General features: G+C 63.7%; 51 protein-coding genes and 4 pseudogenes (1 of these 55 running past the window's edge). 33 read left to right on the top strand and 22 right to left on the bottom strand.

Annotated features, from left to right (window positions below):
- Both EV667_RS20115 and EV667_RS20110 read left to right on the top strand, forming a co-directional pair.
- Positions 1–1,699, top strand: partial view of an RHS repeat-associated core domain-containing protein gene (locus EV667_RS20115; RefSeq protein ID WP_131837146.1) — the 3' portion only. 4,559 nt of this gene lie to the left of the window's left edge; only the last 1,699 of its 6,258 coding nucleotides appear in the window; its start codon lies off the left edge, out of view; the stop codon is at positions 1,697–1,699.
- A 32-nt stretch (positions 1,700–1,731) separates the two neighbouring features.
- Complete coding sequence (locus EV667_RS20110; RefSeq protein WP_131837145.1) at positions 1,732–2,385, top strand: hypothetical protein; 654 nt, start codon at positions 1,732–1,734, stop codon at positions 2,383–2,385.
- 744 nt (positions 2,386–3,129) lie between these two features.
- Here EV667_RS20110 and EV667_RS20105 read toward each other — a convergent pair.
- The 5 genes from EV667_RS20105 to EV667_RS20085 all read right to left on the bottom strand — a co-directional run bounded on the left by EV667_RS20105 (position 3,130) and on the right by EV667_RS20085 (position 6,753).
- The gene (locus EV667_RS20105; RefSeq protein ID WP_245516289.1) at positions 3,130–3,645 is read right to left on the bottom strand and encodes a hypothetical protein; all 516 of its coding nucleotides are present in this window, start codon (positions 3,643–3,645) and stop codon (positions 3,130–3,132) included.
- Positions 3,638–4,189, bottom strand: a complete 552-nt coding sequence (locus EV667_RS20100) for a hypothetical protein (protein ID WP_131837144.1) — start codon at positions 4,187–4,189, stop codon at positions 3,638–3,640. Before EV667_RS20100 ends, EV667_RS20105 begins: the two co-directional genes overlap by 8 nt.
- Before the next feature lie 2 nt (positions 4,190–4,191).
- On the bottom strand, positions 4,192–6,111 hold the full coding sequence (gene traG / locus EV667_RS20095; protein ID WP_165901665.1) for a Ti-type conjugative transfer system protein TraG: 1,920 nt from the start codon (positions 6,109–6,111) through the stop codon (positions 4,192–4,194).
- A 71-nt stretch (positions 6,112–6,182) separates the two neighbouring features.
- Positions 6,183–6,428 (bottom strand): conjugal transfer protein TraD, encoded by a 246-nt coding sequence (locus tag EV667_RS20090; protein ID WP_131837142.1) that lies wholly within the window; start codon positions 6,426–6,428, stop codon positions 6,183–6,185.
- Positions 6,429–6,468: 40 nt separating this feature from the next.
- On the bottom strand, positions 6,469–6,753 hold the full coding sequence (locus EV667_RS20085) for a TraC family protein (protein ID WP_245516288.1): 285 nt from the start codon (positions 6,751–6,753) through the stop codon (positions 6,469–6,471).
- A gap of 241 nt (positions 6,754–6,994) precedes the next feature.
- On the opposite strand from EV667_RS20085, the gene traA reads away from it, so the two are divergent.
- A complete protein-coding gene (traA, locus tag EV667_RS22645) occupies positions 6,995–11,503 on the top strand; it encodes a Ti-type conjugative transfer relaxase TraA (protein ID WP_165901664.1) in 4,509 nt (1,502 codons plus the stop codon).
- Positions 11,504–11,565: 62 nt separating this feature from the next.
- A complete protein-coding gene (locus EV667_RS20065) occupies positions 11,566–12,240 on the top strand; it encodes a BID domain-containing T4SS effector (RefSeq protein ID WP_131837140.1) in 675 nt (224 codons plus the stop codon).
- 5 nt (positions 12,241–12,245) lie between these two features.
- On the opposite strand, the gene EV667_RS20060 is transcribed toward EV667_RS20065, so the two are convergent.
- From EV667_RS20060 to EV667_RS20050, 3 genes and pseudogenes are all read right to left on the bottom strand, one after another.
- Complete coding sequence (locus EV667_RS20060; RefSeq protein WP_131837139.1) at positions 12,246–12,593, bottom strand: WGR domain-containing protein; 348 nt, start codon at positions 12,591–12,593, stop codon at positions 12,246–12,248.
- Between the two features lie 125 nt (positions 12,594–12,718).
- Positions 12,719–13,014 (bottom strand): annotated as a pseudogene (locus EV667_RS20055) (type II toxin-antitoxin system RelE/ParE family toxin).
- A 41-nt stretch (positions 13,015–13,055) separates the two neighbouring features.
- Complete coding sequence (locus tag EV667_RS20050; RefSeq protein ID WP_245516302.1) at positions 13,056–13,286, bottom strand: ribbon-helix-helix domain-containing protein; 231 nt, start codon at positions 13,284–13,286, stop codon at positions 13,056–13,058.
- Between the two features lie 212 nt (positions 13,287–13,498).
- Here EV667_RS20050 and EV667_RS20045 point away from each other — a divergent pair, with 212 nt between their 5' ends.
- The 10 genes from EV667_RS20045 (at position 13,499) to EV667_RS20000 (ending at position 24,761) form a co-directional block, all read left to right on the top strand.
- Positions 13,499–13,918 (top strand): transposase, encoded by a 420-nt coding sequence (locus EV667_RS20045; protein ID WP_131837137.1) that lies wholly within the window; start codon positions 13,499–13,501, stop codon positions 13,916–13,918.
- A gap of 308 nt (positions 13,919–14,226) precedes the next feature.
- The gene (locus EV667_RS20040) at positions 14,227–14,724 is read left to right on the top strand and encodes a sigma-70 family RNA polymerase sigma factor (RefSeq protein ID WP_131837136.1); all 498 of its coding nucleotides are present in this window, start codon (positions 14,227–14,229) and stop codon (positions 14,722–14,724) included.
- Positions 14,725–14,786: 62 nt separating this feature from the next.
- Positions 14,787–15,764 (top strand): FecR family protein, encoded by a 978-nt coding sequence (locus EV667_RS20035; protein WP_165901663.1) that lies wholly within the window; start codon positions 14,787–14,789, stop codon positions 15,762–15,764.
- A gap of 106 nt (positions 15,765–15,870) precedes the next feature.
- Positions 15,871–18,339, top strand: coding sequence for a TonB-dependent receptor (locus EV667_RS20030; protein WP_131837134.1), 2,469 nt, complete (start codon positions 15,871–15,873; stop codon positions 18,337–18,339).
- Between the two features lie 26 nt (positions 18,340–18,365).
- The gene (locus tag EV667_RS20025) at positions 18,366–19,307 is read left to right on the top strand and encodes a (2Fe-2S)-binding protein (protein WP_131837133.1); all 942 of its coding nucleotides are present in this window, start codon (positions 18,366–18,368) and stop codon (positions 19,305–19,307) included.
- Positions 19,304–20,236, top strand: coding sequence for an iron-siderophore ABC transporter substrate-binding protein (locus EV667_RS20020; protein WP_131837132.1), 933 nt, complete (start codon positions 19,304–19,306; stop codon positions 20,234–20,236). Before EV667_RS20025 ends, EV667_RS20020 begins: the two co-directional genes overlap by 4 nt.
- A complete protein-coding gene (locus EV667_RS20015) occupies positions 20,223–21,248 on the top strand; it encodes a FecCD family ABC transporter permease (protein ID WP_245516287.1) in 1,026 nt (341 codons plus the stop codon). Before EV667_RS20020 ends, EV667_RS20015 begins: the two co-directional genes overlap by 14 nt.
- Positions 21,245–22,198 (top strand): FecCD family ABC transporter permease, encoded by a 954-nt coding sequence (locus EV667_RS20010; RefSeq protein ID WP_131837131.1) that lies wholly within the window; start codon positions 21,245–21,247, stop codon positions 22,196–22,198. The genes EV667_RS20015 and EV667_RS20010 overlap by 4 nt, the downstream gene beginning before the upstream one ends.
- Complete coding sequence (locus EV667_RS20005; RefSeq protein WP_131837130.1) at positions 22,191–23,030, top strand: ABC transporter ATP-binding protein; 840 nt, start codon at positions 22,191–22,193, stop codon at positions 23,028–23,030. Before EV667_RS20010 ends, EV667_RS20005 begins: the two co-directional genes overlap by 8 nt.
- A gap of 252 nt (positions 23,031–23,282) precedes the next feature.
- Positions 23,283–24,761, top strand: coding sequence for a protein adenylyltransferase SelO (locus tag EV667_RS20000; protein WP_425359052.1), 1,479 nt, complete (start codon positions 23,283–23,285; stop codon positions 24,759–24,761).
- A gap of 335 nt (positions 24,762–25,096) precedes the next feature.
- Here EV667_RS20000 and EV667_RS19995 read toward each other — a convergent pair whose 3' ends face one another.
- Complete coding sequence (locus EV667_RS19995) at positions 25,097–26,032, bottom strand: pirin family protein (RefSeq protein ID WP_131837128.1); 936 nt, start codon at positions 26,030–26,032, stop codon at positions 25,097–25,099.
- Between the two features lie 245 nt (positions 26,033–26,277).
- Positions 26,278–27,192 carry a LysR family transcriptional regulator gene (locus EV667_RS19990; RefSeq protein WP_131837127.1) on the bottom strand — a complete coding sequence of 305 codons (915 nt, stop codon included), beginning with the start codon at positions 27,190–27,192 and terminating at the stop codon, positions 26,278–26,280.
- A 153-nt stretch (positions 27,193–27,345) separates the two neighbouring features.
- On the opposite strand from EV667_RS19990, the gene EV667_RS19985 reads away from it, so the two are divergent.
- The 4 genes and pseudogenes from EV667_RS19985 to EV667_RS23270 form a co-directional block, all read left to right on the top strand.
- Positions 27,346–27,996, top strand: a complete 651-nt coding sequence (locus tag EV667_RS19985) for a hydrolase (RefSeq protein WP_165901662.1) — start codon at positions 27,346–27,348, stop codon at positions 27,994–27,996.
- 224 nt (positions 27,997–28,220) lie between these two features.
- Positions 28,221–28,853, top strand: coding sequence for a LysE family translocator (locus EV667_RS19980; protein ID WP_131837125.1), 633 nt, complete (start codon positions 28,221–28,223; stop codon positions 28,851–28,853).
- 133 nt (positions 28,854–28,986) lie between these two features.
- On the top strand, positions 28,987–30,768 hold the full coding sequence (locus tag EV667_RS19975) for a monovalent cation:proton antiporter-2 (CPA2) family protein (RefSeq protein WP_207907822.1): 1,782 nt from the start codon (positions 28,987–28,989) through the stop codon (positions 30,766–30,768).
- A 10-nt stretch (positions 30,769–30,778) separates the two neighbouring features.
- Positions 30,779–30,990: pseudogene (locus EV667_RS23270) on the top strand (hypothetical protein); the annotation flags it as partial.
- 86 nt (positions 30,991–31,076) lie between these two features.
- Here the strand turns inward: EV667_RS23270 and EV667_RS19970 are convergent.
- Entirely contained in the window at positions 31,077–31,775 is a 699-nt protein-coding gene (locus EV667_RS19970; RefSeq protein WP_280960234.1) for an ATPase, T2SS/T4P/T4SS family, read from the bottom strand.
- Positions 31,776–31,950: 175 nt separating this feature from the next.
- Positions 31,951–32,851: pseudogene (locus EV667_RS19965) on the bottom strand (HNH endonuclease).
- A 208-nt stretch (positions 32,852–33,059) separates the two neighbouring features.
- Here EV667_RS19965 and EV667_RS19960 point away from each other — a divergent pair.
- The gene (locus EV667_RS19960; protein WP_131837124.1) at positions 33,060–34,163 is read left to right on the top strand and encodes a Fic family protein; all 1,104 of its coding nucleotides are present in this window, start codon (positions 33,060–33,062) and stop codon (positions 34,161–34,163) included.
- Positions 34,164–34,544: 381 nt separating this feature from the next.
- Here EV667_RS19960 and EV667_RS19955 read toward each other — a convergent pair whose 3' ends face one another.
- Complete coding sequence (locus EV667_RS19955) at positions 34,545–35,288, bottom strand: SDR family NAD(P)-dependent oxidoreductase (protein ID WP_131837123.1); 744 nt, start codon at positions 35,286–35,288, stop codon at positions 34,545–34,547.
- Positions 35,289–35,414: 126 nt separating this feature from the next.
- Here EV667_RS19955 and EV667_RS19950 point away from each other — a divergent pair, with 126 nt between their 5' ends.
- The 5 genes from EV667_RS19950 (at position 35,415) to EV667_RS19930 (ending at position 38,775) form a co-directional block, all read left to right on the top strand.
- Positions 35,415–36,017 carry a TetR/AcrR family transcriptional regulator gene (locus EV667_RS19950; RefSeq protein WP_207907821.1) on the top strand — a complete coding sequence of 201 codons (603 nt, stop codon included), beginning with the start codon at positions 35,415–35,417 and terminating at the stop codon, positions 36,015–36,017.
- Between the two features lie 200 nt (positions 36,018–36,217).
- Positions 36,218–36,691 carry a nuclear transport factor 2 family protein gene (locus EV667_RS19945; protein WP_131837121.1) on the top strand — a complete coding sequence of 158 codons (474 nt, stop codon included), beginning with the start codon at positions 36,218–36,220 and terminating at the stop codon, positions 36,689–36,691.
- Between the two features lie 7 nt (positions 36,692–36,698).
- A complete protein-coding gene (locus tag EV667_RS19940) occupies positions 36,699–37,427 on the top strand; it encodes an SDR family oxidoreductase (RefSeq protein WP_131837120.1) in 729 nt (242 codons plus the stop codon).
- Between the two features lie 188 nt (positions 37,428–37,615).
- A complete protein-coding gene (locus tag EV667_RS19935) occupies positions 37,616–38,362 on the top strand; it encodes an SDR family NAD(P)-dependent oxidoreductase (RefSeq protein WP_131837119.1) in 747 nt (248 codons plus the stop codon).
- A gap of 26 nt (positions 38,363–38,388) precedes the next feature.
- Entirely contained in the window at positions 38,389–38,775 is a 387-nt protein-coding gene (locus tag EV667_RS19930; protein WP_207907833.1) for a VOC family protein, read from the top strand.
- A 37-nt stretch (positions 38,776–38,812) separates the two neighbouring features.
- Here EV667_RS19930 and EV667_RS19925 read toward each other — a convergent pair whose 3' ends face one another.
- The 4 genes from EV667_RS19925 to EV667_RS19910 are packed head-to-tail and all read right to left on the bottom strand — an operon-like array spanning position 38,813 to position 41,327.
- Positions 38,813–39,802, bottom strand: a complete 990-nt coding sequence (locus EV667_RS19925; protein WP_131837117.1) for a saccharopine dehydrogenase family protein — start codon at positions 39,800–39,802, stop codon at positions 38,813–38,815.
- Positions 39,803–39,825: 23 nt separating this feature from the next.
- Positions 39,826–40,167 (bottom strand): nuclear transport factor 2 family protein, encoded by a 342-nt coding sequence (locus EV667_RS19920; RefSeq protein ID WP_131837116.1) that lies wholly within the window; start codon positions 40,165–40,167, stop codon positions 39,826–39,828.
- 4 nt (positions 40,168–40,171) lie between these two features.
- Positions 40,172–40,573 carry a VOC family protein gene (locus EV667_RS19915; protein ID WP_131837115.1) on the bottom strand — a complete coding sequence of 134 codons (402 nt, stop codon included), beginning with the start codon at positions 40,571–40,573 and terminating at the stop codon, positions 40,172–40,174.
- Positions 40,574–40,583: 10 nt separating this feature from the next.
- A complete protein-coding gene (locus EV667_RS19910) occupies positions 40,584–41,327 on the bottom strand; it encodes an SDR family NAD(P)-dependent oxidoreductase (RefSeq protein ID WP_131837114.1) in 744 nt (247 codons plus the stop codon).
- Positions 41,328–41,459: 132 nt separating this feature from the next.
- Here EV667_RS19910 and EV667_RS19905 point away from each other — a divergent pair, with 132 nt between their 5' ends.
- Complete coding sequence (locus tag EV667_RS19905) at positions 41,460–42,332, top strand: AraC family transcriptional regulator (RefSeq protein WP_131837113.1); 873 nt, start codon at positions 41,460–41,462, stop codon at positions 42,330–42,332.
- Positions 42,333–42,898: 566 nt separating this feature from the next.
- Here EV667_RS19905 and EV667_RS19900 read toward each other — a convergent pair.
- From EV667_RS19900 to EV667_RS19885, 4 genes are all read right to left on the bottom strand, one after another.
- Entirely contained in the window at positions 42,899–43,528 is a 630-nt protein-coding gene (locus EV667_RS19900; protein ID WP_131837112.1) for a UbiX family flavin prenyltransferase, read from the bottom strand.
- Between the two features lie 19 nt (positions 43,529–43,547).
- Positions 43,548–45,185 carry a UbiD family decarboxylase gene (locus EV667_RS19895; protein ID WP_131837111.1) on the bottom strand — a complete coding sequence of 546 codons (1,638 nt, stop codon included), beginning with the start codon at positions 45,183–45,185 and terminating at the stop codon, positions 43,548–43,550.
- Between the two features lie 23 nt (positions 45,186–45,208).
- The gene (locus EV667_RS19890) at positions 45,209–45,637 is read right to left on the bottom strand and encodes an SRPBCC family protein (protein ID WP_165901661.1); all 429 of its coding nucleotides are present in this window, start codon (positions 45,635–45,637) and stop codon (positions 45,209–45,211) included.
- A gap of 102 nt (positions 45,638–45,739) precedes the next feature.
- Positions 45,740–46,780 (bottom strand): FUSC family protein, encoded by a 1,041-nt coding sequence (locus EV667_RS19885; protein WP_131837109.1) that lies wholly within the window; start codon positions 46,778–46,780, stop codon positions 45,740–45,742.
- 36 nt (positions 46,781–46,816) lie between these two features.
- Here EV667_RS19885 and EV667_RS19880 point away from each other — a divergent pair, with 36 nt between their 5' ends.
- The 3 genes from EV667_RS19880 (at position 46,817) to EV667_RS19870 (ending at position 49,870) form a co-directional block, all read left to right on the top strand.
- Positions 46,817–48,175, top strand: a complete 1,359-nt coding sequence (locus EV667_RS19880; RefSeq protein ID WP_131837108.1) for a UbiD family decarboxylase — start codon at positions 46,817–46,819, stop codon at positions 48,173–48,175.
- A gap of 131 nt (positions 48,176–48,306) precedes the next feature.
- The gene (locus tag EV667_RS19875) at positions 48,307–48,870 is read left to right on the top strand and encodes a hypothetical protein (RefSeq protein WP_131837107.1); all 564 of its coding nucleotides are present in this window, start codon (positions 48,307–48,309) and stop codon (positions 48,868–48,870) included.
- A gap of 46 nt (positions 48,871–48,916) precedes the next feature.
- Complete coding sequence (locus EV667_RS19870; protein WP_131837106.1) at positions 48,917–49,870, top strand: amidohydrolase family protein; 954 nt, start codon at positions 48,917–48,919, stop codon at positions 49,868–49,870.
- 621 nt (positions 49,871–50,491) lie between these two features.
- On the opposite strand, the gene EV667_RS19865 is transcribed toward EV667_RS19870, so the two are convergent.
- On the bottom strand, positions 50,492–52,123 hold the full coding sequence (locus tag EV667_RS19865) for a B12-binding domain-containing radical SAM protein (RefSeq protein WP_131837105.1): 1,632 nt from the start codon (positions 52,121–52,123) through the stop codon (positions 50,492–50,494).
- Between the two features lie 598 nt (positions 52,124–52,721).
- On the opposite strand from EV667_RS19865, the gene EV667_RS19860 reads away from it, so the two are divergent.
- The 5 genes and pseudogenes from EV667_RS19860 to EV667_RS19840 all read left to right on the top strand — a co-directional run.
- Entirely contained in the window at positions 52,722–52,919 is a 198-nt protein-coding gene (locus tag EV667_RS19860) for a hypothetical protein (RefSeq protein WP_131837104.1), read from the top strand.
- Between the two features lie 131 nt (positions 52,920–53,050).
- Entirely contained in the window at positions 53,051–53,593 is a 543-nt protein-coding gene (locus EV667_RS19855) for an RNA polymerase sigma factor (protein WP_245516286.1), read from the top strand.
- A gap of 121 nt (positions 53,594–53,714) precedes the next feature.
- A pseudogene (locus EV667_RS19850) lies at positions 53,715–54,520 on the top strand (IS110 family RNA-guided transposase).
- A 302-nt stretch (positions 54,521–54,822) separates the two neighbouring features.
- Positions 54,823–55,800 carry a FecR family protein gene (locus EV667_RS19845; RefSeq protein ID WP_131837103.1) on the top strand — a complete coding sequence of 326 codons (978 nt, stop codon included), beginning with the start codon at positions 54,823–54,825 and terminating at the stop codon, positions 55,798–55,800.
- A gap of 173 nt (positions 55,801–55,973) precedes the next feature.
- The coding region (locus EV667_RS19840; RefSeq protein WP_245516285.1) for a TonB-dependent receptor at positions 55,974–57,671 on the top strand (1,698 nt) is incomplete at its 3' end.

The following is a 57,671-nucleotide window of genomic DNA, read 5'->3' as shown; positions in this document are numbered from 1 at the left end:
TTCGCTGCCGCGCGGCTGGCTCGACCAGGTGACCACGGCCAAGGCCGGCACGACTCTGTTCCAGGCGATCTATGCGCACGATGCTGGCGGGCGCATCACCTCGGTGGCGACGTCAGGCACGGCGCCGGCGGTGCCGAGCGACAGCTGGGCCTATGAATATGACGATGTCGACCGTCTGATCACCGCCGACAACACGGATGACAGCCGGGACCAGAGCTTCACCTATGACAATGCCGGCAATCTGACCTTCGCCACCGGGGTTGGCGCCTACACCTATCCGGAACCGACGGCGCCGCGTCCGCACGCCCCGCTCACCATTGACGGTGCCACAATCAGCTGGGATGCGAGCGGCAACCTCACCAATGGGCGCGGCCGCACCCTTGCCTGGGACGGCGAGAACCGTCCCGTCACCATCACGCTCGCCGGCGCCAGTGTGGCGATGACCTATGGCCCCGAGGGCGAGCGGCTGAAAAAGACCACCGCGACGGAGATCCCGCCGGGCTCGCCCTGCGCGGCGCCGGCGCCGCAAAAGATCACGCTTACCGTCACCGGCGACATCGAGCGCGTGACCTCCTATGCGTGCGAGGGCTCTCCTGCCGCATGGACGGCGAAGACCACCTGGCGGCTCGATGTTCATGCCGATACGCAGCTGGTGACGCCGGATGCCGGCGGGGCGACCGCGCCGGTGTTCCTGCATCGTGACCATCTCGCCAGCGTCAAGCTCACCACGGATGCCACCGGCTGCGTCGCCAGCCGTTCCGCCTATCGCCCCTATGGCGACCGAACGCAGGCGGAAGCCCCCTCCATACCCGGCTGCTCGCCTGCCGCCCCGGCCGAGCCGCGCGGCTTCATCGGCGAGCGCCACGATCCGGAAACCGGGCTGCTCTATCTCCACGCCCGCTATTACGACCCGGTGATCGGGCGCTTCCTCTCCCCCGACACACTCGATCCGATCGAGCCCGGCGTCGGCACCAACCGCTACGCCTATGCCGACAACGATCCGGTGAACAAGAGCGACCCGAATGGGCATTTTGTTAACAACCTATGGGGCGCTGGGGCTGGTTTCCTCACCGGCTTAGCGATCCAAGAGGCTGAGATTGCGCTCGGTTATCGTTCAGAGCTCAGTTACGGGGCTCTAGCCGTAGATGCAGGTTTGGGTGCGTTAACGAGCGGCCTAAGCGCCCCTGTTCGCTCCGCAGCTGCTGCTGCGACATTGACCGCTGCCAAAGCTCTTGCTCAGAATCGCGTGCTCGGTAGAGCCGGGGAGGCAATCGCCATCAGGGCGCTCAGAGCCCAAGGATACGATGTCGCTACGCAGGTCGGCGTAAGAGTTGGGGGGGCTGATGGAGCGTATGCCGTCTTGGATGCAGTCGCCCGAAAAGGAGGAAGCATCGTGGGAGTTGAAGTGAAGACTGGTGCCGCGCAACTCACAGGGCCACAAAAGGCCGTAAAAGCAGCTATTGACGCTGGAATGGATGTCAGGGTTGTTGGTGGTTCTGTCAATGGGGCACAATTTGCAAACCGTTCAATAGATAGCATGTCCGTCGTCCGTATATCTCGAGAAGCGGCAGCGCGTGAGGCCGGAATTGACCTTGGGGCTGCAACGGCGGCCGCAAAAGGGCAATTTTTGGGAGGCGCAGCATCAGCGATGGAAAGTTCCACAAGGGATAACGATGATGATTCAGACGATACTGACTGAGGTTTTTGCAGCTGGTATATGAGGTACTAGAGATGTCAGAAGATCAGAAAAAATTATTTGAAGCCAGAGCTTGCATTTTAGATTTAGTAGTTAAAAAATTGTCTGAAATTAACTATTCAGTACGCAAAAGATCGACATACATTAATTTTACAATTAATACGAACTTGTCAAGAAATACGTTTCAGGTTTTAGATAAGGACTACAGGTATATGCATTGCTTTGAATTGCATTGCGGAATAAACTGGAAGAATGTATGGAAAATTGTTTGGATCGATGATCCTACAATAAAGGACGAAATGTTTAATGACATTGCATTGATAGGGTTGATGTCAACAAGTAATCCAAAATTTGCTAGCTTAGAGTATAGGTCGTTATATGAAGTAGAGAGTTTGTCTGATCGAATTGTCGAATATCACAATGAGATTGTTGTTCCATTTTTCGATAAGTGGTCAGATTATAGTAAAATAAAAGACGAATTCTTCGAAGCATCAGAGTCCGCAAAATCTGTCTGCCTTCTGGAAAGCGATGTCTCGCGCATTGCTATTGCTATTGCTATAGTTGATGGTGACACGGAGTTGGCTCGGGGGCTGATCCAAAAACATGGCGCCCGTTTCGTTTCGGATCCCCGTTCGATGCGAAAGATGGAACGATTTTTTGAGACGTTGCGCGCGCGCAGCCTTGTTTAGGTTCTCGGATACGCGCGGCCGGGGTCCATTGCAGCATCGCCGTTTGCGCTCCGGGAGGATAGCCGCCTTTGTCCGCAACCCGGAGCCGGTCGTCCTTTATCACGGCCTGCAGATCGTTGATGGCGAAGCCTCCTGATAAGCGGCGGCGTAGGCTGGCCACCAGCATCACCGCGCCGTGTTCCTGCATCGCGACCATCTATCAGCGTGAAGCGTGGCGCTCGATGGCATCTGAGGTCATCTCGCTGACGTTGCCCCTTGTCGAAGCCGATTCGCCGGAGAGGGGCGTTCAGCGAATTATTGCTCATGCCCCGGTCATCCTAGCGCAGGCTGGGGGGCACAAAGCGGCCTGTCCCGGTGCGGGGTGACATTCGTTCAGCACCGCCAGCGCCTGGGGCCGGCGACCAGGAGAGGATTATCCGGGCCGTGCGATAGGAACGCCTTCGCGCGGCCTTGCTCGGTTCGATCCGCACAGGAGGGCAAATCATGACCATTCCCGACACCCTACGCGACCTTCTTTCAGATCTTGAGGCCGCGCTAGAGGATCATTCATTCGCGCTCCACAGGGCTCGCAGGGCCGCGCTACCGCTTCAGGAACGGCTTGCCGTGGTCAGGGCGAGCCATGGGTCGTGGGAGCGGCTGGAGGCGGCCCAGCGGGCTCTTGAGCGCGCGGCGGGCAGTGCGATCTAACAGAGCAAGCGGGTCGCGGTCGGAACGCGCAGCGTACCCGTAGCCAGATCGGCTACACTAAATCGCGTCCGTGCGAGACATCGCAATCTGGGCGGCCCGGGTCCATTGCAGCATGGCGGTAGATGCGGAAGGCGATCCGCCACTTGTCCCGGCCAGCCGTATCCATCCATCGGCCATCATCGCCTCTATGTCCGGTCCCAGCGGAGCCGCCTGCGGCCAGGGCCGGCCGGCGGTCTCCTCCCAAAGGGCCATGACCGCCGCCGGCACCGAGAGCGCCGCCGGGGGCGGGGGCGACGGCGCATCGAGCTCGATCGCCGCCGCCATCATTCGCTGGTATCCCGTCTCAGCCCATTCCCGCGCTTCCTCAATTGACGCGAAGCCGCCGGCGCGCGAGGCACCCTCGCAGACGCGATAACCCGTCTCCTTGAGTGCCTTTGTAATGGCGACGGCCCCCCACGGAACCATCGCCAGCAGAACCACCGTCTCCCCGGAAACCAGGTCCGTGGTGTGCGGGTTCTGAATGCGCCAGACCAGCGGTTTCACCCGAGCAGACCGGGCCGTCGTGTCATCCATCCGCCAACGTTCGCCTGATGAGCTGTTCGAGTGGTTTCGGCGTGTCCCCTGCCAGACGCTCGGCCCGCTCCTGCGCGGCAAGAGCGCGCCTCAGCTTCTCCTTGACCGTGCCAAATCCCAAAGCGCTGACGACCAAAAGCTCGTGCTCGGTCACGCGAGCATCCCTCTCGATAAGGCGTGTTTCGATCAGGTGGTCAACGTTCGATGCGGGCACCGGCCACTGAAAGCTGTCGTCGGTTCGGGCCGATGCCCCCTTTCCCCGAATGAGCTTCGCGTTGTTCTGCACCATGTACAGAAGGACGCGGTATTGCGACGTCGTGAGGTGCACGGGTGCGGCCGGCTGCGTCATGTCGAGAACACGTCTTCCCTTCTCCGTCAGCTGGTCCGTGCTCTCGTCCAACCATCCCCTCCGATGACAGCTGCGGACAGCACAATTCCAATAGCCAACCGTGGCGCGAGAGGCTGGCCGGCCATGATCAAGCGGACGGCCTTCCGAGGCGTTGACGAGGATCTTGCGTTGCGTCGGCGTGATCCGTGCGCCCATCGTCACTTTCCTCCCTTCGGAGCAAAGCGATTGGCCTCGGTGCGCGCCACCATGTCCGGGCGCCGGAAATAGATCGCTCGCCCGCAGCGCAGCGGCCGCTGCCCGGCCTTGATGATGATCTGATCGTCGCGTCGCATGTCCTGCAGGATTTCATGCGGCAGGATCAGCGCGCGGCGCTGATGGTTGACGCTCTCGGTCGCGCGGGCGGAACTGGCGAGCAGCCCCGCCTGCCGCGAACTCGATCCGACCTCGATCGTCATCTCGCCGCACAGGTCGGAAAGGCGCTTTGCCGTCTCGTGCGTTCCGACAGCGGCGTAGGAGGTGAGCGCCGCACTCTCGAACCAGGCTTGCGCGCCGGCGCGCCCGAAATGCCCCACTATCTGTCCGACCGACTGATAGAACAGCATGAGGCTGATGCCATATTTACGGCCTCGATCGCGCGCCTCCTCCAACAGCTTCATGTAGCCGAGCAGCGAGGCTTCATCGATCAGGAACAGCACGCGGCGCCCCGTGCTGCCGTCCGCCTGGATCATCGCATTGAGCAGCGCGCCGATGATGACGCGGCCAATCCCCGGATAGCTCTTCAGCGTGTCCATGCGCAGATTGAGAAACAGGTCAATCTTGCCACGCGACAGGTCAGCGGTCGTGAAGGTATCGCCACATACGAGCGAAGCGTAATTGCCGAGAGAGAGCCATTGCGTGTCCTTCGAGGCCGTCGAATAGACGCCCGAGAAGGTCTGTTCGGTCATGTTTGTGAAAACGCCCAGCGACTCCTGAACGAAATCCGGCTCGGCTTCATCCTCGACGATTTCACGCAGGAGAGCGATGAACGACGGCTCAGGCCGACTGACGAGCTGGCGCAGGCTCCGCAGCGTTTTCTCGCCCTCGAAATTGGGCGAGAGCAGGATATAGGCGAGGATGCCCGTCAGCAGATTGTGCGCCTGGTTCTGGAAATAGCTGCCGGTCGAGCTTTCGATCTTTCCACTCTCCGCGAGCAGCATGTGCGCGACCGCCGCAATGTCCTCTTCCTTGCGAGACGACGTCGCGATCCAGTCGAGAACATTGAACCCGATGGTCGGATCGGTTGGGTCCAGGACGAACACGCGGCGACCTGGGTTCATGTCGCGACGCGCCTTCACGAGCATGGGCGCAATCTCGGTCGACGGGTCGAAGCAGACGATCGGTTCGCGATAGGTCAGGCCGGTCGGGATGACGTTCGCCGTGGTCTTGAAGCCGCCCGATCCGGCGAAAAACAGCAGATGGCCGGAATCGTTGCCATAGCGGTAGCAGAGCAGAGGCGCGGCGCCGCCCCGGCCCCAACTGGCCCGGTCGCCCGCCTCGAAATCAATCTCCGCGACCACATCCTTGTCGACGCGATATGCCTCTCCAAGGACAATCTCGCCATCGGCCGGAAAGAGCTTTTGCGCCTTGCCGAGATCCATCCAATCGGCATCACCGATCATGCCGCCCTTCACGCGCCTGACCCTATCGGGCACATGCGTGGAGAGCCGCGCGCCGAATCCGGCAAGCCCGAAGGCGACGACGCCGCCGCCGATCACAAAAGCGCTGATGTAGCCGCTCAGCTCGTTGAAGCTCATGCCCTGTTCGGCATAGGGCGCGAGGCGCGCATATTCGCGCCAGGCATAGGCAAGCCCGACGCCGACAACGAGCAGCAGATTGATGAGCGCGAGCGGCATGCGCTTGTGGCGCGGCAGCAGCGCTACGACCGCGAGGCAGAACGCCGGCGGCAGTACGAAGTTCACCAGCGGCGTGGCGCGCATGAACCAATAGTGCGACTGGCCGGTGAGATCGGCCGCGAGGTCGGGCCACATCGTGTCCGTCACGAAGATGCAGATGGCGAGCACCGACGCAGGTAGGAGCGCCCACGCGAGCGTGGGGTCTTTCCAGTTGATGTTGTGCATGTCGTTCCTCGAAAACGCGCCCGGCGAGGCCGGCGCCGCGTCATCCATTGCGCAGCGCCGGCCTGCCTCGATCAGCTCAGGCGCGGTGATGGCGTCACGGACGGTTCGTCCGCATCAATGGCCGGCGCCGCGTCCCCGAAGGCCGCGCCGCCCAGGGCGCGCAGTTCGCGCCAGCGTGGATCGTCCGGCGTCAAGCGTGCCGCGCTCACCAGGGCGCCGAGAATGAAAGCGCGATCCGCGCCGCGAAGCCCGGCCTTCACGACCAGGCCGCCGAGCGCGATTTTCTCACGCACATCCTTGCGGCGTTCATCGAGCATGAGGCTTCTCCTCTTCCACCTCAGTTCAAGGATTGCGCGGTCATTGAGTGCCAGCGGGGTCAGCGGCCTTTGCCGGCGACGGTGCTTCAATCCCTGAATTCGCAGGCGCCAGCCGAGGGCGAAATCGCGCGGCTACCTCAGCGAAAGCGGCCTTCAGCTCCTCGTCGGTCTGTTCAAACTCACCCAGCCCCGCCGCCAGAGCGAGCCGGCCGAGGCGTTCCGCCTGCTTGGCCTGGAGTTCCCTGCGCTTGCGGTGCAGCTCCTGAATCTGAGCATCGATATCGACAATGCTGGTCATTCTACTGGCGGAGCGAATGCGGCTCATGAGCGTGACTTCCCTTTCACTTATCGAAAGCAATGGGAAGACCGTAAATGACCAAACGCCGCTCTCCAAAGCATTGGCAGACCTATACAGGTTGCAGGCCAATTATTTTTTCAGGGGCGCCTTTCGGGTGCCATCGCCGGCACATGTGCCGGCTCTTGGAGCGGAGTGGGCTTGCCCACGAAGACTACAAGCGCAATATGTGTCGCGTTGCGACGTTGCGGCCCTGGTGCTAGGGTGCGTCATGGCGATTGGATACGCACGGTTCACATTCGTAGGTAGTCGAAGCGGCGGAAGCGCCGTTGCGGCCGCCGCGTATCGGCATCGTGCCGCCATGACGGACAGGCGCCTGAATAAGCCGGTGTCCTTCACGCATAAGGCCCGCGACCTGGATCATGAAGAGATCAGCCTGCCGCCCGATGCGCCGGAATGGATGCGGGCGCTTGTGGAGGGCGGCTCGATCGCGAAGGCGAGCGAAGAGTTATGGAATGCGGCCCAGGGCGCGGAAGTACGCGCCGATGCCCAGCTCGCCCGAGAGCTTTTGCTGGCGCTCCCGGTGGAACTGTCGCTCGACCAGAACATCGCTCTCGTGCGCGAGTTCGTCGAGACGCATCTGACCTCAAAGGGCATGGTCGCTGATTGGGTGATCCACGGCACCAAGGACAATCCGCATTTGCATCTCATGCACACAATCCGGCCGCTGACGCCTGAAGGGTTCGGCCCGAAGGTCAGTCCTGTTCTTGGCGAGGATGGCAAGCCGTTGCGCGTGGCGACGACGGCCCGACCCGAGGGGCAGATCGTCTATCAGCCGTTCGTGGGGGAGCGTTCGGTCGACCGGGCGTGGAAGCTCGGATGGGCAGAGACCGCGAACCGCCACCTGGCGCTTGCCGGCCACGACATCCAGATAGACATGCGCTCCTATGTGGAACGCGGGCTCGACATCAAGCCGCAGCGCCATCTTGGAACGACCTTGGCGGCCTTGGTGCGCGAGGGCAAGGCGACGCATTTTGCGCCGGCGCGCGAGGCCGAGCGGCAGCAGACGGCCGACCGACTGGCAGCCGATCCGTCCCAGCTGATCACGTTGATAAGCGACCAGCAATCGACGTTCACAGAGCAGGATATCGCCCGCGCGCTGCATCGCCATGTCGACGACATCGCGGTGTTCCAGAACATCAAGGCCGCCGTTCTGCAAAGCCCCGAGCTGTGCTTGTTGCGTCCGGCCGTGCCGGCGGACAAGTCGATTGGCCGCACGGCCGAGCCCGCCATTTACACCACGCGCGAGATGATGAAGGTGGAGCACGGCATGGCGGAAGCCGCCGACCGGCTCGCCGCTGTTCGCCGCTTCGGCGTCAGCGAGAAGGTGGTGATGAAGGCCGTTCGCGTGGTCGAGACGAAAGACGCTTCGTGTCCGTTCCGTTTCGACGAGGAACAGGTTGAGGCCGTCCGCCACGTCACCGGAAACAGCGCGATTGCCGCCGTCGTCGGCTATGCCGGCGCGGGTAAATCGACCTTGCTGGAAGCGGCTCGGGTGGCGTGGGCGGATGAGGGGCGCCGGGTGTTCGGCGCGGCCCTGTCCGGTAAGGCGGCCGAAGGTCTTCAGGAAAGCTCGGGCATCGTCTCGCGCACTCTCGCGTCGTGGGAGCTTGCGTGGAAGAACGGCAACGCGCCGCTGCAGAAGGGCGACGTTTTCGTGATCGACGAGGCCGGCATGGTGTCGTCGCGCCAGCTCGCGCGGTTCGTCACTGCCGTGGAGGAGGCCGGCGCAAAGCTGGTGCTTGTTGGCGATGCCCAGCAGCTCCAGCCGATCCAGGCGGGCGCGGCGTTCCGCGCCATCATTGACCGTATCGGGGCCAAGCACCTTGTCGGCGTGCGCCGCCAGCGCGAGGACTGGATGCAGGAGGCGTCCCGCAACTTCGCGAGCGGCAATGCCGGGAAGTTCGGCCAGGCGCTCGCCGCCTATAATGAGCATGGCGCCGTCCGGCAGGTGGACACTCAGGACACGGCGCGGGCCGCTCTGGTGGCGGACTGGACGCAGCGGTGGGCCGAGGTGAAGGCGCAGAAGGAAGCCAAGGGCGAGGCGCTACGCGGCGACGAGCTGATCGTGCTGGCGCACACCAATGCCAATGTGCGCGCGCTCAATGACAGCCTGCGCGGCGTGCTTCAGCAGGCCGGCGAACTGTCCGAGGCGCGCAGCTTCACCACGCAGTCGGGCACCCTCGAGTTCGCCGCCGGCGACCGTTTGTTGTTCCTGGAGAACGCGAGCTTCACGGAGCCGACCGCACTGCGGCTGGAGCGGCAGAGCGTCAAGAACGGCATGCTCGGCACCGTCATTGCCACCACGGACGAGGCCGGCAATCCGCGCCTGACGGTGCGCCTCGATGCCGGCCGCGAGGTGACGTTCACCACGGACACCTATCGCAACATCGACCATGGCTATGCGACCACGATTCACAAATCGCAGGGCGCGACCGTCGATCATACCTTCGTGCTCGCGTCGTCGATGATGGACCAGCATCTGACCTATGTGGCGATGAGCCGTCATCGCCATAGCGTCACGATGTATGCGGCGCAGGACGAGTTCTCCAACCCGCGCGCCGGCCGTCTGGTCGCGCACGGGCCGGCGTCCTATGAGCACGAGCCGTCGAACAAGATGAGCTACTTCGTGACGCTGGAGAACGACAAGGGCGTGCGCAACACGGTGTGGGGCGTCGACCTTGAGCGCGCCTTGACGGCGAGCGGCGCGGAGGCCGGCGCGAAGATTGAGCTTCAGCATATGGGCTCCCAGCCAGTCACCCTGCCGGATGGCACGCTCACCCATCGCAATGAGTGGCAGGTACGCGATGCGGCCAGCGTGACCTTCGAGCAGATCGAAAGGCAGCTCTCGCGCTCTGGCGCCAAGACGACGACGCTCGATTTTGAGAATGAGCCGCTGTACCGCGATCACGCGAACGCCTTCCTGGAGCGTCGCGGCTTCGAGGTGTTGCGCGACATCGGCCCGGCGCTTGCAGCCGTTGTCGAGAAGCAGGCGGCGCGGCTTGCCCAGCATCGTGAAGCGCTCGCGGATTTGTGGAGCCGCGCCGAGCACGCATTCCAGCGGATCGGCCTCAGTCGCGCAGCGGATGCCGCCCCCGCCATCGCGGCCGACACTCACAAGATCACCACCGAGGACCGGATTGGGCCGGAGCGTCCCGCCCTCATTGCGGGTGTGAGGGAGCACGCCGAGCCGCTGGTCGATGCCGCCCGGGCGCGCTTCCTGCAGAGTGCCGAGGCGCGCGACAATGACGCCGAGCTGACCGCCCGGCTGGCGCGGATCTACCGCAACCTGGAGGGCGCCCGGCAGGCGATCACGGGCGCGGCGCTGCGCCTGCAGGGTGACACGGCGCGCCTGTCCGAACAGGTCGTTCAGCGACCGCAGAGCTTCGGCGGGTTGCGCGGATCCAGCCGTCTCATTGATGGCCGAACTGCCCGTTCGCAGCGTGAGGAAGCCATGCTTGCGGTCCCCGAGGTGGCGACGCTCGCGCGCATGCAGGCCATTGCCTGGCGCAACACCGAGACGCGTCATGTCGCGGCCGAAGAGCGCCGGCGCGAGGCGATGAGCGTCGCCATCCCGGCACTTACGCAGAGTGCCGCCCGGCAGCTCGATACGCTGCGCTCGCTGCGCCAGCAGGGCGGCGACGAGGCGTGGCGCAAGGGCGTGGACATGCTGCGCCAGGATGCCGGCCTCAGGTCGGAAATCCGCGCCGTGAACAACGCGCTTAATGCCCGGTACGGATTTGCCGCGTTCACAGACAAGGCCGACGAACTGGCAGCGCGCACGATCGAGGAACGCACGCGGGCCGAGGGGAGAAAGGCGCTTGCCGAGGAAGCGCCGCGCCTGTCCGAGGTGCGGGCGGTATCGGCCGCGCTGCAGCTGGCCGAGAAGCGCGAACAGGCTCAGGCGGCGAAGGTCGACCAGGTGCCGGCGGCGCCGGCGGTCATCGCCACTCCGGCCGAGAAGCCCGCGCCGATGTTCGCGGCCGTCACCAGCTTCAGCGAGAGCGTGGAGCAGGTCGCCACGCGGCGCGCCTGGGCGCGGCCGCATGTCGAAAAGGATCTTGCCGAACTCGCGGCCGAGGCCCGTAAGGTCTGGACTGATCCGGCCCGTGCCGTCGCGACGATTCGCGCGCGGGTCGAGGCGGGAACGGGCGCGCAGCTTCGCCAAGAAATCTCCCAGACCCCGGAAGCCTTCGGCGAGCTTCGTGGCTCGGGGCGCATGCTTGACCGCTTCAGCGCCGCCGGCGCCGAGCGCAAAGCCGCGCTCGAGGCCGTCGCCCATGTCGGCGCCGTCGCTTTTGCTGTGCAGAGCAATCTCGCAAACTATCGCGCCCAGGAGGTCAAGGCCGAGACCGAGAACCGTTCCCGCATGGCGATCGAGGTGCCGGGCTTCACGCCGGCCGCACAGAGCGCCATCGAGCAGGTCCGGGGCGCGACAGACTCCAAGGCTCGCCAGCAGGTCGTCGCCGGCATGAGCCTGGAGGTTCGGGCCGAGATTGCCCAAGTGGACAAGGCGCTACGTGCCCGGTTCGGCAACTACACCGGTGCCAGGGATCATGAGCTGGCGCACCGCATCCCCACCGAGCAGCAGGGGCGCCTCGCCGCTACGCGGCCTATGATGGTCGCGACGGGCGCGGCCGTCACCGCCGGCCATAACCTTCAGCATGAGCAGGAGCGGCTGCAACGCGGCCAGACCCGAGGCATCACGCCGAGCATGTAGCCGCGACGGATCGAAAGAGGAACGACGTGATCGAGCAGTCATACACCATCGCCCCGTCCCTCATGGCGCCCACGACGCTGCCGGACCTTGCCGCGCGCGACATCGCGCGGCGGGCGCAGGAGACGCCCCGCGCTCAAGCCGCAAGGGTTGCGGCAGAGGGGCGGAGCGAGATCGCATATCGGAACCGGACGGCAATACAGGCGACGCTCGACACCATCGCGGCGGCCGACAATCCTGCCGACACGGCGCGAGTGCTCGCCAGATCCATCGAGAGCAATCCTCAAACCCTCGGCCGCCTGCCGGGTCGCGCCGCCACCTTCTGGCGTAGGGAGGATGACGAGAGGCGCGAAGCCAGAGGCGCCGTCGTCGACCTTGCAGTCGCCGTCGAGAAATATGGCGATGCCCTCGCCTATGAACGCTCAGAAATCCTGCGCGCGCACCGCGACGAACAAATCCGGCTCGCAACTGCGATTCCCGCACCGTCGCGCGAGCTTGCGGTCGTGCTCACCCAGCCTGTCGGCAAGGCGGTCGAGGCTTTGCAGCATGATCGGACGCTCGCTGACGAACTGGTGAAGATCGTGGAGGCCGGCCGCCGGCGCCTCAGCGCGGACGATCTACGCGAGCCCGGGCGCGTGCCCGATGCCTATCGTCATGCGACCATGCTGCGCGATATGCACCAACAGCATGCGCGCCAGCAGACGCGGGATCGAGAGATAGGGCCCATCCTCACACGATAGAGCGGCTATTCGGCCGAGGCCATCCTGGCGTCTTTTTTGAGCGCCAACGTCCCGGTAGCGTCGCCTAGCGCGCAAGACGCCAGCGTTGATGCACGGTTCGCTGGCTCTCTGGAAATTGCGTGATAGCCGCGCTTTCGCTTGCCGCGCAGCAGCCCGAGAAATAGCTGGACAGCCTCTTCCTCGCGTTCGAACGTGTGGCACTTCGCCTGACCGCGCGCGCCGATGCGACCCCAGCGGCGGGTGAGGCAGACTTCGCCGAACAGAGTCGGTTCGATCGACAGCGCGTAAAAGCGGGCCATGTTCCTGACCGTATCTCGCCGTTCGACATAGAGTTGGTAGGGTTGCGCGATCATGGGACAAGAGTCGCGCGCACGGCATGTTGCGTCCAATCAGAGTTTTGAATCGGTTGGGGTCGACCGATTCATTCCGATGAAGGCCTTGAATCCGCGAGCGGGAGTCAACCGTTGTCCGCGCCGCTTTAATGTTCCGCTCTGTCACCGTCTGGACCGATGAGCCAGGACGGGATGTCTCGCATCCCGTGTATTACGCGCCACACGTCGATATGGTTGGGATGCTCGACGTAGAACACCAGATAGGGTACCGCTTCAGCCGCAGGCTGCGGAGGTCGGCCATCTGGAGCTCGTAGGCATAGCGCAGTGAGCCCGAGGCGGGATGTTCCGCGATCAGTCGATCGGTGGCTTGGAGATCGTCGACAAACCCGAGGGCAACAGAGCTATTCGCATCGCGCAGATAGTGGCCGAGGGCTTCGTCCACGTCCCGCTCCGCCCGTTGCCGCGGGATGACAGGCTTCGGGCTCACCGACGCGTTGAACCGGCGATCCTGGCCCGCAGGCTGTCGAAGTACCGGTCGTCGGCTGGCGCCGATGCGGGTGAGGAAGCTCCCTCCAGCAGCAGGCCACGCAGCCGCGCACGGTCCTGATCGCGGCGGATCAGCTCGCGCACATACTCGCTGCTCGTCGCGTAGCCGCGCTCCGCAACCTGCTGGTCGACGCAGCTTTTAAGGCCTTCAGGCCGTGAGATGTTCATCGTGCTCATGCATGGAGAGTAAAAGCTTGGCAAAATTTGGCAAGGTTGGATTCCGCTGTGAATAAGCGCTGGAGAGTGACCCTGGCTGGAAACGGCCTAACCCTTTAATTTGGTTGATGAACGTCGGAGATGACTGGGGTCCCGATCTGCGCCGAGCGGGACCCCAGTCGAAATGAAATTCCTGAAGCTATTTTAATCAGTTGAAGCCATAAGTGGCGGGGTCTCGCTTCTGCGCTTTTCACAAACGGCACATCCTGACCGACACCGACGGACGCCTGCTCTGCGTGCGCGTCCATGCCGCCGACACCCAGGATCGCGAAGGCGGCAAGCTGCCGCTCAAGGCCTCGCGCCGACGCTACCCGTTCATCGCCCACGTCTTCGCCGATGGCGGCTATGCCGGGCGTCTTGTCACATGGGCCGCCGACAAGACACACATCACCCTCGAGATCATCCGCCGCGGCGCCAAGGCCAAAGGTTTCGAGGTGCTGCCGCGTAGATGGATGGTGGAGCGGACCTTTGCCTGGATCTTCAAAAACCGCCGCCCCGTCCGCGAATACGAGCAGATCACCGCCGTGACCGAAACTCTCACCACCATCGCAACGTCAGCCACACTTCTGCGCCGATGCCAATGAACCAATACCTTTTCAAACGGGCTCTAAGCCGGCATCGATAACGTCCGGTCTTGGGTCGTTTCCCGCCGGGCTTGTAGGTCGGGCGTGACGCGAGACCATCGCCTGGATGGTCGGAGGCTGACCGGTGCCTTTGTATAAAACGAGAGAAAATAATCGCAGATCATCAAGCATTGATCACGTCAAAACTATTTTAGAGATAATCTAAACAAGAACAAGAAATATTACAATATAGGCCCAGGATATTGATTTCTGGTTTGATTGGCACCTAAGAACTTTCACCCTGTTGGGATGAGGCGGGTAGGTTCCCAATGCGTAGTAAGGATCGGTTGCGAGCACTTTTCGTGTCTGAGCGCTCGTCCGTGCTTGGGTTTTTCCGCCGCGCGACCGGTTCCTCCTCCATGGCCGAAGACCTGACGCAGGAAACCTTTCTGCGTCTCGCCGCAACCGATGTCGCCGCGCTGGCCAATCCGTCGGCCTATCTGCGCCGGATTTCGTCCAATCTCATCGCCGACGTCAACCGCAGCCATGTCCGCCGCCGGCTGGCCGAGGCGGAGATCAACGACCTGCTCGACGTGCCGGATCCCGGCGCCGACCCCGAAGCCCTTCTGATCGCTCGGGACAGTGTCGACCGCGTGCTCATCGCACTCGCCGAACTGCCGCAAAGGCGGCGCGACATCTTTCTGGCCTCGCGGCTCGAAAATGTGCCGCACCGCGAGCTTGCCGAGACGTACGGGATCTCCACACGAACTGTCGATATCGAAATCCGCAAGGCGCTCGAGTCTTGCGCCCAGTGCCTGCTGGATTAGGCGTTGCACCAATGGTCTCCCCGGTCTTCCCGATATCGCCTATACAGGCCGGCGAGCTACGCTTGAACGAGCGGTTTTTGGGCGCGATGGAATCGGGTGACGACACGGTGGGCGGCACGAACGGTGGCCGAAGGGAACTCGATGCCCTGCAGCACGAGGCCATCGGCTGGGTGACCCGCCTCACGTCAGGCGAAGCGACGGTCGAGGATGCTCAGCAGCTCCAGGCCTGGCGCGGACGCAGCAGGGCGCATGAGGAGGCGTTTCGTCTCGCCAGCCAGACATGGCGTCACGCCGGCTTTGCAGCGAGCGCCAATCTCCGCCGCCCGGCGCCGACCCGTCGGCTCTTGCTCGCTGGAGTTGGGACGGCGCTTGCCGCCGGCTGGGCCGGGGTTTCGCTCGGGCTGGTCCCCGGCCTCGATCAGATTATGTCGGACTACGCGACCGGGGTTGGCGAGCAGGCCAGGTTCGCCCTCCCGGACGGCTCCATGATTCATCTCGACGGCGCCACCGCGCTTGATGTCGAGCTGACCGAGGATTCGCGTACAGCGAAGCTGGTAAACGGCGCCGCCGCCTTCGACATTGCTGCCGGCGCCCTCCCTTTCCGTGTCACCGCCGGTCCCTGCGTGATTTCCGCCAACGATGCTGACTTCACCCTCACAGCCGGGTCGGGACCGATCCGCGTCGAATGTACCCGTGGCAGTCTCGCCATTTCGGGTGACGTCACCGCCCGGCTCGATGCCGGCGAGCGGATCATCCTTTCCCCCGACCACCCGACAGTGGTGGAGCCGATGAACTCGACCCTGGCTGGAGCATGGCGGCGCGGGCTTCTGGTGTTCGAGAACCGTCCGCTCGCCGAGGTCGTCGACGACATCAACCGCCATCGCCGTGGCCGCGTCGTGCTGGCACGACCGGGCCTTGGAAATCGGCGGGTGGACGGTGTGTTCCATCTCCAGCGCCCAGAAGAGATTGTAGACAACCTCGTCGCCGCGCTCGCGCTTACCGAGACACGGCTTCCCGGAAACATCGTCATCCTGACGTGAATTTTTTTGCCGTAGGGGATTCGCATTCCCCGCACGCCGTCGTCTTACCTAACGGGGCGCCCCGACGCGCTCCCTGGGGCTTAAAGACGATGGGGATTACTGGACTATGACCGCAAGCAGCCTGATCGCGCGCGCGAACCGATGCCGGCACCTAAACCATCGTCAACATCTGCTCGCCGGCTGTGCGCTGATTGCTCTGGCGAGCGTCGCGGCACCCAGCCCCGGTACCGCGCAGACCCAGGCTGCGGCGGCGCAGATCTCAGTCTACGCAATCCCCGCCGGCCCGGTCTCCGGCGCACTCGCGGCCTTCGGCGCGGCCAATGGCCTGCAGATCGTCTATGATAGCTCGATTGCCCAGGGGCTGCGCTCTCCCGGCGTGCGTGGCGCACGCACCAGCGAGCAGGCATTGGCGGAGCTGCTGGCCGGCACCGGCCTCAACTGGCGCTTCACCTCGCCGCGCTCGGTGACCATCGAGGCCTCGGTGCCGAGCACAGCCTCGGTCGTGGTGGGCGAGGACATGATCGAACTCGACGCCATCACCATTTCCGGCGAGAAGCTGACCCGCGACCTCGCCAATGTCTATTCGAGCGTTGGCGTCGTCACCGGCGAGCAGTTCTTCGACTACGCGATCGAGGACTTGAACGGCGCACTCAATAAGCTCGCCAACACCCGCGTTTCCGGCTCCAATCGCGGCTCCAGCGGCATCGTCATCCGTGGCCTGTCGTCCCAAGGCCTCACCTCGCCGACCAATTCCTCGCCCACCATCGCCTTGATCGTCGATGGTGCCTCGCAGAATGGCGAAGGCATTCAGCGCGGCAATCGCGGCACCTGGGACGTTGCCAATGTCGAGGTGTTCCGTGGGCCGCAATCAACCTTGCAGGGCCGCAACGCCATGGGCGGCGCGGTGGTGGTCAACACCAATGACCCGACCTGGCACTGGGAGGGTGCGGCCGAGTTCGACTATCTGGATTCGTCCGATTCCGGTTATCAAGGCAGTGGCGCGTTCATGCTGTCCGGTCCGCTAGCGGAGAACCAGCTCGCCTTCCGCGTCGCTGGCCAGTATCTGGAAGGTGATCGCGGGATCGCCTTCGCGGATCCCCTGAATGGGCCCCTGGACAATGACGAGTTTTCCAGCCTGCGCGCCAAAGTGCTGATTACGCCGGAACAGCTCGATGGCTTCGAGGCGCTGATCACCGTCAGCTACAATTCCGACAAGCCGGGCTTCCCGGTGGCATCAGGCCCGAACTTCTTCGATCGCCGCTTCAACAGCGACGTCTCGGCAGCGGAACTGCGATATACCGATGTCACGACCGTGATCGCCGACGTATCCCAGCAACTCTCCGAAGGGGTCAAGCTGCGCTCGGTCACGGCCTATATCGAAACCGATGCCGACATCTCCAGCCTGCCGGGCTCGACATTGTATCTGCGTGACGAGCTGCGCGCTGGTGAGGACTTCACCGAAGATCTTCGCCTCGAACTCGAAGAGGGTGTCCGCCCGCTAAGCGGCGTGATCGGGTTCAACTATGGCCGGTTCAGCAACAAGCCGGACTCCGAAATCTCCGTCGCCGCGCCGGAATACGGCATCTTCGATCCGATCCTCTACCAGGAGTTGGACAGCCGCAATCTGATCACTTCCTATGCAGCGTACGCCGATCTGCGCTACGCGCTGGATGAGCGTTGGACTGTACTGTTCGGTGGCCGTCTCGGCTATGAAACGGTAGAGAACCAGGCAGACGGACGGACTCTCAACCTGTTTGAGACGATCATGACCGGGATACCGGCTTACGAGTCCTCCAGTTATGACGCCGACGTCGGTTACCTCGTGGCGCTGCCCAAGATCGGTATCGCCTACGCGATCGATCCTAAACAGACGGTAGCCTTCACGGTGAGCGAGGGCTTCCGCGCCGGCTTCACGGCGGTCGATGGCAGCGGCAATGTCTATGAAGTCGATCCTGAGAAGCTGTGGGCCTATGAGGTGGCCTATCGCTCCAAGTGGCTGGACGACCGGCTGGAGGTCAACGCCAACGGCTTCTATTACAAGTATAGCGACCTGCAGACCGACGTCGACGATCCCATTCTCGGCTATCCGCAGACCATCACTGCCAATGTGGGCAAGGCCCACGCCTATGGCGGCGAAATCGAGCTTCGCGCGCTGGTGACGCAGGAATTCACCGCCTTCGCTTCGGTGGGTTTGCTCAAGACCGAATTCGACAGCGCCGTTCCGGCTGTCGGAATCGAGGTCGGAGGTGAATTCCCCGAAGCGCCGTCGGTGACCTTCAACATTGGCGGCATCTACCGCCATGCCTCCGGCGTCTTTGTATCCGCTGATCTTGCCTATACCGATAGCTACTATTCCACAGCCGACGTCGCCAATACAGCGGATGAACAGGTCTCGGCCTTCACCATCGTCAATGCCGCAATTGGCTATGAGGCGAAGAACTGGTCGATGACTCTGTTCGCGAAAAACATATTCGACGAGGCGTATCTGACCGGGATCTCGGTGAGCGGCAGCTCATCCTCAGCAACCGTCGGCGACGGACGCATGATCGGCGTGCGTGCCCGGGCGACGTTCTGAACCTCGCCGGTGACAAGGCCAATGCCATGAGCGGATGGACAGACGACCGTGAGAACACCACCGCGGCGGCGCGAGAGCTTCGCGCCGCCTTCGGCGTCATGGCGCAGCATTGGCCCTTGCCGGAGGTGGAGATCGGGCCCATGGCGCCCGGCTTCATGCCCGTCCCGTCGCTGTTCGCCGACGACCGGTTCCTCGCCAAAATGCTGGCGCGCCAGCAGGCGGGCACGCCCGGCCTCGACGCCAAGGGCGCGGCGGCGTACTTCATCTCCGAATATGCCGGCGTGCTCGGCATTGCCGCCGCCTCGCCCTACCTGTCGCACGGGCTGGTCCCGGCGTTTGTGCCGGAGAACTGCGCGCTGGCCTTCGAACTGCCTTCCGAGGGCAGGCCGAGGGTGCGTCTGCGACTGCTCGACCCGCGCTGCGTGACCGATCGGGAGAGCAATTCCCGCCGCAGCTCAAGCTGCATTCCTGTCGATCGAGAAGGATTGCGCAGCGAGCTACGCGAGGGGCTGGAGGCCCATATGGAGCCTCTGATCCATCGTCTGCGGGGGCGCACTGGCCTGCCTTGGCAGGCGATGTGGCGCCTCGTCTCGGATTCCGTCGCCGCGCGTTTTCTGGAAGCCGGCCGCCAGTTCGGATGTGAGGAGGAAGCACAGGCCGAAGCGCTCGCCATATTGAAGGCTCCTGGCTCGCCGCTTTCCAACCGGCAGCTGCATTTCTTCGAGATCGTCATACGCGACGAGGCGAGCCCGCGCCGCATCATCGCCCGTCGCAGCTTCCGCGCGCGAGGCGGCTGCTGCCGGTTCTACACGGCGCCAGGCGGATCCTACTGCTCGAGCTGCGTGCTGGTTACTCCGCACGAACGCCGTCGACGCATCGAGGCGCAGATGCGGCACCGGCTCGGCCTGCCCGCGCTCGAGGACACGGCCTCCGCCGATGCCGCACAGCCGAAAGACCTCTCCTCATGACAGTACGGGCCATTTTATTTGCCTGCCTGACCGCGCTCGGCCTCTCGGTCACGCCGTCCCATGCGCAGGGCGGCTGCGACGGCCGACTGATGGACGACCCCGGCGTGCTGCATGCGCCGATCTGCGTGCCGAAGGATCCCGCGCGCATCGTTGTGCTGGACCCCACCTTCAGCCTCGGCATGGGGCTGGAGCTTGGCCTGCCGATCGTCGGGGCGCCGCTCAAGCTGATGAGCGACCGGATTCTTCGCGATGAGGCCGAGCGCCATGGCGTCGCCGATCTCGGCAGTTACTTCGAGCCGAATATCGAGCGGCTGGTCGCGCTCAAGCCCGATCTCATCATCGGCGTCTCCATGGCCGACAGCGCTTATCCGCTGCTCTCGCAGCTGGCGCCGACGTTGCTGATCTCGGCGGGGGACTGGAAGGCCTTTCTGTCGCTTCTTGCCAGAGCCACCGGCCGCGAGCGCAGGGCAGAGGAGCTGCTCGCGGCCTATGAGGCCCGCGTGGCGAAGTTGAAGCCCCTCATTCCCGAGCAGCGGGTCTCGGTGGTGCGAATCACCTCTTGGGATTTCCAGGTCAATCTCGACGGACCGAACACCTATGGCCCGTTCTTGGTGCTCCGCGATGTCGGCGTGCGGCGGACCGACTATGAGACAGCGCAGGGCGACGCGACGCTGAAGCGGCCTGACTGGGAGGAACTGAACAACCTTCAGGGCGACGTGCTGCTCTACATCGTCGGGGGCGCGAACAACTCAGACACCAATGGCCGGCATGAGGAAGTGACCGGCAATCCGCTTTGGCAGATGCTGCCGGCGGTGCAGGCCGGACGCGTCTATCGGGTCGATGCCGGCACGTGGATGGAGTTCAACGGAACAACCTCGGCGCATCGCGTGCTGGATGACATCGAGCGCCTGATCATTGCCAAACCTTGATGCCATCCTGCCGGGCCGCCGCAGGAACCGACGGGCGCTCGGCCTTGTGCTGCTCATTGCCCTGGTGCTGCCAATGGCGTTGTGGGCCCTGACGGTAGGCAGTTCGCAGATCGCCCCTGGCGTGTGGTTTGACGCCCTGATGCACCCGGACGGCTCGCGCGAACACATCGTGCTGCTGGACATACGCCTGCCCAGGATGCTGGCCGGACTTCTGGTCGGCGCACAGCTCGCGGTTGCCGGCGCCATCATGCAGGCGGTAACGGCCAATCCGCTGGCCTCCCCGGGTCTGCTCGGCATCAATGCCGGCGCCGCCTTCGCTGTCGTGCTGGCCCTCGCCTTCACCAGTATCGATGCCAGCGGCAGTCTGGTCTGGTTTGCATTCGGTGGAGCGGGTGTCGCGGGCGGCTGCGTCTATGCGCTGGGTTCGATAGGCCGCGGCGGTGCGACGCCCCTGAAGCTTGCTCTGGCCGGCGCAGTGCTGACCGCGTTCCTGACCTCGGTGACCACAAGCCTGCTGCTGCTGGACCAGGGCACGCTGGACAATCTGAGACTTTGGGCGGCCGGCAGCCTCACGGGGCGATCGCTATCGACTGTGGCGGAGCTCGCACCCTATGGTCTTGCCGGGCTGGCATGCGCTCTTGCCGCCGCGCGCCCGATCATGACGCTGAGCCTCGGCGGCGACCTTGCCAGCACGGTCGGCCAGAACGTGGTGCGGTGGCGGCTGCTCGCCGGCCTGCTGGTGGTGGTGCTCGCGGGCTCCGCCGTGGCCCTTGCCGGGCCGGTCGGCTTCGTCGGCCTCGTGGTTCCCCACGCCGCGCGGATGCTGGTGGGCGCCGACTACCGATGGATCATGGCCTATAGCGCGCCGCTCGGCGCACTGCTGGTGCTTGTCGCCGATACCGGCATCCGCTGGCTTGTTGGCATCGACTTGCCGGTCGGCATCACCATGGCGCTGCTCGGCTCCCCGGTCTTCATCGCACTGGCGCGCCGGCGCAGCGGGATGATGCGATGAACCGCGGACTCGCACTCCTCATTGTTCTCGTGGTGATCGCCGCAGCGCTGTCGCTGAGCTGGGGCGATAACGGGCTCGCGCCACAGGACATTGTCGCGGCACTGAGGGGCGATCCGATCGCCGCGATCATCCTCGGCACGGTACGTGCGCCGCGCGTCGCGACCGCGCTGCTGGTGGGCGCGTGCCTCGGCGTCGCCGGAGCCATCACTCAGGCCGTGATGCGCAACCCACTCGCCGAACCCGGCCTGCTCGGCATCAATAGCGGTGCAAGCCTCGGCGTCGCGCTGCTGGTGATCGGCGCGGAGGGAGCGGTCGGCCATCTCATGCCGCTCGCAGGCTTTGCGGGGGCGGCGGTCGCTGCGACCGCGATCTACGTGCTGGCCTGGCGAGGCGGCACATCCTCGATCCGGCTGATACTGGTCGGCATCGGCATCGGCGCGGCGACAGGCGCGGTTACCTCGCTCCTCACCGTCTTCGGCGACATCCGCGACGTCCAGCGGGCGCTCGCCTGGATGGCGGGCAGCATCTACAACGCCGATTGGACGAAGCTCCGATGGCTGGCCGTGTGGTCGCTTCCGGCTCTTGCCATCACGTGGTGCCTCGCCCGCGATCTCGATCTGTCCGCCTTCGACGACGATGTCAGCGGCGCACTTGGCCTGCCGCTGCAAGCGATGCGCGCCGCACTGATCGCCTTGTGCACCCTGCTTGCCGGGGCCTCGGTGGCGGCGGCCGGGCCGATCAGCTTTGTCGGCCTGCTGGCACCGCAATTGGTCCGCGGCCTTTCCTCCCGCCACGCGGTCCGCCTGCCGGCCGCCGCACTCTGCGGGGCGCTCCTGCTGGGCGGTGCCGATCTTGTAGGGCGGCTCGTGCAATTGCCCGCAGGTCTGCTGACGCCGGTGATCGGCGTACCGTTCGTCGGGCTCCTGCTATGGAGGCGAAGGAATGACTGAACCGACATCTCCGGTGCTGCTGCAGGCTCACGACGTCACTATCGGCTATGACGGCCGGGACATCATGAACCGCCTGTCGATCGGCATTGAGCGCGGCCGGTTCACCGCCTTGCTGGGCCCGAATGGCTGCGGCAAATCTACCTTGCTGCGCGCCCTTGCGGGTCTGCTTGCGCCCAGATCCGGCACGATCCGTCTGGAGGGGCAGCCGATCGCGCAGCTTTCGCGCAAGCAGCTGGCACGGCGACTGAGCTTTCTTCCCCAGATACCGCGCGCGCCGGATGACATCACGGTGCGCGATCTCGTGGAACAAGGCCGTTACCCGCATCGCCGGCCGCTTGCCCCGTGGTCGGCAGCCGACCGGGCGGCCTGCACCGAGGCGCTCGAACTTACGCACATGGTGGCGCTGGCAGATCAGCCGCTCGCCGCGCTCTCCGGCGGGCAGCGCCAGCGTGCCTGGCTGGCGATGACGCTGGCGCAATCCGCCGACATCCTGCTGCTCGACGAGCCCACTACTTATCTCGACATGGCCCACCAGCTCGAGCTGCTCGCGCTGTTGCGGCGGCTGGTCGACGAGCGCGGCAAGACGGTTCTCGCCGTCCTGCACGATATCAACCAGGCCGGGCAATTCGCCGACAAGCTGGCTCTGCTAAGCAACGGTTCCATCGCCGGCTTGGGCCGCCCCGTCGATGTCGTAACCCCCGAGATCATTCGAACGGTATTCCATGTCGACGGAATGGTGCTGCCCAACCCGATGGCGCCAGGACCGCTCTTCCTGCCGAGGACGGCGCTGACGATCATCGATGCCACGGGTGAGGATGCTACGCGAAGCTAGGTGCCTGCGCCGGAACTTTGAGGGTAGGCGGCACGGCAGCCAACAGTGCGACATGGTGCGCCGTCCGCTGCAACTTTCAGATTGCGGCTTGTTCTCCTTTCAGCCTGGGGCGGAGCTTGGACCGTGCGGGAGGCTGCTTTTGGCAGAAACGCGTGGCCGACACTCCGGTGTGCGGCAAGTCAGCCTCGCGAAAGTTGACCGGTTTGCCGGACGTCCCATTTATCCGGATTGAGACAGCCGCAGCAGACTGGTCTGGTAATGATGATTTCGTTCGAGAATACGTTCAGCTCGCTCCCGGCGAGCCTCTATTCGGTCGTAAACCCGACTGCCGTCCGACAGCCCCATCTGATCAGGCTAAATGACCGCTTGGCCGAGGAATTGGGCCTTGATGCGCAGTGGCTGCGGACCGCTGACGGGCTCGCGGCGCTATCAGGAAATGCGGTCGTAAGCGGGTCTCGTCCAATCGCATTCGCCTATGCCGGACATCAATTCGGAAACTTCGTTCCCCAGCTTGGGGACGGTCGGGCCATCCTGCTCGGAGAGGTTGTGGGCCGGGATGGCACGCGGCGCGACATCCAATTGAAAGGCGCCGGGCGTACGCCCTATTCGCGACGAGGCGATGGACGCGCAGCCTTGGGACCGGTCCTGCGCGAGTACATCGTAAGTGAAGCGATGAACGCCTTCGGCGTCCCCACCACGCGCGCGCTGGCCGCGGTCGCCACCGGCGATCGGGTGCAGCGCGAGACCGGGCTTCCGGGGGCTGTTCTCACCCGCGTAGCCGCAAGCCACATTCGGGTGGGAACATTCCAGTATGCAGCTGCCCGCGGTGACGCCGAGGCTCTTCGTAGGTTGGCGGATTACGTTATTGCGCGGCATTTTCCCCAAGCGGGCGACGCGGACAACCGATACCTTTCCATGTTCGATCATGTGGTCCGCGCCCAGGCAAACCTCGTCGCGCACTGGATGTCGCTGGGCTTCATCCATGGCGTGATGAACACCGACAACATGGCGATTTCCGGCGAGACCATCGATTACGGCCCTTGTGCCTTTATGGATATCTACGATCCGGCAAAGGTATTCAGCTCGATTGACCAGTTCGGCCGCTATGCCTTCGGCAACCAGCCCCGCGTCGCAGCCTGGAATCTGGCGCGGTTGGCCGAAACCCTACTGCCCCTGATCGACGAGAAGCAGGAGCGGGCGGTCACGCTGGTTCAGGAGATGCTTGGCGGCTTCAGGGAAATGTTCGAAGAGGCCCACCTGCGCCGTATGAGGAAGAAGCTCGGGCTCAGTACAGAAAATCCCGAGGACGCTCGGCTTGTCGAGGACCTTTTGGAGGCCATGCACCAAGATCAGGCGGACTTCACTCTGACGTTCCGAAGCTTGTCATCACTGCCGGCAGATGAGAGCGGCCCCGGAAGGCTAACAGACCTGTTCTCTGATCCGAAGCGCATCGTGGCTTGGCACAACCGGTACGAGGCACGCCTGCTGCTGGATCCCGTCTCCCCGCAAGAAAGGGGGCAGGCGATGCTCCAGATCAATCCGCGTTTCATCCCGCGCAATCACCGGATCGAGTCTGTCATCCGCGCGGCCGTGTATGAGAACGACTATGCGCCATTCCATGGCCTCGTACGCGTGCTGGCTACGCCATTTTCTGACGAGCCCGTCGATGGAGGTTACGAACTGCCGCCACGCCCGGATGAAGAAGTCCTGCAGACATTCTGTGGTACATGAAGCCATCTCCTACATCAGTGTCGTAAATAGTGAATTGCTGGCATCGGCCTTGTTAGGTGGATGCTCCAATGGAGGTGCCAACGCCTTCAACCCGCAAAACCTTCTAGATTGCGGCAGAAGGGAAGCCCCACCACTCCGACGAACGGCTGGGCTGGGCCGAGAGGAGACTGTCAGCTTCTAAGAATACGGCGCGGGAAATTGGACTTGCCGCACGCGTTCAACACGATCCTGAGTTGAAAACTCGCTCGGTTGAGCGCGAGCGATCGGGAAGAGAACTATGTGTACGCGATAGTCCCATGACGGACTTGGTGTCTCCGTTGCTCGCGATCCATCCTTCAGTCCGGAAGGGGAATGTGCTCGTCCCGATCGTCGATCGGCAGATCGAAGCGCCCCTTGCCCCAGTTCTGCGCGCGCCATTCCGCTTTGGCCTCTTCGATACGGTCCCTCGAGGACGCGACGAAATTCCACCAGATGTAACGCGGCCCGCCAAGTGTGGCGCCGCCGAGGATCATCAGTCGGGCACCCTGGCCGCCCGCTGCGACCGTGATCCGGTCGCCCGGGCGGAAGACCATCATCTGCGACGCCGCGTATTCCTGTCCTCCAACCGAGATCGAACCTTCGACGATGTAGATGCCTCGGTCTTCGTGATTGTCCGGCATGGGAAGCCGAAATCCGGCTTCGAGCGTCACGTCGGCGTAGAACGTCTCAGAGAACATCGTCGCGGGCGCCTTCCGGCCATAGGCGTCGCCGAGTATGAGCCGGACGGAAACGCCACGATCCTCGATCACCGGCAGCGCCTCTTTGCCGTGGTGTTCGAATATCGGCGCCATGTCCTCGTGGCTTTCGGGCAGCGCCAGCCAGGTCTGTATGCCGAACAGGCTGTTCGGACCGCCGCGGGCGGCTTCGGAGGTGCGTTCCGAATGGGTCACGCCGCGTCCGGCAACCATCCAGTTCAACGCGCCGGGACGGATCATCTGGTCGGCACCCGTACTGTCTCGGTGGTGAAAATCGCCGCGATAGAGGTAGGTGACGGTGCCGAGACCGATATGCGGGTGCGGCCGAACGTCGACGCCCTGTCCGGTCAACAGCTCCGCGGGCCCGGCCTGATCGAAGAAGATGAACGGTCCAACCATCTGCCGGTTCGGTGCCGGCAGAGCGCGCCGAACCTCAAAGCCGCCGAGGTCCCGGGCACGCGGGACAATCAGGGTTTCGATCGCATCGAGGCCCACGGCATCGGGGCACCCCGGTTCGATTGCTGGGTTCCAGCTCATGCGCGTCATCCTCTTCGGTTTTCAGACGGCCTCGCTTGTGCCGATACGGAGGCCTGATGTCGACCAATCCGGGACGGACGGGCGGGTGAGCGCCTTCGGTCCGATCGGTGCACAGACTGGCGGGCAAATGTCTGACCAAGCTAGTGCCGCGCGAGGGTAAGCTGTGTCGCAATTACTGGGACGTACGGGCGACGCGGTCGCGTTGAGCGGTCACGCGGCGCGATATTCAGCCGGCGGCTTGCGGATCAGGCGTCGCGCGGATCGGGGTTGGAGTCGATCCCCCAAAGCTGTGGATTCAGCTCGAAACTCTTAATCAGCATCTCGGTGAGGACCCGTACTTTCCGCGCGGGATACTGACCCGGCGGGCGGATGACATACGCGCCGGCTGAAGGAGGCGGATAGCGCGTCATGATCGGAACCAGCGCCCCGGAGGCCACGTAGCCATAGGTGACGCAATCGGGGAGCCAGGCGATGCCGAGCCCCGCCGCGGCGGTGGCGGCAAGCGCGGTCGCGCTGTCGGCCTTGAACCTGCCCTGCGGCTGAACCGTGACGGTCCTGTCACCGTCCCTGAACTGCCAGCTTTCCGTCCCCTGCATCAGCGCCTGATGGGTGACGACTTCATCCGGTGTCCGAGGTGAGCCGCGCCTCCTGATATACTCCGGACTTGCCACCAGCCGTCCGGAGATCGGTCCTATGCGCTTGGCGATCAGGTTGGAGTCCTGGAGATACCCGACCCGGATGGCGCAGTCGAAACCCTCCGCGATGAGATCAACGAAGCGATCGCTGTAGGAGGTGTGAATCTGCAGCTGAGGGTGCTGATGCGCCATTTCCGCGAGCACGGGCGCGAAATGGGTCGGGCCGAAAGCAAGCGGCATGGCAACCCTCAGGCGGCCACGCAGATCTCCGGTCGGGAAAATCGACTCTCTGGCTGTGTCGATCTCGGCGCTGGCGCGCGCCGCGTGTTCCCTGAAGGTGATCCCCGCTTCCGTCAGCGCGGCGCCGCGGGTCGTCCGCGCAAGAAGCTGAACGCCGAGTTCCGCCTCGATCCGCAGCAGCCGCCGGCTGACGATGGACTTGGAGGTGCCGAGCCGGCGCGCGGCGGCCGATACGCCCCCGACATCGGCCACGGCGACGAATGTCCGAAGATCTTCGATGTCCATTCGCGTTCCTCGTTTAGCGACACAGCTTTCCAGATTATGGCACTACCCCATCGCCTAAAGGAACAGCAAGTTGCGGCAAGGCAAATGTCGCCCGCTGGTGCATGCCTCCTGTGAAATCATAGCCGTTCGCAGCGGCAGAGAAAGTAAGTCTTGATGACATTCCGTAACGGCCTTGCTTCGCTTCTTCGTCCCGAAGACTCGGTCCTCGTTCTGATCGACCACCAGCCCTACCAGCTCGCCAACGTGAACAGTCACGAACCTCAGATGGTGATCAACAATACGGCGGGGCTGGCCAAGGCCGCCAAGGCCTTCGGCGTCCCGACCATTCTGACGACCGTGATCGCGGCGCGGGGCGGCCTGCTCTTCCCGCAGATCACCGATGTGTTCCCCGGTCAGGAGGTGATCGACCGCACGTTCATCAACACCTGGGAGGACCCCAAGGTGGTCGATGCGGTCAAGGCGACGGGCCGCAAGCAGCTCATCATCGCCGGACTGTGGACCGAGGTCTGCGTGGCTACGCCGGCGATCCAGGCCCTTGGCGAGGGCTGGGATGTGACCGTGGTCACCGATGCCTCCGGCGGCACCTCGGTGGAAGCCCACGACGTTGCCATCCAGCGCATGATCGGGGCCGGCGCGAACATGATGACCTGGCTGGCGGTAGCGGCCGAATGGCAGCGCGACTGGGCCCGGCTCGATACCGCCGTCAAGATAACCGACGTGATTGTCCAGCATGCCGGCGGGAGTGGCATCGCCTATCTGTGGGAGCAGCAGTTGCTCAACACGCCGGTGCCGCCCGAAGGCTGATAGATCGGGAATGGCGGGGATTTCGTTGCGGGTCGGAGTGACCCGCGAAAGCGACCTCGCCATCCCCATCCGATCCGACCCGCCGTGGCGGCCTCTGTCGCAGTCAATCCGCCGATAGTTCCTTCGCGCGCGGCCGCACCGTCAAGTCCGGGATACACGCGCCACACGGAGGGGCGGCATTCGATCCGGTTGTTTCATCGACAACAATGTCAGCCAGGTGTGCGATGGAATTCTCTTCGTATCTTGCCTACGTGCTGGTCAGCGCGGCACAGAGCGCGACACCCGGCCCATCGACGTTGTTTCTGGTGAACAATGCCCTCGCCCTGGGGTGGCGCCGCGCGTTGGGGGCCTTGAGTGGTGATCTTGTCGCAATCGGGCTGCTGGCGACCCTGTCGGTCGTGGGAGTGGGCGCTCTTCTCGTCGCCTGTCCCATCGCCTTCATGGCCCTGCGTCTGCTGGGCGCGTCCTATGTCATCTGGCTCGGGTGGAGCTACATTCGCTCCCCCTCGCCGCAGGAGGGGGCACCCGCCACGGCGACGGCGCCCGCACCAAGCGGCATGGCGCTTTGGCTCCAGTCGTTCGGCGTGGGTGTCAGCAATCCGAAGGCCGTGCTGTTCTTCGCCGCACTGTTTCCTCAGTTCATCCCGGCGGAGAGCGGGCCGTCCGTGCTCGCCGTTCTGGTCGTGACCTTCGTCATCGTGAAGCTCATCGTTCTCGGCGGCTACGCGCTCGGGGCCCGGCCCCTCGTCCGACTATTCCGTGGAACCGAGCATGCGCGGCGCGGACGCAGGTTGACCGGCATCATCTTCGTGGTCTTCGGGGCGCTGATGATCTGGTCCGCCCTGAGCGCCAGCTAGCGCGGCGCGAGCTGGAAGCAGGGCCTTTTGATGAAAGCCGGGCGATCGTGAAGCCCGACGGCATGTGCCACAAGCTATGCTGGCCCTTTGAATGACCTGCGTGCGTCAGGCACCCTACCGGAAAGGCAAGTCGATGGCTGAAGCGAGCCTTGGGGAGATGATCGGACCTGCGGTCGTGCTGATGGGGGCGGCTGTCGTCGCCGTGCCGTTGTTCCGGCGGATCGGCCTTGGATCGGTCCTCGGCTATTTCGCCGCCGGCCTGCTGGTCGGGCCGTCGGTGCTGGGCCTGATTGCCGATGCCGAGTCGATTCTTCATTTCTCCGAGCTCGGGGTGGTGATGTTCCTGTTCGTGATCGGACTGGAACTACGCCCACAAAAACTCTGGGCGATGCGTGGCCAGATCTTCGGGCTGGGCTGTGTCCAGGTGGTGGCCGCGACAACCGCCCTGGCGCTGACGGGGGTGGCGGTGTTCGGCTTTTCCGGCCCGGTCGCCTTCATCGCCGGCACGGGCTTCGTTCTTTCCTCGACCGCCGTCATCATGTCGGTGCTGCAGGACCGGGGCGAGATCTCCAGCGCGGAAGGCCAGAAATCGGTCGCGATCCTGCTGTTCGAGGACTTGATGATCGTGCCGCTTCTGGCGGTGGTCGCCTTCCTGTCGCCGCTGTCGCACGGGCAGGCCGGATGGACCGAGATCCTGGCGGCGGCGGCGGCGCTGGCGGTGCTGCTGGGGGTGGGGCGCTGGGGGCTGAACCCTTTCTTCGCCCTGCTGGCGCGCGCGCGAACGCGGGAGGTGCTGACGGCCGGGGCGTTGCTGGTGGTCCTTGGCGCGGCTCTCCTGATGGATGCCGCTGGCCTCTCGATGGCGATGGGCGCCTTCCTTGCCGGCGTGATGCTGTCGAGTTCCAGTTACCGCCATCAGATCGAGAGCGATGTCGAGCCGTTTCGTGGCCTGCTCATGGGGTTGTTCTTCCTCTCTGTCGGCATGTCGCTCGATCTTTCCGTCGTCGCGGCCGAATGGCAGCTCCTGCTGGCGATGCTGGCGGCGTTCACCGTGGCGAAGGGCGCCATGGTCTACGCGGTCGCACGCCTGTTCGGCAGCTCCAACCATCAAGCTGTGCACCGTACGTCCATGTTCCTGCAGGGCGGCGAATTTGCCTTCGTGCTCTATGCCGCGGCAACATCGGGCGGCGTGATCGAGGCGCGGGACAATGCGTTGTTCGTCACCGTCGTGATCCTGTCCATGGCCATAACACCGCTGTTCATGATAGCCGCAGGCCGGCTCTTGCGGGCCGGGGTGTCGATGGACGGCGTCGATGTCGCGCACGATCTGAAGGGGCGGATCCTCCTCATCGGCTTCGGTCGCTTCGGCCAGATCGCCTCGCAGCTTCTGCTGTCCAGGGGCATCGACCTTGCCGTCATCGACCGGGACCCGGACCGCATCCGCGATGCTGCCCGATATGGGTTCAAGGTCTTCTTCGGCGATGGCACCCGGCTCGACACCCTGCGCCAATCCGGTGCGCGTGAGGCGGATGCGATCATGGTCTGCATCGACGACCCGAAGGCCGCGACGCAGATCGTGGAACTGGCGCGGCATGAATTCCCGCAGGCCAGGCTTCTGGTGCGCAGCTATGATCGCGGACACGCCGTCGAGCTGATCCGCGCGGGCGTCGATTATCAGATTCGCGAGACGGTGGAATCCGCCTATCTGATAGGAGCGGAAGGTCTTCGCGCGCTGGGGTTTGCCGAGGTCGACGTCGAGGAGGCAGCTGAGGACATCCGTCAGCGCGACGCGGAGCGCCTGTCCGAGCAGGTCCAGGGAGACCTTATGTCCGGCCTGGATCGGCTGCTCACCAAGCCCATCCCGGAGCCCCTCCGCCCGGCGTCGGTTCCCCCTCCGGCGGCAAAGCAGAACTGACGGTGCTCGCCCACTGATACCGAAGACGGACGACGATCCGAAGGGAACTTCGATAAAGGTGTTCGACGGATTTCGGACGGCGCTGGCGGGCAATTGCGTGCCGTTGGTCCGCGACGTCCCGTCGGGCCCGTTTTTCGGCGTCGACCGTGAAGGCTCCAAGGGATGCTGACCGTCAACGCCAATGTGCTGAACGCGGACCTACTGGCTTTCGTCATCGACTGAGGCGGGGGTGCTGATCGCGGTCCCACCGCGCGGATGTTAGCGGGCGTTATTACAAGAGTGGCCAGACTGTCTGATGATGGTTCCAATTAGGCTATGCTCAAGCCAATTTCCCGACGGATGCAGACGGCTTCGGGGCCGGTGGCGGACTGTCGGCTTCTAGCGTCAGGAAAGTCAAATCTGCCGTCGTGGTTGACCGACGCGGCATCCGGCGCCGCGCATTGCAGCTCGCGCGTATCCTCGATGAGAACAACGCGATCATCTGTCTTCGCGACCCCTGCGAGCAGCGCGTTGGTCAGCGTGGTCTTGCCGGTCGATGTGCTGCCGACCACCAGGATGGTGGCGCGGGATGCCACGGCCAAGCGCAAGGCTTCGGCCCGGCTAGCCGACATAATCCCGGTCGCTACGTAACCGGCGAGCGTGAACAGCGCGACGGCGGGCTTACGAATGGCAAATGTCGGTGCCGCCACGACCGGCGGCAGCAGGCCTTCGAAACGTTCTCCCGTCTCGGGCAGCTCGGCTGAAACACGCGGAGCTCCCGCATGGACCTCGGCACCCACATGGTGGGCGACGAGCCGCACGATGCGCTCGCCGTCAGCGGGCAAGAGCCGCTCACCCGTGTCGGATAGTCCCTCCGAGAGCCGGTCGATCCACAGCCGCCCATCCGGGTTCAGCATCACCTCGACGACGGTCGGATCTTCCATATGCCGGGCGATCGCCGGACCCAGTGCCGTGCGCAGCATCCGCGCGCCGCGGGCAAAACCCTGATGATGATGTGATGCCGCCATGCGACCCCCGACGTGCCGGGGTCCTGACGATCTCATCCCGGGTGGGGATGATTAAAAGAGCCCGATATTGGGCCGGTTCAACAGGATTCCATCCGCATCGCAGCGTGGCGTGCAACGACAGGTGAAGGGCGGTGTTGCTGTGCTGTGATCGGAAGCGGCATAGGGAGCCTCCGCTTCACGGCTTGAAACAATGCTCCCTGTGCCAGCGCAGGAAATGGGGATGGGGCCGTTCGATCAACCTACGAGGGGCGATGGCGCGCCCGTCTTTGTTGATGAAGGCGCGCACGCCGTCGGGATCGTTGGTTTGCCGGGAAATGAGGATGTCTAGATCATCCGAGAGGCTGATCAGCCCGCGATCGAACATCCAGTGCGCCGTGCCCGACAGCGCCAGCCCGTTGCTAACGATGTCGGGGCCGTTCGCTTCCACCGGGCGGATATGCGCCGCGGCCACCTCGGCACGCCCGCCGCCATTGATCAGCTTGAGGCCGCTGATGGTACAGCGCTCGTCATAGGCGCGCAGCACGACGCGCCGGAAGATGCGGTCGCGGACGATGCGAGAGGACAGAGTGTCGACGCGCTCGCGTGGCTGCTCGAACGCGAATGGCGCCTGTACTTCTTCAAAACCTGAGAGGGATGCGCCCTCGTCGACGCGGGGCAGCAGCGGCTCGCGGTCATTCAGCCCGAGAGTGACGATCCGGTTGAAATCATCCGGCGAGAGTGGACGCACGGCGGCTTGCGCACGCCCTGAAAATGCGCCCGTCCGCGTTCAGCACACCGCGTTCGACCACGCCATCGGCATCGGTGAACGGCACCGGGCTGGCAAAATCCATATAGCTGCCCGGTTCGATGACGGCGAGATACATGCCCGGAGCGGTGGGATCGGGAACGACGCGCTGGACCCTGGCGATCGCGAAATAGCCGCGGGTCTCCGCCACTTTCCGGGGTTCGTAATAAACGATCCAGTCGCCGACGCAGGCCTCGACGCGCCCCAGATATGGGCGCGGGAACTGATATCGCTCAGCCGGGCTATCGTCATAGATCGAGTCCGAGCGGTGAATGAAAACGCCGAATCCCATGTGCCATCCCTGATCCCCATTCGATCGTAGCGCACAATGGGTATCGTTCGGCAGCAGGTGGACCTTTCACCCCTTGGTTGCGCGCGTTACGTTATCGACCCGGCATCACGCTCCCAGTTCTCCTTCGCGCTGCCGTGAGCGATAGGACGGCTATCTATCAATCACATACTCGCTATTATGTGAGCTATAGCGGGAGACTCTATCGCTCATGGTGCGGAACTGGACGCAGCCCGGCTGGCCGCATTTTGCCTATGATTCGGTTGCCCTCGAACCGCTGGAGCGGCGGTTCCTCCTGCTCACCGGCGAGGTGATCGGCGCGGTCCGGCATGTGAGCGACGGCGAGCGCGACCTGCTGCGGATCGAACTCCTCAGCGATGAGGCCGTCAAGACCAGCGCGATCGAAGGGGAGACCCTGGATCGCCTCAGCGTGCAATCCTCACTGCGCCGTCAGCTCGGCCTCGACACGGACAATCGCAACGTGAAGCCGAAAGAGCGGGGCATCGCGGAGATGCTGGTCGATCTCTATCGGAGTTGGGCCGATCCTCTCGACGCCGACACACTGTTCCGCTGGCACCGCATGCTGATGGCGGACAGCCGGCATCTGGAGATCATCGGCGGCTACCGTCGCCATGAAGACGCGATGCAGATCGTGTCCGGCCGACAGGATCGGCCGACCGTGCATTTCGAGGCGCCGCCATCCTCTCGGATTCCGGACGAGATGGCCGCCTATCTCACCTGGTTCAATGGCTCCGCCCCGGGCGGTGCAACGCCCTTGCCAGCACTCACCCGGGCCGGGATCGGACATCTCTATTTCGAGAGCATCCATCCCTTCGAGGACGGCAACGGCCGCATCGGCCGAACCCTCGCTGAAAAATCCCTCGCCCAGAACATCGGGCAACCGACCCTGATCGCGCTCGCCCATACCATCGAGCAGCATCGCAAGGCCTATTACGACCAGCTCGAGGTCCATCAGCGGGCGCTCGATGTCACGGGCTGGCTGGTCTATTTCGCAGAAGCGATCATCGCGGCCCAACAGACGACGCTCGGTCGCGTCGCCTTCTACATCGCCAAGGCGCATTTTTACGATCGCTTCCGCGACAAGTTGAACGAACGGCAGGAAAAGGCGATCGCCCGCCTGTTCCGTGAGGGCCCCGGCGGCTTCACGGGAGGCCTGAGCGCGGAGAACTACCTCGCGATCACCGGCACCTCACGCCCCACCGCCACACGCGACCTACACGATCTGGTCGAGAAAAGCGCCCTGACGCGCACCGGCGAGCGCCGCTACATGCGCTACCACCTGAATCTGCCGTAAAGCGGTGAGCGGGCAGCATGTGGTGCAACCGCTTTGTCCGTTCGATCGCCCTCGGGGCATCCACTTCAAACTGCAGGATGCGCCATAAGCGGAAGGCCGCTGCGGCTATCGCGAATAGCCGTTTTGGGGCCGGTAGCGGACGGTCCGCTATTAGGGACTTCAAACGAGAAGCGGACATTCGCCGATGAATGACCGAGGCCGAAACTGACCCATCTATGACCTTCAGCAGGTCCGCTTTCGGCAGCCCCCTCTGGCCTTGGGTTCTTGGTCGCGCGTGGACCGAGGATGACGACGAAGACCGCGACAAAGATGAACGTAGCGACGATGACGCCAAGCTTCAGGGGGTGGCGCATCAGTGCGCCGGAACGACCGCCGCGGCGATCACAGGCGTGCGGCGCCGCCGTCGACGAACAGCTCGATGCCGTTGATGTAGCCCGCCGTGTTACCGGCCAGGAACAGGGTCGCCGCCGCGATGTCGTCCGTGGTGCCGATACGGCCGACGGTGCTCTGTCCGGCGAGGAAATCGAAAGTGGCCTCTGCCTCTTCGGCGGCGAAGAAGCCCTCCAGACCGGGGGTGCGGACGGGGCCGGGGCTGACGACGTTGATACGGACGCCGGAACCCTTGATCTCCTGCACCCAGCCCGTGACGAGGGCACGTACGCCGGCTTTGGCTGCCGCGTAGACGCTCATCCCGATCGGTGGGGCCTTGGAGGCGTTGGAGCCGATCAGGACGATCGCGCCGCCCGACGGCATGATCGGCAGGGCGAACTGGACCGAGAAAATCGTACTCTTCAGGTTCCAGGTCAGGGTGTCGTCGACGTGCTGCTCGGTGACGTCCACGAGCGGGACAGGTTCGCCGCCGCCAGCGTTCGCGATCAGGACGTCGAGGTGACCGTGATCAGCCTTCAGGGTGTCGAACAGGCGGCGGAGGTCGGCCAGCTTGGTCGCGTCGGCAACGATGCCGCTCGCATTGGGCCCGAGCTCGGCGACCGCTTTGTCCAGCCTCTCTGCGTGCCGCCCCGTGATGATGACGCGTGCGCCGGCGTCTACGAGGGCTTTGGCGATGCCGTAGCCGATGCCTGCAGAGGCGCCGGTGACGAGGGCGGTCTTGTTTTCAAATGACATAGGAGCTCCGGTTAGAACGATGTAGCAGTTACTACATAAAATCTCCACCGAACGCAAGATATTTTTTAGCGATCACTATATCATGGGCGCCTTGAGTTAATGTGTAGTGGTCGCTATGTTGTCTGGGTGAAGTCTGTTGCCGCAAAACTCTCCCGCCGGCCCGCCTTTGATCGGGATCAGGGCGTCCGTGTCGCCCAGGCGATGTTCCACGCACGTGGTTATGATGCCGTGGGCGTTGCGGAACTGACCACCGCTCTCGATATCAAGCCGCCTAGCCTATACGCCGCGTACGGGAGCAAGCTCGGCCTATTCGAGCGGGCGCTGCAGAGCTACGTGGAGACGGACTTCCTTCCGGTCAGCGAGATTCTCGCGACAGATGACGATCCCGCACGGTCCCTGACCAACCTCTTCGTCGCGGCGGCCCGGCATTACACTCGCAATCCCGAGCGACGCGGTTGCATGATCACCGAGGCGATGCGTGCCGACGATGCCGACGCCGCAGCGGTCGCGACGGCTCTTGGCGAAAGCGGGAGCCAGATTATCCGCGACTATATAGCCGCCCACGCGCCGCCTGAGGCAGTCGACCGGATTCTCGACTACGTCCTGATCAACCTGCGCGGCCTCTCCTCGTTCGCCTGTCTCGGATACACCGCCGAGAAGCTGGTGGGCTGCTCGGAGGTCGCCGGAAGGGCGCTGAAGGCCGAGTTCGCGACCAACGCGGCCAGCTGACGCCGAGCGCGCTTCGCAACGCGTTGGGCCGCCGAGTGGCCGACATTCCTCAATGCCTTGCGCATACTTCACCGGATCGCACGGCGAGATTGACGCACATGGCAATTTAGCGACCGCTACACTCTTGTAGAGGGTGGGCGACGTCTGTATGTAGTGATTGCTATATACAGAGCGATTTCCGCCCGCAACGAGAGAACGTCATGTCCACTACCCCAGACGCCGTCACCCGCCTCATCATCGAGAGCGAGGTTCGCCGCCTCCTCGCCCAGTACGCCCACAACCTCGACTTTGGTGACGTGGAGGCCAACGGCGAACTCCTTGCTGATGCCCAGTTTACGGTCGTCGACCAGTCCATCACCGGCAAGGACAACATCGCGAACTTCCTGAGGACCAACCTCCAGTATCACTCAGATAAAACACCACGGACGTGGCACTCCGTGTCGAACATCCTGATCGAGGTGCAGAGCGCCACCGAGGCCAGGTCGGTCTGCTACTTCACCGTCCATCAGCAAACCGATGGCCTGCCGCTGCAACCTATCGTGACGGGACGCTACATCGACACCTTCGCGCTCCGCGACGGCAAGTGGCGGTTCGCCTCGCGAGCGGTCGATCCTCATCTGTTCGGCGATATCAGCCATCACGTGGCCTCCGCCGCCGCGCCCGCCGCGGCTTGAGGCGGTCATGACGAGCAAGAGACACGCGCTAGTCACCGGCGCCAACAAAGGCATCGGTCTAGCCATCGCCCGGGGGCTGGCGAAAGCCGGCCTCTCGGTCTGGATCGGCGCGCGCGATCGCTCCCGAGGGGAAGAGGCCGTCAAGCAGCTTCAGGCCGAGGGCCTGGACGTGCGTTTCCTGGAGATCGATGTCGCCGACGAGGATAGCGTCCGTCGCGCGGCCGAGACGGTCGCGAGTGAGACCGGGATCCTCCATGTCCTCGTGAACAACGCGGGCATCATCCTCGACCGGAAGCGGCCACCGAGCGAGGCCAGGATGGAGGACATCAAGGCCACTTTCGAGGTGAACCTTTATGGGCCCATCCGCGTCACGCAGGCGTTCCTGCCCCTCATCAAGGCGGGCGAGGATGGCAGGATCGTCAACATGGGAAGCGGCGTGGGCTCCCTGGCCCTCATCCTCGACCCGACATCGATCTACTCGAGCGTCAACTTCCTCGACTACACGACGTTGAAGGTCGCCCTCAGCGCAGTGACCGTGGCTTTCGCCAAGGAGCTTGAGCCGCTGGGCATCAAGGTCAACGTCGTCGAACCGGGGAATGTTCAGACCGACCTCAACGACAATGAGGGCATGCTCACACCCGAGGAAGGCGCCGCGACTGCGATCCGGATGGCCCTAATCGACAAGGACGGTCCGACCGGAGGCTTCTTCGGCAGCCACGGCCGCCAACCCTGGTGACGCTGGTGAACATGCACTGTCACTCGCGATTCGAAGGCTAGGCGACACACTACCGGCCTTCTCTCTACCGATGAGAAGCAGCAACCGCGACCAGATGACGTCGACCGGGTGGGATGGCCGATGAGGGTCCTACGGAAGCCAAGGCAGGCAGCCCCGGTGGTGTCCCAGACTAAGCAAGGAGCAATACAGTGAGCACATCAGACAAGAGCAAAGTCGCCGTCGTGACAGGCGGCAGCAGCGGAATTGGCTTCGCCATCGCGCGAAAGATGGCGGCACAGGGCATGCGGGTGATTATCACGGGGCGCCGCCGGGATGCGCTGGATCGCGCAGTCGAAGAACTCGGCGGCGGCGCTGTCGGCATCGTTGCCGATGTTTCCAGCACTGCGGGACTGGAGGGGCTGTTTACGGAGATCCGGTCGGAGTTCGGGCGGATCGATACCCTCGTCGCCAATGCCGGCGGTGGTGTCCACGCCCCATTGGGGAAGATCACCGAGGCGGCCTATGACCAGCAGTTCGATACGAACGTCAAAGGCATTGTCTTCACCGTGCAAGGCGCCTTACCGCTCATGCAGCCGGGTTCATCAATCGTTATTGTCGGTTCGACAGCCTCCATCGATCCCGGTCCGACCATGAGCATCTATGGGGCCACCAAGGCGGCGGTGCGTAATCTCGTCCGGAGTTGGGTCAGCGATCTCAAGGGGACAGGGATCCGTATCAACATTGTCAGCCCAGGCCCGACGAACACGCAAGCGCTGCGGGACGCTTTTGGCGAGCATGCGGAAGAAGGTATGGCCTTCCTCAAGAACAAGAGCCCGATCGGTCGCATCGGTGAGCCCGAGGAAATCGCAGAGGTCGCTGCCTTCCTGGCGAGCGATGCCGCCAGCTACGTCAATGGTGTCGAATTGTTCGCCGATGGCGGCGCGTCTCAGGCTTGAGAGGGAGAAGGACCATGTCCACCGATATCATCAATCATATCGAGTTCCCTGTCGTGGACGCGGAGCGCGCGCGCCGGTTTTACGAAGCGGTTCTGGCACCGCTGGGACTGATGCTCGTGATCAGTATTGATGCCGCCCGCGCGCCTCATGGCGGCGCGCGACACGGCTTCGGGAAAAATGGCTATCCGAGCCTGTGGGTTCACCAGCAGATTGGAGCGAAGCTCCCGATCCATCTCGCCTTCACAGCTGATGACAGGGTAACAGTCGATGCGTTTCATGCCGCAGCACTTGCCAACGGCGGAACCGACAATGGCGCTCCCGGGATCCGAGAGCGCTATCATGAAAACTACTACGCGGCCTATGTCCTCGATCCCGACGGCAACAATATCGAAGCCGTCTGCCAGAGGGATTGAAGCTTCGCCCGTCGGGCCAAGCCGTCTACGATCTCGGCTAGAGATCGGTGATCCGCGTGTCGGCGATGGTTTCGGCAAAGCCATTTCCGAACAGCCCGGCGGGTGTCTGGAAGCCGGGCTGGACCTCACCGGCCAGCACACGCCGGGCGGCTTCCGCGGCGGCCAGGGACGTGAAGGTATAACCGTTCACCGTGTCGAGCACGGAGCGCACGATGGTCCCGTCCGCGTCGGTGACTTCGACAGCCGCGCGATAGCGGCTCGCTTCACGCTCTTCGACACTGGGGCCGTTCGGAAGATCCTTGAGATCTTCCGTCGGAAATGCGCCTGCGGTGACGTGGACGAAGGTTTCGATGTTGGGAACGCCGATCGCATGGTGGATCGTCACGAGGTCGGGTAGCGTTACAGGAAAGGACGATTGCGGCCCACTGCCGAAGTCGAAATCGCGAACCTCTTCCGGGCTGCGCGTGACGCGCTCGCCGTCGACGAGTTGCAATGTCTCCGGCGCGATATTCTGGCTGGCGCTAATCGCCGATCCTCTCGACATCGCTCCTGTCACCTGAAGCGCAATGCTGATCTTCCGGGCATTCTTCGCGCGAGCGATGGCATGTCCGGCGAGACTGCCCAGCATCGCGACGCTGCCACCGCTTCCCGGCAGCAACATGACCCCGGCCGCGCGGGCCTGGCCATCGAGCGCTAAGGCTTCGCGGTATGTGTCGAGTTCGGCCGAGAAGTCGAGATAGTGGACCCCGGCACGGATCGCGGCAGACATCAGCGGCTCCGCCGTGTTCGCAAAGGGACCTGCGGCGTTGAGCAGAACGAAAATTCCAGCAAGGCTGGCCACGACGGCATCGGGATCGTCCAGCAAAAAAATTCTGACGCTCGCTCCGAGACGGCCGGCCAGCGCTTCAAGCCTCGCGCGGTTTTGCTCGCGGCCTGCAAGAACGAGATTCAGTCCGGCAGATGCGGCATGTTCCGCTGCCATGCCACCGGTGTAGCCGACAGCTCCATAGATCATGAGAGTGTTCATGGGCTTCTTCTTTTTTTCTGTGATTATTCGAGATCGGCGTCGATGCGCGTGATCAGCCCGTCGTCGTCAACCGAGATGTCGAGAAGGCCGATTTCGTGACCGAAGTCTCCGGTAAAATCGACGCGGACCCGAGCGCGGCTCTCGCCGATCATTTCGATCGAAAGGAAGCGGGTGACCGTGTGATAGCCGATGAAATACCGCTCGATGTAATCGCGAGTGCCGGCCCGGCCGTCGAAGCGGCGGCCCGTCGACGGGTCGTCGATCACCGCGTCCGGCGTGAATAGGATCAATGCTGCGCTGATATCAAATGCGTTGGTTGCGGCGATCAGCGCATCTGCCGTCGCACGCAGTGTATCGGCGGTCATCGCATCAGCCCCCGTGCTGCCAGCTCTTGAAGACGAATTCGAGGCTGTAGCCATCCGGGTCCCTGACCTGCGCCGCATAGTAGCGGGGATCGTAGTGAAGCTGTGGCCCCGGCGCGTGGATCTCGCTCGCCCCGGCTGCCCGCGCCTCGGCATGGGCGGCATTCACGATTGTCTCGGAATTAGCGACAAAGCCGACATGCACGGCGCCGGGTGCTGGCGTGCCTTCTCTCAGCCAGAAGAACACTCGGCCGTTGGCGCCGAAGCCCTTGAGGTCGGGATGCCCCGCCGGGCCCTGGCTGCCGTCATAGTCGTGGCGGGAGGTGATCCCGAGGATCGGGAGCACCCTCTCGTAAAAGGTGATCGAGCGCGTGATATCGCTCACCGTCAGGAAGATATGATCGAGCATGTAAACCTCCTCAGATGAGATAGCCGCCAGCCACTTCGATGTTTTGGGCGTTGACCCAGCGGTTGTCGTCCGACAGCAGGCTGGCGACCATGCAGCCGACATCGTCCGGTTCGCCGACGCGACCGAGTGCTGTTTGCCCGGCGAGCAGCGCTTCGAATTCTTCAGAAAGACCTCCGCCGAGTTCGGTGCGGATCGGTCCCGGTGCGATGGAGTTGGCGCGGATGCGGCGCTCCCCGAACTCTTTGGCCAGGTACCGGGTCAGCACTTCGAGCCCGCCCTTAAAGGAGGCATAGGGCGCAACGCCTGGTGTCGCTACGCGGCTGGTTGCGCTCGTCACGTTCACGATGTGGCCGCCATCGGCCATCAGGGGAAGCAGTGCCTGCGTCAGGAAAAACGGCCCCTTGAGAAGCACACGGAACAGGCTGTCGAATTCGTCTTCTGTCACGGTCGCGATCGGATTGTAGAGCCCGTATCCGGCGTTGTTGACGAGAAAGTCGAAGGTCTCGGCATTCCAGGTCTTTGCCAGCATTTCAGCGACCGCGCTGCGAAACGCCGGGAAACTCGCTCTCGTGCTCACGTCCAGCTCAAGGGCAACAGCCTTACCGCCGTCAGCCTCGATTGTCGCGACGACCTTTTCGGCGGCCTGCTTGTTTCTGTTGTAGGTGAGGATGACGCCCATGCCGCGCCTGGCGCACTGAATTGCGATGCTGGCGCCAAGGCCACGGCTTCCGCCGGTAATGATGACAATGCTCATTTGGTGCTCCTTCGATTGGATGACCAAGAGATAGCCGTGATGGCCTAAGCTCCGCTCTCAGGATTCTCTTCGAATCTTGCCTATTTCTGCTTTTCCGTTGAATCCGAGCTGTCCGTGTGAAACAACAAATCCATGGACGCACAGCTTCAAGAATTGCGGCAACTGGCATCACGGGCGGAGAACCGCCGCACGGAAACGGGTATTCCCCGCGTCGCCATGGTGCAGGGCGAAATTCCCGAACATCAGCTTGCGGCCGTCTACGAGCCCATGGTCAACCTCATCCTCACGGGCTCGAAGACCATGACGGTCGGGGACCGCAGGTTTTGGTATGATCCCGCGACCTACTTCGTCATGTCGATCGATCTTCCGGCGGTCGGTTCCGTGCATCCGTCTGACGACGGAGATCCCTATCTCGCCATCAGCCTGACGCTGGAGCCCGCGATCGTTGCGAACCTGCTGGCGGACCTGCCCGAACCTGCCGGAGGCGAACTCTACAGTCCCGGTTTCTCGGTAGCACCTGTGACGCCCGAACTGCTCGATGCTTGTTTGCGGATGTTGCGCCTCATGGAGCGCCAGGGCGAAATTGCGGCCCTTGCTCCAGCCTATGAGCGCGAGCTCCTGTTCCGGGTTCTGCAGGGGCCGCTCGGCTGGATGCTGAGGGACATCGCGACGCCCGACACAGCGCTCTCCCGGATCGGTATCGCCATTCAATGGATCAGGGAGAACTTCGCAAAGCCACTTCGCGTTGAGGCATTGGCAGAGATGGCGGCGCTCAGTGTTTCCACCTTTCACCGTCACTTCAAGGCCGTGACGGCGCTTAGTCCGCTGCAGTACCAGAAGCATGTACGATTGCTGCATGCGCGCTCCCTCCTCATCGCAGGAGAGGGCAACGTCACATCGATTGGCTTCGGCGTAGGTTACGAAAGTCCGACGCAGTTCAGCCGCGAGTATGCGCGCCAATTCGGCCTGCCGCCGTCCAAAGATGCCGCGAGGCTTCGAGCATAACCGTGACAATGGGAGCGTGCAGCAGCTGAGCCGTTGAGCCGTTCGCCCGCAGGGCACTTGGCCGCTTTCTCGCTACCCGTCTTTGCCAAGGTGGTGTCCCGGCCCAGGTTCCATCATGGCGCGAAGCAGCCCGGGCGCCGCAATTGACCCATGATCGACATTTGCCACTTCCTTTTACCGCGGGCTCGATCCGGCGGTGCGGGCTGAGTGCAGTGAAACCTCTGGGCGACCGCCCCCAGCATGCTATTTCGATGGAGGTATCTTCGTACACAAATCGTGAAAGTTGCTGGCTGTCGATATGTGCCGCTGCGTCGACGAAGCGGCCCGTCCTGGCGAAATCCTCGTAGGAATAATCGATTGACAACAACCCGCGGCGATCCGCAGGACGCCGTCCATCTGCCCCGACGTGGGTACGAACGTATTCCGCGTCAGATAGAATGAGACGCCTTCGTTGAGGGAGCGCTTGCCGACAAACGAGCGCGGCGTGGCTGCCGAAGCGCCACCGATGGTCGCATGGTCGCGCCCATGTGGCCGAGGATGGTCGCAGCGGGGAAGGTGGTATCAGTTTATTTTTCTGTCCTAAGCTCCGCCATCGGCAAAGCCGCGTTGTGGGTCGGCGCCTCGTCCTCTTCTCCCCAACGGGGAAAGGCCTTCAGGTCCAGGTCGAACAGATCGAGCACCCGCCCGATTGTATGGGTGACCATGTCGTCCAGAGACGCCGGCCGTGAGTAGAAGGCCGGCACCGGCGGCGCGATGATGCCGCCCATTTCCGTCACCGCCAGCATGCTCTTGAGGTGGCCAGCGTGAAGCGGCGTCTCGCGCAGCATCAGCACCAGCCGACGGCGCTCCTTGAGGCAGACATCCGCTGCCCGGCTGATGAGCCCGGACGTCACGCCATGCGCGATGTCGCTCATGCTTCGCACCGAGCAGGGTGCCACGATCATTCCCATCGTCCGGAACGAGCCGCTGGAAATCGGCGCGGCAATGTCGCCGGGGGAATAGACGACATCCGCGAGGCCGCGCAGTTCCTCCGCGGTCATGTCGGTTTCATAGGCGCGCGTCATTTCGCCGGCCTTGGAGACGACGAGATGACTCTCGATCTCCAAGTGCCGCAGGGCTTTCAGCAGGCGCACGCCGTAGACGATGCCGGTGGCGCCGGTAATGCCGACGACCATCCGCCTGGGTACGTTCCCCATGTTCACGCTCCCCAGGCCATCATGCGGGCGTGGAGCCGACATGCCGGGGATCGAAGTTCGAGGGAGCGGCGGGCCGGGCCCCGAAGGCGAAGGGGCGATCAGAAAGTGTGTAGCGATACCAAGGCGCGTCGTTCATGCGGCCGAGCTTGTGACGCAGCCCGCCAAAAGCGCCGTAGATTCTCCGGTAAGGCTGGCCGTGGAAATGGGTGAGGATATCCAGCCACGCCCGCGGCTCGGCTGCGATGAAGGCCTCCATCTCACGGGCAATCTCTTCCTCGGAGAGCGGGACGACGCCGTCCGGCGGGTCGCCGAGATCGGTGACCGCGCTCTTGATGAACTCGTCCGGGTTCCAGCCCGCGCCCATCGGCTTGGTGCAATCCATGCCGATTTTCGAGGCGACGCCGGGTTCGGCGCATTTCGGGTCCACCGTCATGGTGTTGCAGTCCTTGAGGATGACGGTGTCGCGGTCGGGCATGTAGCGGAAGGCCATGGCGGCGAGGACCGCCTGGTCGTCCCAGATGTCGACGTCGTCATTGAACACCATCGCCACCTTCGGCAGGCCCTGCTTGGAACAGGTGAGCATGAGGCCGAGCGCCTGCTTGGCGTCGCCCGCGCCCAGCGGGCGGATCTTGGCATACGCGATGTTGGACAGGCCGCCCGCCGGGCTGCGCACCTCCACCACGTCGATTCCCGCGAGACGGAGCGCGCCGTAGAGGTCGGCCTCGATGGCGGGAAGCTGCAGCATGTTGTCGGTGTACCAGGGATGCATGCCGCCAATGGTGCAGTGCTGGTAGATGGGATTTTTCCGAAAGGTCATCGCCTTCACCTTGAGGCGATAATTGTGCTTCATCCCGCCGCCATACATGCCGGTGAATTCGCCATAGGGCCCCTCATCGAAGGTCAGGCCCTCGCTGGCCATGAGTTCGCATTCCAGCACGAGTTCGGCATTGGCCGGCACCAGCACGTCGATGGTCTCGCACTTCACCATCTTCGCCGGCGCGCCATAGAAGCCGCCGAGCACCTCGAAATCGTCGGTGTCGCCGGGGACCCCGACCAGCGCCGAGATCTTGTCGAGGATCGGGCCGCCGATGACCATGGCGACTTCGAGATTCTGCCCCTTCGCGGCCGCCGCCATGGCGTGGATGCGCTGGCGGTGCGAGGTGCAGGTCATGTCGACCGACTTCTCGTTCTTCGAACGGAACATCGAGCGGTAGATGCCCCAGTCATACACCCCGGTGTCAGGATGCTTGCTGATAAACAGGTTGTCGTTGGTATAGGCGTGGCCGTCGCGGTCATGGTGAAGGAACAAGGGCAGCCGGGTCAGGTCGACCTCGTCGCCGGTCAGGATCACCTCCTTGCACGGCGCGGTGTCCACGACTTCCCACTTCGCGCGCGACTTCGCCCGCTCGACCATCTGGCGGCCGGTCTGCGTCCTGTCGCACTCCATCGCCCAGGCATACATGTCCTGGTTGGAGTAGGCATTGGCGAGGACCGAGAATTCGCAGTCCCTGACCTTCTCGATCAAGACGGCCTTGGTCGGGTTGGCCTCTAGCATCCGGGGGATCTGGTCGACGCGGATTTCGTCGGTGATGCGGACGAGAAACCCGGCGGCCTCCATGGCCTGGACAAAGTCGGGGAGCGACTGCTGGGACGCCATTGGTCGGATACTCCGTGGCCGGTTCAGGAAAAAGCCGGATCGGCCACGCCCGATTCAACATAGTCGCGCAGGTGATCCATCAGCGCGCCCCAGAGCGTGTTGCACTTGATGAAATTGGCCTCGTCATGCGGCCAGCCGCCATGAGTCACACGCAGCCGGGTCCGCCCGTCCGGCGTCGAGGCAAGCGCGAAGCTCGCCGTGGTGCCCACGGCATCGCCAGGACCCTTGGTGCAGGTCCACAGGATATCTTCCGCATCATCCCGGTCAATCCTCCACAAGAATTCTGGTCGACCTGTATACTTCAGATGCCAAGAGCTCCCGACGTCACCTCCTCCCTCGACATGCGGAGTATTCCATCCACGAAGCCCCTCGGGGGTATTTATAGCCTGGCGTACTTTGTCGGCATTTGCCGAAATCAATATTTCATGCTTAAGTGAATGTTCAATGGCCATTTGGCCCTCCATAGACCTTCGTCATACTGACCTGAATGTCGCACGCGATGCAAGTGGTCAAGCCGCGTCGTCCGGCCCGCCACTTCCCTGCCTCGCGCATGCTCACGCCTCCCGCTCCACCCGCTGGCCGGCAAGCAGCGCGAGCAGCCAGCCACCAAGAGCGATCGCCCCGAGAGCGACGGCGGCGCCCAGCGCGGCCTCGGCGAGGCGGTCGATCAGCAAGGGAGACCAGGCGAGGTTGCGACCGAGATTGCTCATGCCGATAGCCAATGGCGTGATGAACAGCAGCGCGATCGCGTAATTGCGGGCCAAGAACAGTTCGGCGACGGCCTGACAGAGCGCAATCATCAGAATGAGGGCGAGCGTGCCGGGCTTCTGCGCGAACAGGAGCGCGGCAATGGCAACGCCGCCCAGCGTGCCCGACAGCATGTGGGTCGCCCGGCGCATCGCATCGGCGGGCGTAAGGGCGGGCATCAGGGCGGATGCAGCGATCGGCGCCCAGAAAGGATGACCCATCCCGAAGGAGAGCGCGAGTCCCCAGGCGCCCACCACCGCCAACGCCGCGGTCAGGATGACGACGGCGTGGCGAAGCCGGTCGAGCCTGCTCAGGCCTGCCCGCGCCCTCTCCCGCACGCTTCGGACCAGGGAGCGTGCGCCAATCGCACCTTCCCCCTCCAGCACGGTGAGCAGCACAGCGAAGCCGGCCGCTCCCGCGCCTACGCCGACGGCCGGCAGAAACGCTCCGCTCTCCAGCGGAATGCCGGCCACGACGAGCAGCACGAGAATGAAGAAGATTTCGCCGCGCGGTACCCACCCCATCAGGGTGCCAAGCGTCCCCGCTCCCACGACGACAGCCGCGAGCAGAAGGAAGAGCACCCATTGCGGCCCCTGAGCCACGGAAAAGGCCGCGGCCACGGTGAGGGTGAGCAAAAGCGCCACGCCCGCGACGGCCTGGGTTTCGATCCGCTGCCGGGCGTTCTCACTGTGGCCATACAGCGAGGTGAGCGCGCCGAACGCTGCGTAAACCGCAAAATGGAGCGCCTCGGCGCAGTATACAAATACCAGCGGAACCGCTACCGAAAGGCCGACACGAAAAGCCGCCCTCCAATCCCCTGTCTTTACCTTGAAAGAAAAGCTGCGCATTAATCGCGAACCCGCAGGCGTCGAGAACGGTGGAACATGCCTTACAAAGACTTGCGCGCCTTTCTTTCCAGCCTGCGTCAGTCCGGAGAACTTGTCGACGTTACACGCCCCATTGCCTTGCAGTATGACGTAGCCAAGGCTCTCGCCAAGAGCAGTGCGGCGGACGGGCCAGCGCTCCTGTTCGAGCAGAACGGGACGGAATTTTCCCTGGTTGCAGGTCTGTACGGCAACCGCCGGCGCGCACTGATCGCCTTCGAGGCGACCGACGCGACGATTCACGAACGCGTGACTGCCGCTATCGACAACCCCATCGGTCCCGTCGACATCAACGGACCGGCCCCCTGCCAGGAAGTGATTGTGACCGGGGATGACATCGACCTCACCCGGCTGCCCGTTCCGACCTACAGCCCCAGGGATGGGGGGCCCTATATCACGGCCGGCATCGTCGTCTCCGAGGACCCCGACACGGGTATTCCGGACATCGGAAACTATCGGTTCCAGCTTCACGATTCGAAGGTGCTCGGGGTGTTTTCCGCCCCCAATCATCGCTTCGGCAAGAACATGGCCAAGGCGATCGAGCGGAAGGTGCCGCTGCATGGCGCCATCGTTATTGGCGTCGATCCCATGATCGCCTTTTCCTGCCAGGTTCAGGGGGGCGACGCGACGAATGACTGGTTCGTCGCCGGCGGGCTGCGGGGCGAGCCGGTCGAACTGGTGCAGGCGGTCACCAGCACGCTGAAAGTGCCAGCCCATGCCGAGTTCATCATCGAGTTCATGGTCGATTCAGACGACCAGCGCGTGGAGGGCCCGCTCGGCGAGTATACCGGCTACTACACGCCCGCCTCACTGAAGCCGACCGCCAAGGTGACGGCGATCACCCACCGCAAGGACGCGATCTTCCAGGGCCTGCTCACCGGCAAGCCGATCACCGAGAACCATGTTCTTAAGCAGATTCCCTTCGAGGCCTCGATCCTTCGCCAGCTACAGGCTCAGTTCCCGACCATTTCCGATCTCTCGATCACCAGTTCGGGCGGCGTTCAGGTCTATGTCGTGATCGCGATGACGTCGCGCTACGAGGGCGAGGCGCGGCAGGCGATCCTCGCCGCGATGGCCTCGAACCTTCATCCCAAATGGGTGGTGGTCGTCGACCCCGACATCGACATCCGCAATTCCTCTGAGGTGGAATGGGCGAAGTCGTTTCGCGTCAAGCCGCGCGAAGACGTGTTCGTCGTCGACCGAACCGCCGCCGCTCCGCTCGATCCCTACACCGATGGCGGCTATTCATCGTCCGTAGGCATAGACGCCACAAAGCCCTTCGGTGTTGACTTCCCCGAAGTGTCGGAAGTGCCGGGCTGGCGAAGCTTCGATCTGCCGGAAATCATCCGCAGCAAATAACCGCCGCGCGCCAACGGGCTGCGCGGCAGATCACCGCCATTTTTCAATTGCAGGCCGTCACAGCAGCGAACGCCCGACGCTAAGCGGACGATACAGAATGGAACCGAGAGTAGCCTTCCATGCGAGCCGTGATGTTGCGTCTTTTGCCTGCCATTCGAGGTCTAGCCGCCACCCTCGGCCTGATGCAGCCGGCGGCGGCGGAGAACTATCTCTGCCATCAGCAATTCGCCCTGTGCACCTCGGCGCCCTGCATCCCGCAGCCGGGCAACCCCGACATCTCGATCTGCGTCTGTGACGTGCAGGAGGGCGCCAATTTGGCAACGGTCGCCTGCGACACGGTCAAGCCGAGCACGGACGCGGAGGGCGTTCGCACCGTCTATTCGCAGTTCGCGCTGACCCAGTTCGAGCAGGGCAAGAAGGGGCTGAAATGCGAGAGCGGCACGCCCTGGTCGAATTGCCTCAACAAGATTTGCACGGTCGATCCCGCCAACCCCGACAAGGCGATCTGCGCGTGCGACGTGGTCCGCACGGGCGACTGGCAGACCGCTGGCGGCGATTGCGACGCCGCCACCTGCAAGACGGCGTACTGGTCGGGCGCCCTCCTCGCCGATTCCAGGAGCAACGCCGATTTCATGATGGAACAGCTCAAGATCACCAAGTCGCCCGCCGAGGCCTGCCCGGTTCCCAAACAGTAGCCGGATCGCCGACGCCATTTGACGACGGCAATCAAAAGGAGCGGCCATGCGCAAGATCGCGCTCGAAGAGCATTTCACCACGCCGGAGCTTGCCGGAAGCTACGTGGCAAGGCCGACGCAGAGCGACACGCTCTTTGCCGATGTGGAACGTCGTCTAGCCGACTTCGACGAGTTGCGGCTCGAAATGATGGACAGGACCGGCATAGAACTGATGGTGCTTTCCGTCACTACGCCGGGCGTGCAGGGCGTCCGCGATACAAAGGAGGCCATCCGGCTTGCGCGCGGCGCCAATGATTTCCTCGCGCGCGAGGTGCAGAAGCGGCCCGATCGGTATGCCGGCTTCGCCCATCTCGCCCTGCACGACGCCGAGGCCGCTGCGGCCGAGCTCGAACGGGCCGTCCGGGAACTCGGTTTTCGGGGAGCGCTCATCAACGGCCAGACCAACGGGCATTATCTCGACGAGGACCGCTACCTGCCTTTCTGGGAGCGTGTCGAGGAACTGAATGTCCCGGTCTATCTGCATCCCGGCGCCATGGCCGACCAGCCCGCGATGTTTGCCCATCGCCCCGAAATCGGTGGTCCCATCTGGGCCTGGACGGCGGAAACCGCGGCCCATGCGTTGCGGCTCGTCTTCGGGGGCACGCTCACCCGCTTTCCCGCGGTGAAGATCATTCTCGGCCATATGGGCGAGACGCTGCCGTTTTTGCTCTGGCGCCTCGACAGCCGGCGGGAGTTCGACCTCGGCGAGAAACTCGCGCCGGACGCTCTTCCCTCGGCGATTATCAGGCGGAACATCGCCGTCACCACCTCGGGGGTATGCGACCCGGGAGCGCTGATCGCGACGCTTCAGGCGTTAGGCGACGACAATGTGATGTTCTCGGTCGACTACCCCTATGAGGATCCGCAGCTCGCCTGCGATTTCATCGAATCCGCGCCCATCAGCGAGGACGTGCGCGCGAAGGTCTGCCACGGCAACGCCGAACGGCTGCTGCGCCTGTAGTTGGCGCGGACAATGCTCGCTGGACAGGAAGCCAGTTCATGGACGAATGCCGCAATGGAAGACCCGTGATGCTCCGCCCGCCTAGGGCGTATGCCACATCGAAATTATCCGCACGACCGTCATGCAAGGCGGTTACCGCCGTAGCGGTTCAGGCCCTTGTCGCAAAGGTGCTACGTGCCGTGCCTCGCTCATGTCCGCTTTTGCGCCGCGGCCGTTGCCAGACCGATGACCGAGATGGCGGCGCAAAGTGGACGTCCCTGAAAGGCAGTAGAGCGGCAGGTATGGGGCAACATGGATCATCGGGCCGAGGCGAGCGCATAGCTCACTCTCCGGTCTCTCGCATGCCCGCTGTCCACAAGCCTGAATTCTCGCCGGCTCGCACCGCGCCATCTTGCTAGCAGCGAAGATCGCGCGGCCGACAGCAGGATGACCACGCCGCATCCCGCCGCAGGGCATGGGACTTGAAGCGCTTTCGCAGTCAGCGCGAGGCGTATCCAACGATCCGGAGCTTACGCCCAAATCGCCTTCCGCATTTGTTGCTTCGGCTTCTGTAGCGCCGATCTCGATACCTCTAAGACCGGCAGCAGGCCAACCCGGCACGGGCAGCTCCGCTCGCCGACACTATTCAGCTGCCTCCATCATGACGGTAGGCGGACTCCAATCCCCCGCTTCGATTTCCGCAATGCGGGAGTCCAGTTCGGCGATGACGTGGCGGGAGAACGGGTAGAGGTGCAGATAGAGCACCATGTTGACCATCGCTGCCTCGAGTGCGGAGGGGTTCTTTCGGATGCAGTCGATCAGGCTGACCCAGAAATAGGGCGCAAATCGTGGGCGGACCACGCTGATCGCCCAGCTTGCGCGCAGAAGCAATTTCAGGTCGCGCCGGATGCCCGCCCACGTCGCCCCTTTGCCGAAGGATCGTCGCTTCACCTTGCTGGCCATGCCGCGCACCCTTCCAAAGAAATGCCGAGGGTGGTAAATCTCCTCGATGACCTGCCGGTAATCGGACAGGATTTCATCTCGGGGGCGAAGGGTTAGGAAGTTGAGCCCTGCCGTGCACTGATCGCCCGCATCGGAGGGGGCGACATTGTAGCCTTCGAAAAGACGCCCTTCGCGTCGCAGCCGCCGGGTGAGTTGCGTGTTCGGAAGGGCATAGAGCAGACCGACCATTGCAACCGGTATCTCGCTTGCACGGATGCACTCGACCATTGACGGTGAGACGCCGCCGCCCTCGGTGTCGAAGCCGACGATGAAGCCCCCCGTCACGTAGATTCCCGCCGCATATATGCGCTGCACGCTCTCCGCGATGCTGCGGCGGGTATTCTGTTTCTTTTGCATCGCCACCAGAGTGCCCTCGTCGGGGCTCTCGATGCCAGTGAATATGACGAAAAAGTTGGTATCGCTCATCATCTGGAGAAGCTGGGGATCGTCAGCGACGTTCAGCGAAACCTCGGTCGAGAACTCGAATGGATAGCCTTGAGTCTCCTGCCAAATCTTTAGTTCCGGCAGGAATTTTTTTATGGCCTTCTTGTTGCCGATGAAGTTGTCGTCGACGAAGTCGACATGGCCGCCATAGCCAAGCCGGCGAAGCGCCTCCAACTCGGCAAGCATCTGCTCGTTAGACTTGGTGCGCGGGACCCTCCCGTAAAGTTCGATGATATCGCAGAACTCGCACGTGAAGGGGCAGCCGCGCGAGAACTGCACGCCGACATAGAGATAGTCGCTGAAATCGATCAGGTCGAAACGTGGTATCGGACTTGCCTGCACATTGGCCTTGAACTTCTCGGCCTCGAAACGACCCGAGGTCGCACCGCGCTCCCACGCCTCGACAAAGCGGTCGATAATGCCTTCGGCCTCGCCGAGCACTAGGAAATCGGCCGCGGCATAGACCTCGGGATTGGAGGTGGGATCCGGGCCGCCGAGACAAACCGGTCGTCCCATCTCGTGGCAGCGGCCGATCAGCGCCAACGTATCGAACTGCTGCGGCAGCATCCCGCCGGTTAGCACTATATCCGCCCATAATATGTCGCTGTCGGCCACTTCGCGGGCGTTGCGGTCAATGAGCCGGATCTCCCAATGGCTTGGTAGAAGTGCGGCAACCGTGAGCAGGCCGAGAGGGGGTGCCACGCAGCGCGCGCCATACAGCTTGCAGGCTTCAGTAAAATTCCAGAATGAATTTGGATTGAATTTCGGAAAAATCATCAATATGCGGGACTGCGATCGCACAGTCGAGGTGACGTCTAGTTCATGCATCTGCTTACCTTTGCTTCAGCAAAACCCACCCTTGTCACATGCCAGTATTTAGAAGGCATCAAGTCATGCTAGCAGAATGCCACGCTATGATGAACCCATGCGCAGGTTGCATTCACCCAAGGGTGCGGCGCAGTCACCTTCGGCAACAGGCCCAACGATCATTTGGTTCTCGGCCAAGCTGGCAACCGCACTCTTTTCCATCGACAAGCGGGACGGTAAACGCCTGGTAGCATTACTCGCACAGGCGCGCGGGTGAAAAGCACTCGGTAGGATTCGAACACATACGTCGAAGAAATCGGCTGGCGCTCGGCTGTTCCATAAGCAATGTCGGCTTTCGCGAAGTCTCATGGATCGGTCGAACGGCCGGTATCGGCGGCGCAAAGCGGAAGTCTGTGAGAGGCCGCTCGAGGGGAGCAAAGAATCATGGGCGGTGTCTCACGGCTCACGCGCCGGTGCTGGTGAGCTATCTCGACGGGCCGTTCGCGCCCGCCGTTGGGGAGGCGCTTTGCGCCGGCGACCGGATGCCGACCTGCAGGGTCGCGCCGCCATGGGTTGGGCTTCCCGCTGTGGCTGTACGAGGTGCTGAGGGGAACGCTTCGTGCTGCTGGTGCCCGTGGGCGAGAAGACGGCGGCGGTCGAGGAACTGGCCATCAACCTTCGCCGGCGCTGGCCGGGCGTGCTGCGCATGGCGCTGGGCGGTTCCGCACCGCAGGGCCGCCATCCGAAAACTGTCATTCATGCTCTTCAGCCACCGTGCCCTACGGAGTTTTTATCTGTAATCAATCTAAATCATTGATGTTGCATCACAATCCGAATTGTCTAGGTTGGCGCCTTGCGACTGAATCTGCGCGGGCGATGAGCGGCGCGCGACTTTCCCGGTAATCACCTTGGCCTTGAGCGCAACCAACAACCGGACAACGCCGCCACTTGACCTCGTTCGCGGCGATGGGGCGGACCATGAATAAGGTGCTCAACCATTGGCTGGGGGATCTTTACCGGCGTCATCATCATGACCTCGTGCGCTTCGCGGCTCGACTGGTGGGGGATCGCGACGCTGGCGAGGAGGTGGTGCAGAATGCCTATCTCCGGCTCGCCGGCAGGCCGGCGCAGGCGGTGGCAATCGAGCATCCCAAGACCTATGCCTTTACCGCGACCCGCACCGCCGCCATCGACTTCACGGCCCGGCGCCACGCCGAGTGGCTCCATCGGGTCGACATCGAGGAGATCGACGGGCTCGCCGCCAGCGGCGACGCTACCGGCGCCCTCCATCACCGGCGGCGCATCGTGCGGCTCGCCGTGCTGCTCAACGAACTACCGGCGGCCTGCCAAACGGCCTTCGTGATGAACAAGCTGGAAGGTCGCAGCCACCGCGAAATAGCGGCGCATCTCGGCATATCCGTAAGCATGGTAGAAAAGCATGTTCTTCGTGCCCTCACGCATTGCAGGGACCTAATGCGCGACGATGAGTGAGCGCGCGCGATGAGGATTTTGCCGACGGCAACCGTCTATAAGCGATGGGGTGGACGCCCCCCGGCGGCATCAATGTGCCAATGTGGCGGGTGTTGAAGCACCGCTACAGAGGGGAGCGTCCATGAGAGAGGTTAGCATCATCGGCCTGGATTTGGCCAAGAACGTGTTTCAAGCGCATGGTGCCGGGGCTGATGGTTCAGTTGTGTTCCGTCGCAAGCTGTCGCGCGAACAACTACTGAAGTTCATGGCAGCTCAGCTGCCTTGCGTGGTTGCGATGGAAGCCTGTGCCAGCGCGCATCACTGGGGCCGTGCGATCGGCGATCTCGGTCACGACGTGCGGCTGATCCCGCCCGCTTATGTGAAGCCGTTTGTTAAGCGGCAGAAGAACGACATGGCGGATGCCGAAGCGATTGCAGAGGCGGCATCGCGGCCGACGATGCGCTTCGTTGCCGTAAAGAGCGAGGCGCAGCAGGCGGCGGCGATGGCCTATCGGACCCGCGATCTTCTGGTTCGCCAACGCACACAGACGATCAACGCTCTGCGCGGGCATCTTGCCGAGCAGGGCATCGTGGCCCCTACCGGTCCTGCACATGTGGGACGCCTCGCGGCTGCCATCGACGGTGATGACGGTATGCTGCCTGCAGCGGTGCGCGACCTTGCGCGTCTTCTACTGGACCAGATCGCCGGCCTGGCGACAAGATTGGGGGCCTTGATGCCGAGCTTCGCAAGCGTGTGACCAGTGACGAGACAGCAAAACGGCTGACGACGATCCCGGGAGTGGGGGCCGTCACTGCAGCGGCTATCACCACCTTCGCGCCGCCGAAGATGCTGGTCGCCGTGGCGCTGGCCAACCGAATGGCGCGCACGGCTTGGGCGCTGCTGCGCAAGGGAGAGGATTACAGGGATCCGGGGACGGTCGCCGCATAGGTGGGTGTCGTCGGGTTGTCGCCGGATGTGAGAGGGAGCGAGGGAACGTAAGGGCAGACGGTCAAGAGACCGGGTCGGAAGAACCATTTTTGACGACACGGCGCAACCAAGCGCGGGTAAGCGAACTGGATCCGACCTGCATATCTCCATACAGGCCCGCGGCGCATGACAGGCCGCATCTTCGAGGCCGGACACACGACCGCACCTGATCACATGCCCGACCGTGCCCAAGATTCCGCTTGCATCAAAGGGGGCGTCCACACACGTGTCCTCTATTCCCGCTCCGATACGAGACCCTATTGGTGACATTGCCGATCGATCGACCCCCCCACCCGCCGCGCGCCCTGTCGGATGAGGCGCTGGCTTTCATCGTGCGACTGCATTCCGGCGAGGCGCGGCCGGAGGTCGTCGCCGCCTTCGCCACCTGGCGACGGCTGAGCCCCGACCACGAGGCCGCCGCGCGCGAGGCGGAACAGCTTTGGGGCGATGCCTCGGAACTGCATCAGGATTCGCGCAGCGGCCTCATCCGGCCCGGCGCAGGCCGTCGCGTCCGTGCCGGCCTCTCGCGACGTGCCATGCTGGGCGGCGCCGCCGGACTTGGCGTCGCGGGCGCCGGAGGCGCGTGGTTGCTCACAACACTGGGGCCACGCGCGGACATCGCGACCGGCACGGGAGAGGTGCGGACGGTCATGCTGGCCGACCGCACGCGCGTGACGCTGAATGCCCGCAGCGCCCTCGCCCTGGATCTCAACGCCTCCGCTCGCCAGGTCCGCCTGATCGAAGGGCAGGCCTTCTTCGAGGTCGCACCCAACCCTGCACGTCCTTTTGAGGTGGCGGCCGGAGCGGCCCGGTTGCGGGCCCTCGGCACCGCCTTCGATGTCGATGCCAATCGCGGCGACGGCTCGCTGGCGGTAAGCTTGGTTGAGCACGGGGTGCAGGTTACGGCCGCCGGCGAGCTGACGCTGAAGGCAGGCGAGCGCGTCCGCATCGCTTCGGATGGTCGCATCGGCCCTGTCACGCTTCAACCGGCGGACGTCACTCTCGCCTGGCGCTCGGGCATGTACATCGCCGAAGATCGCTCACTCGCCGATATCATCGCGGCGCTTCGCCCCTACCATGCGGGATGGATTATTGCCCGCGGCGCGGCGATCGACGCCCTGCGGGTCAATGCGGTGCTGGACCTTCGTACCCCCGAAGCCTCGCTCGCGGCCCTCGCCCAGGGGCTGCCGATCCGGGTCATCGCCCTCTCGCCCTTCCTCACCATCGTCTCGGCGGCGTGAGCAAGAATTTTTCTGGCACGGCGCTGAGGATTTCCACCCCGCTCCCGGTCTTAGCCAGTGAGGGACCCGACGACCCGGCAGAAGACGTCCCTCTTCACGCGAGCGGAGACAGGACTATGGCGGGATTCAAGGGGTGGACTGGAATTCTGCGGGCATGCCTTGTGGCAACAACGATGCTGGTCCCGGTGCACGTTGCTACCGCCCAGGCGCAACAGTCGAGCGCGGTGCGGAACAGCTTTGACATTCGCGCCCAGCCGCTCGGGACGGCTCTGACGGCCTTCGCCCGCCAGACCGGCATCAACTTCGCCTATCCGGCCTCGCTCACCGCCGGACGAACCTCCCCGGCGCTGCGCGGCAGTTTCCTGCCAGAGGAGGCGCTGGCCCGACTGCTTGACGGGAGCGGGCTGACCTATGCCTTCACCAGCCCGACCAGCGTGACCATCTCTGCACCGATGTCGGGCGGGATGGATGCCGGCACCGACGGCGCGATCGAGCTTGGCGCGATCGATGTCACCGGCACCGGCTCGGCGGCCGATCTCCCTTTCGAGACGACGGGCTCCACCAGTTTCATCTCTTCCGAGGAGATCGAGCGCTTTCCGCCGCAGACAGCCGGCGCGCTGTTCCAGGGCACGCCCGGCGTCATCTCCGGCGGCGGCAATAACGGCGCCTCGATCGACCCCAATATTCGCGGCCTGCAGGGCCAGAACCGCGTCGCGACGATGATCGACGGTTCGCAGCAATCCACGTCGAGCTATCGTGGCTATTCCGGCATCGACAGCCGTACCTATGTCGACCCCGACCTGATTTCCGGCATCACCATCACCAAGGGGCCGGATGGGGCGGTGGCCGGTGCCATCGGCGGCACCATCGCCATGGAGACGCTGAACGTCGAGGATATCCTCAAGGCCGGCGAGCGCTGGGGCGTGCGGGTGCGGGCCGGGATCGCCACCAACTCGATTGCTCCTGTCATTGGCGAGGAGGCGGCGGTGTTCGGCGACGCCGACGGCGCGGCCATCACCAATGGCAGCTTTGCGCTAGCGGTGCGCGAGGAGAATGTCGACCTCGTCGGTGCCGTCGTGCGGCGCCAAAGCGGCAATTACTTCGCCGGCACGCAGGGCACCCTGACCACCACGGACTACCTGGGCAACGAGGTGCCGCTGTCCAATTATGGCCGTGGCCAGCTCGTCTACAACACTTCGGAAGACGTGACCTCGACCCTGCTCAAGGCCACCTTCCGCCCCACCGAGGAGCAGCAGCTGCAGATCGGCTATCTCTATTACGGCAACGAGTTCGGCGAGGTGTCGCCGTCGTTGATCACGGCTGGCAACCAGACGACTTGGCAGATTCCGCTGAGTTCGGTCGAGATCAGCCAAGCGACGCTGCGCTACCATTACACGCCGGTCGACAACAATCTTGTCGACTTCAAGATCGACGCCTATGCCTCGACAACCGACGAAACCAATGTCTTTGCCGTTCTCGGGGAGACGCCAGAACTGAAGCAGCAATCACAGAATGTCGGCTTGAACGCCAGCAATACATCGCGCTTCACCGTCGCGGGCATGCCGCTCGCGATGAGCTATGGCGGCAGCTACGTCTATGAGGATGCACGGCCGACCCAGGCCTATAACCCTTCCGACATTGGTCTCTGGGCCATTCCGGCCAATGGCGAGCGGGAGGTTGGGGCGCTGTTCGCGCGGGTGAAGTGGGAGCCCACCGCCTGGCTCGAACTGGGCGCCGGGGTGGAGTACCTGACCTACAACACCTCCTTCGACGGCCTCACGACCGCCGGCACGCCGGGCGATCCCTTCACCGGCTATTCCGGCGATCGGTTCAGCCCCAGCGCCAGCATCCTGGTGACGCCCTTGGACGGC

The organism is Ancylobacter aquaticus (genome assembly GCF_004339465.1).
Taxonomy (GTDB): domain Bacteria; phylum Pseudomonadota; class Alphaproteobacteria; order Rhizobiales; family Xanthobacteraceae; genus Ancylobacter; species Ancylobacter aquaticus.
The sequence above is the reverse complement of the archived record's forward strand: the minus strand, read 5'-3'. Positions and strand labels throughout refer to the sequence as shown.

Bases quoted from the DNA above. Each gene is read 5' to 3' on its own strand.
- EV667_RS19945 (WP_131837121.1), top strand. From the start codon at position 36,218: ATGTCCACTACCCCAGACGCCGTCACCCGCCTCATCATCGAGAGCGAG.
- EV667_RS20025 (WP_131837133.1), top strand. From the start codon at position 18,366: ATGAGCGGATGGACAGACGACCGTGAGAACACCACCGCGGCGGCGCGA.
- traG (WP_165901665.1), bottom strand. From the start codon at position 6,111: ATGCACAACATCAACTGGAAAGACCCCACGCTCGCGTGGGCGCTCCTA.
- EV667_RS19885 (WP_131837109.1), bottom strand. From the start codon at position 46,780: ATGCGCAGCTTTTCTTTCAAGGTAAAGACAGGGGATTGGAGGGCGGCT.
- EV667_RS20105 (WP_245516289.1), bottom strand. From the start codon at position 3,645: ATGGATGACACGACGGCCCGGTCTGCTCGGGTGAAACCGCTGGTCTGG.
- EV667_RS19870 (WP_131837106.1), top strand. From the start codon at position 48,917: ATGCGCAAGATCGCGCTCGAAGAGCATTTCACCACGCCGGAGCTTGCC.
- EV667_RS19895 (WP_131837111.1), bottom strand. From the start codon at position 45,185: ATGGCGTCCCAGCAGTCGCTCCCCGACTTTGTCCAGGCCATGGAGGCC.
- EV667_RS20085 (WP_245516288.1), bottom strand. From the start codon at position 6,753: ATGAGCCGCATTCGCTCCGCCAGTAGAATGACCAGCATTGTCGATATC.
- EV667_RS19900 (WP_131837112.1), bottom strand. From the start codon at position 43,528: ATGGGGAACGTACCCAGGCGGATGGTCGTCGGCATTACCGGCGCCACC.
- traA (WP_165901664.1), top strand. From the start codon at position 6,995: ATGGCGATTGGATACGCACGGTTCACATTCGTAGGTAGTCGAAGCGGC.
- EV667_RS19955 (WP_131837123.1), bottom strand. From the start codon at position 35,288: ATGTCATTTGAAAACAAGACCGCCCTCGTCACCGGCGCCTCTGCAGGC.
- EV667_RS20030 (WP_131837134.1), top strand. From the start codon at position 15,871: ATGACCGCAAGCAGCCTGATCGCGCGCGCGAACCGATGCCGGCACCTA.
- EV667_RS19980 (WP_131837125.1), top strand. From the start codon at position 28,221: ATGGAATTCTCTTCGTATCTTGCCTACGTGCTGGTCAGCGCGGCACAG.
- EV667_RS19910 (WP_131837114.1), bottom strand. From the start codon at position 41,327: ATGAGCATTGTCATCATTACCGGCGGAAGCCGTGGCCTTGGCGCCAGC.
- EV667_RS19985 (WP_165901662.1), top strand. From the start codon at position 27,346: ATGACATTCCGTAACGGCCTTGCTTCGCTTCTTCGTCCCGAAGACTCG.
- EV667_RS20110 (WP_131837145.1), top strand. From the start codon at position 1,732: ATGTCAGAAGATCAGAAAAAATTATTTGAAGCCAGAGCTTGCATTTTA.
- EV667_RS19970 (WP_280960234.1), bottom strand. From the start codon at position 31,775: ATGGCGGCATCACATCATCATCAGGGTTTTGCCCGCGGCGCGCGGATG.
- EV667_RS19915 (WP_131837115.1), bottom strand. From the start codon at position 40,573: ATGCTCGATCATATCTTCCTGACGGTGAGCGATATCACGCGCTCGATC.
- EV667_RS20060 (WP_131837139.1), bottom strand. From the start codon at position 12,593: ATGATCGCGCAACCCTACCAACTCTATGTCGAACGGCGAGATACGGTC.
- EV667_RS20010 (WP_131837131.1), top strand. From the start codon at position 21,245: ATGAACCGCGGACTCGCACTCCTCATTGTTCTCGTGGTGATCGCCGCA.
- EV667_RS19925 (WP_131837117.1), bottom strand. From the start codon at position 39,802: ATGAACACTCTCATGATCTATGGAGCTGTCGGCTACACCGGTGGCATG.
- EV667_RS20020 (WP_131837132.1), top strand. From the start codon at position 19,304: ATGACAGTACGGGCCATTTTATTTGCCTGCCTGACCGCGCTCGGCCTC.
- EV667_RS20090 (WP_131837142.1), bottom strand. From the start codon at position 6,428: ATGCTCGATGAACGCCGCAAGGATGTGCGTGAGAAAATCGCGCTCGGC.
- EV667_RS19995 (WP_131837128.1), bottom strand. From the start codon at position 26,032: ATGAGCTGGAACCCAGCAATCGAACCGGGGTGCCCCGATGCCGTGGGC.
- EV667_RS19990 (WP_131837127.1), bottom strand. From the start codon at position 27,192: ATGGACATCGAAGATCTTCGGACATTCGTCGCCGTGGCCGATGTCGGG.
- EV667_RS19890 (WP_165901661.1), bottom strand. From the start codon at position 45,637: ATGGCCATTGAACATTCACTTAAGCATGAAATATTGATTTCGGCAAAT.
- EV667_RS19940 (WP_131837120.1), top strand. From the start codon at position 36,699: ATGACGAGCAAGAGACACGCGCTAGTCACCGGCGCCAACAAAGGCATC.
- EV667_RS20040 (WP_131837136.1), top strand. From the start codon at position 14,227: ATGCGTAGTAAGGATCGGTTGCGAGCACTTTTCGTGTCTGAGCGCTCG.
- EV667_RS19865 (WP_131837105.1), bottom strand. From the start codon at position 52,123: ATGCATGAACTAGACGTCACCTCGACTGTGCGATCGCAGTCCCGCATA.
- EV667_RS20065 (WP_131837140.1), top strand. From the start codon at position 11,566: ATGGCGCCCACGACGCTGCCGGACCTTGCCGCGCGCGACATCGCGCGG.
- EV667_RS19920 (WP_131837116.1), bottom strand. From the start codon at position 40,167: ATGACCGCCGATACACTGCGTGCGACGGCAGATGCGCTGATCGCCGCA.
- EV667_RS20050 (WP_245516302.1), bottom strand. From the start codon at position 13,286: ATGAACATCTCACGGCCTGAAGGCCTTAAAAGCTGCGTCGACCAGCAG.
- EV667_RS19975 (WP_207907822.1), top strand. From the start codon at position 28,987: ATGGCTGAAGCGAGCCTTGGGGAGATGATCGGACCTGCGGTCGTGCTG.
- EV667_RS19905 (WP_131837113.1), top strand. From the start codon at position 41,460: ATGGACGCACAGCTTCAAGAATTGCGGCAACTGGCATCACGGGCGGAG.
- EV667_RS19875 (WP_131837107.1), top strand. From the start codon at position 48,307: ATGTTGCGTCTTTTGCCTGCCATTCGAGGTCTAGCCGCCACCCTCGGC.
- EV667_RS20100 (WP_131837144.1), bottom strand. From the start codon at position 4,189: ATGGGCGCACGGATCACGCCGACGCAACGCAAGATCCTCGTCAACGCC.
- EV667_RS19960 (WP_131837124.1), top strand. From the start codon at position 33,060: ATGGTGCGGAACTGGACGCAGCCCGGCTGGCCGCATTTTGCCTATGAT.
- EV667_RS19880 (WP_131837108.1), top strand. From the start codon at position 46,817: ATGCCTTACAAAGACTTGCGCGCCTTTCTTTCCAGCCTGCGTCAGTCC.
- EV667_RS20005 (WP_131837130.1), top strand. From the start codon at position 22,191: ATGACTGAACCGACATCTCCGGTGCTGCTGCAGGCTCACGACGTCACT.